This window comes from Escherichia sp. WS3063 (genome assembly GCF_046486595.1).
Lineage (GTDB): Bacteria > Pseudomonadota > Gammaproteobacteria > Enterobacterales > Enterobacteriaceae > Escherichia > Escherichia coli.
The window spans coordinates 1-57,671 of record NZ_JBJQKY010000021.1 but is presented as its reverse complement, the minus strand read 5'-3'; the positions used below and the strand labels follow the sequence as shown (position 1 = coordinate 57,671).

At 50.0% G+C, this 57,671-nt stretch carries 47 protein-coding genes (1 of these 47 running past the window's edge); 12 read left to right on the top strand and 35 right to left on the bottom strand.

Annotation, left to right across the window (positions count from 1 at the left end; all coding sequences use genetic code 11):
- The 5 genes in view from ACJHYW_RS18475 to ACJHYW_RS18455 are tightly spaced (at most 34 nt apart) and all read left to right on the top strand, a layout consistent with a single transcriptional unit that may run on beyond the window.
- Positions 1-543 carry the 3' end of a capsule polysaccharide export inner-membrane protein KpsE gene (locus tag ACJHYW_RS18475; RefSeq protein WP_000905920.1) on the top strand. Its footprint begins 606 nt before the window's first position, so the window shows 543 of its 1,149 coding nt (coding positions 607-1,149); its start codon lies off the left edge, out of view; it ends in the stop codon at positions 541-543.
- Positions 544-566: 23 nt separating this feature from the next.
- Positions 567-2,243, top strand: a complete 1,677-nt coding sequence (locus ACJHYW_RS18470) for a polysaccharide biosynthesis/export family protein (RefSeq protein WP_001298258.1) — start codon at positions 567-569, stop codon at positions 2,241-2,243.
- 9 nt (positions 2,244-2,252) lie between these two features.
- Positions 2,253-2,993, top strand: a complete 741-nt coding sequence (kdsB, locus tag ACJHYW_RS18465) for a 3-deoxy-manno-octulosonate cytidylyltransferase (protein WP_032152722.1) — start codon at positions 2,253-2,255, stop codon at positions 2,991-2,993.
- Positions 2,990-5,017: a capsular polysaccharide biosynthesis protein gene (locus ACJHYW_RS18460; protein WP_072649095.1), complete on the top strand. Its 2,028-nt coding sequence runs from the start codon at positions 2,990-2,992 to the stop codon at positions 5,015-5,017. The genes kdsB and ACJHYW_RS18460 overlap by 4 nt, the downstream gene beginning before the upstream one ends.
- 34 nt (positions 5,018-5,051) lie before the next feature.
- Positions 5,052-6,299: a capsule biosynthesis protein gene (locus ACJHYW_RS18455; RefSeq protein WP_032152724.1), complete on the top strand. Its 1,248-nt coding sequence runs from the start codon at positions 5,052-5,054 to the stop codon at positions 6,297-6,299.
- Between the two features lie 491 nt (positions 6,300-6,790).
- Here the strand turns inward: ACJHYW_RS18455 and ACJHYW_RS18450 are convergent, their stop codons facing one another.
- The 25 genes from ACJHYW_RS18450 to glcD form a co-directional block, all read right to left on the bottom strand.
- Positions 6,791-7,420: a CatB-related O-acetyltransferase gene (locus tag ACJHYW_RS18450; RefSeq protein ID WP_021521026.1), complete on the bottom strand. Its 630-nt coding sequence runs from the start codon at positions 7,418-7,420 to the stop codon at positions 6,791-6,793.
- Positions 7,417-9,699, bottom strand: coding sequence for a hypothetical protein (locus tag ACJHYW_RS18445; RefSeq protein WP_021535434.1), 2,283 nt, complete (start codon positions 9,697-9,699; stop codon positions 7,417-7,419). The genes ACJHYW_RS18450 and ACJHYW_RS18445 overlap by 4 nt, the downstream gene beginning before the upstream one ends.
- A 91-nt stretch (positions 9,700-9,790) precedes the next feature.
- A complete protein-coding gene (galE, locus tag ACJHYW_RS18440) occupies positions 9,791-10,810 on the bottom strand; it encodes a UDP-glucose 4-epimerase GalE (RefSeq protein ID WP_021521028.1) in 1,020 nt (339 codons plus the stop codon).
- A gap of 21 nt (positions 10,811-10,831) precedes the next feature.
- On the bottom strand, positions 10,832-11,500 hold the full coding sequence (locus ACJHYW_RS18435; RefSeq protein WP_001604847.1) for an ABC transporter ATP-binding protein: 669 nt from the start codon (positions 11,498-11,500) through the stop codon (positions 10,832-10,834).
- Positions 11,497-12,273: an ABC transporter permease gene (locus ACJHYW_RS18430; protein WP_000124291.1), complete on the bottom strand. Its 777-nt coding sequence runs from the start codon at positions 12,271-12,273 to the stop codon at positions 11,497-11,499. The genes ACJHYW_RS18435 and ACJHYW_RS18430 overlap by 4 nt, the downstream gene beginning before the upstream one ends.
- A 1,061-nt stretch (positions 12,274-13,334) precedes the next feature.
- The gene (yghD, locus tag ACJHYW_RS18425) at positions 13,335-13,871 is read right to left on the bottom strand and encodes a GspM family type II secretion system protein YghD (protein ID WP_032152726.1); all 537 of its coding nucleotides are present in this window, start codon (positions 13,869-13,871) and stop codon (positions 13,335-13,337) included.
- Between the two features lies 1 nt (position 13,872).
- A complete protein-coding gene (gene gspL / locus ACJHYW_RS18420) occupies positions 13,873-15,051 on the bottom strand; it encodes a type II secretion system protein GspL (protein WP_032152727.1) in 1,179 nt (392 codons plus the stop codon).
- Positions 15,048-16,025 carry a type II secretion system minor pseudopilin GspK gene (gene gspK, locus ACJHYW_RS18415; protein WP_000633195.1) on the bottom strand — a complete coding sequence of 326 codons (978 nt, stop codon included), beginning with the start codon at positions 16,023-16,025 and terminating at the stop codon, positions 15,048-15,050. The genes gspL and gspK overlap by 4 nt, the downstream gene beginning before the upstream one ends.
- Complete coding sequence (gene gspJ / locus ACJHYW_RS18410) at positions 16,022-16,627, bottom strand: type II secretion system minor pseudopilin GspJ (RefSeq protein ID WP_032152728.1); 606 nt, start codon at positions 16,625-16,627, stop codon at positions 16,022-16,024. The genes gspK and gspJ overlap by 4 nt, the downstream gene beginning before the upstream one ends.
- Positions 16,624-16,995 (bottom strand): type II secretion system minor pseudopilin GspI, encoded by a 372-nt coding sequence (gene gspI / locus ACJHYW_RS18405; RefSeq protein WP_000820090.1) that lies wholly within the window; start codon positions 16,993-16,995, stop codon positions 16,624-16,626. The genes gspJ and gspI overlap by 4 nt, the downstream gene beginning before the upstream one ends.
- On the bottom strand, positions 16,992-17,555 hold the full coding sequence (gene gspH / locus ACJHYW_RS18400) for a type II secretion system minor pseudopilin GspH (protein ID WP_032152729.1): 564 nt from the start codon (positions 17,553-17,555) through the stop codon (positions 16,992-16,994). The genes gspI and gspH overlap by 4 nt, the downstream gene beginning before the upstream one ends.
- A 3-nt stretch (positions 17,556-17,558) precedes the next feature.
- Positions 17,559-18,014: a type II secretion system major pseudopilin GspG gene (gene gspG, locus ACJHYW_RS18395; RefSeq protein WP_001087289.1), complete on the bottom strand. Its 456-nt coding sequence runs from the start codon at positions 18,012-18,014 to the stop codon at positions 17,559-17,561.
- Positions 18,015-18,030: 16 nt separating this feature from the next.
- Positions 18,031-19,254, bottom strand: coding sequence for a type II secretion system inner membrane protein GspF (gene gspF, locus ACJHYW_RS18390; RefSeq protein WP_032152730.1), 1,224 nt, complete (start codon positions 19,252-19,254; stop codon positions 18,031-18,033).
- The gene (gene gspE / locus ACJHYW_RS18385) at positions 19,254-20,747 is read right to left on the bottom strand and encodes a type II secretion system ATPase GspE (protein ID WP_001598631.1); all 1,494 of its coding nucleotides are present in this window, start codon (positions 20,745-20,747) and stop codon (positions 19,254-19,256) included. Before gspE ends, gspF begins: the two co-directional genes overlap by 1 nt.
- Complete coding sequence (gene gspD / locus ACJHYW_RS18380) at positions 20,747-22,807, bottom strand: type II secretion system secretin GspD (RefSeq protein ID WP_000498829.1); 2,061 nt, start codon at positions 22,805-22,807, stop codon at positions 20,747-20,749. The genes gspE and gspD overlap by 1 nt, the downstream gene beginning before the upstream one ends.
- A gap of 29 nt (positions 22,808-22,836) precedes the next feature.
- On the bottom strand, positions 22,837-23,796 hold the full coding sequence (gene gspC, locus ACJHYW_RS18375) for a type II secretion system protein GspC (RefSeq protein ID WP_032152731.1): 960 nt from the start codon (positions 23,794-23,796) through the stop codon (positions 22,837-22,839).
- Positions 23,797-23,813: 17 nt separating this feature from the next.
- The gene (gene gspS2, locus ACJHYW_RS18370) at positions 23,814-24,224 is read right to left on the bottom strand and encodes a type II secretion system pilot lipoprotein GspS-beta (protein ID WP_001309757.1); all 411 of its coding nucleotides are present in this window, start codon (positions 24,222-24,224) and stop codon (positions 23,814-23,816) included.
- Between the two features lie 65 nt (positions 24,225-24,289).
- On the bottom strand, positions 24,290-25,099 hold the full coding sequence (gene pppA / locus ACJHYW_RS18365) for a prepilin peptidase PppA (protein WP_022646108.1): 810 nt from the start codon (positions 25,097-25,099) through the stop codon (positions 24,290-24,292).
- 129 nt (positions 25,100-25,228) lie between these two features.
- Positions 25,229-29,794: a lipoprotein metalloprotease SslE gene (sslE, locus tag ACJHYW_RS18360; protein ID WP_022646109.1), complete on the bottom strand. Its 4,566-nt coding sequence runs from the start codon at positions 29,792-29,794 to the stop codon at positions 25,229-25,231.
- A gap of 483 nt (positions 29,795-30,277) precedes the next feature.
- Positions 30,278-31,960, bottom strand: a complete 1,683-nt coding sequence (gene glcA, locus ACJHYW_RS18355) for a glycolate permease GlcA (RefSeq protein WP_000259302.1) — start codon at positions 31,958-31,960, stop codon at positions 30,278-30,280.
- A gap of 354 nt (positions 31,961-32,314) precedes the next feature.
- Complete coding sequence (glcB, locus tag ACJHYW_RS18350) at positions 32,315-34,486, bottom strand: malate synthase G (protein ID WP_022646110.1); 2,172 nt, start codon at positions 34,484-34,486, stop codon at positions 32,315-32,317.
- Between the two features lie 21 nt (positions 34,487-34,507).
- Positions 34,508-34,912, bottom strand: a complete 405-nt coding sequence (locus ACJHYW_RS18345) for a GlcG family protein (RefSeq protein ID WP_000853256.1) — start codon at positions 34,910-34,912, stop codon at positions 34,508-34,510.
- A gap of 4 nt (positions 34,913-34,916) precedes the next feature.
- Complete coding sequence (gene glcF / locus ACJHYW_RS18340; protein WP_022646111.1) at positions 34,917-36,140, bottom strand: glycolate oxidase subunit GlcF; 1,224 nt, start codon at positions 36,138-36,140, stop codon at positions 34,917-34,919.
- 10 nt (positions 36,141-36,150) lie between these two features.
- Positions 36,151-37,203 carry a glycolate oxidase subunit GlcE gene (gene glcE / locus ACJHYW_RS18335; RefSeq protein WP_000943088.1) on the bottom strand — a complete coding sequence of 351 codons (1,053 nt, stop codon included), beginning with the start codon at positions 37,201-37,203 and terminating at the stop codon, positions 36,151-36,153.
- Complete coding sequence (glcD, locus tag ACJHYW_RS18330) at positions 37,203-38,702, bottom strand: glycolate oxidase subunit GlcD (protein WP_022646112.1); 1,500 nt, start codon at positions 38,700-38,702, stop codon at positions 37,203-37,205. The genes glcE and glcD overlap by 1 nt, the downstream gene beginning before the upstream one ends.
- Positions 38,703-38,952: 250 nt before the next feature.
- On the opposite strand from glcD, the gene glcC reads away from it, so the two are divergent.
- Complete coding sequence (gene glcC, locus ACJHYW_RS18325; protein ID WP_001305094.1) at positions 38,953-39,717, top strand: transcriptional regulator GlcC; 765 nt, start codon at positions 38,953-38,955, stop codon at positions 39,715-39,717.
- A 6-nt stretch (positions 39,718-39,723) separates the two neighbouring features.
- Here the strand turns inward: glcC and yghO are convergent, their stop codons facing one another.
- Positions 39,724-40,866 (bottom strand): protein YghO, encoded by a 1,143-nt coding sequence (gene yghO, locus ACJHYW_RS18320; RefSeq protein WP_022646113.1) that lies wholly within the window; start codon positions 40,864-40,866, stop codon positions 39,724-39,726.
- Positions 40,867-41,237: 371 nt separating this feature from the next.
- On the opposite strand from yghO, the gene ACJHYW_RS18315 reads away from it, so the two are divergent.
- From ACJHYW_RS18315 to spt, 4 genes are read left to right on the top strand one after another with little or no spacing between them, the layout of a single operon-like run.
- Positions 41,238-42,962: a fatty acyl-AMP ligase gene (locus tag ACJHYW_RS18315; protein WP_022646114.1), complete on the top strand. Its 1,725-nt coding sequence runs from the start codon at positions 41,238-41,240 to the stop codon at positions 42,960-42,962.
- Positions 42,959-43,873 carry an NAD-dependent epimerase/dehydratase family protein gene (locus tag ACJHYW_RS18310; protein WP_001077167.1) on the top strand — a complete coding sequence of 305 codons (915 nt, stop codon included), beginning with the start codon at positions 42,959-42,961 and terminating at the stop codon, positions 43,871-43,873. Before ACJHYW_RS18315 ends, ACJHYW_RS18310 begins: the two co-directional genes overlap by 4 nt.
- Before the next feature lie 31 nt (positions 43,874-43,904).
- Positions 43,905-44,153, top strand: a complete 249-nt coding sequence (locus tag ACJHYW_RS18305) for an acyl carrier protein (RefSeq protein WP_000248097.1) — start codon at positions 43,905-43,907, stop codon at positions 44,151-44,153.
- Entirely contained in the window at positions 44,153-45,325 is a 1,173-nt protein-coding gene (spt, locus tag ACJHYW_RS18300) for a serine palmitoyltransferase (protein WP_000524970.1), read from the top strand. The genes ACJHYW_RS18305 and spt overlap by 1 nt, the downstream gene beginning before the upstream one ends.
- A 34-nt stretch (positions 45,326-45,359) precedes the next feature.
- Here the strand turns inward: spt and lptG are convergent, their stop codons facing one another.
- The 7 genes from lptG to ACJHYW_RS18265 are packed head-to-tail and all read right to left on the bottom strand — an operon-like array spanning position 45,360 to position 51,831.
- Positions 45,360-46,439, bottom strand: a complete 1,080-nt coding sequence (lptG, locus tag ACJHYW_RS18295; RefSeq protein WP_001542364.1) for an LPS export ABC transporter permease LptG — start codon at positions 46,437-46,439, stop codon at positions 45,360-45,362.
- The gene (lptF, locus tag ACJHYW_RS18290; protein WP_001542365.1) at positions 46,436-47,506 is read right to left on the bottom strand and encodes an LPS export ABC transporter permease LptF; all 1,071 of its coding nucleotides are present in this window, start codon (positions 47,504-47,506) and stop codon (positions 46,436-46,438) included. Before lptF ends, lptG begins: the two co-directional genes overlap by 4 nt.
- 30 nt (positions 47,507-47,536) lie before the next feature.
- Complete coding sequence (locus tag ACJHYW_RS18285) at positions 47,537-48,097, bottom strand: YtfJ family protein (RefSeq protein WP_001298770.1); 561 nt, start codon at positions 48,095-48,097, stop codon at positions 47,537-47,539.
- An 11-nt stretch (positions 48,098-48,108) separates the two neighbouring features.
- The gene (locus tag ACJHYW_RS18280) at positions 48,109-48,933 is read right to left on the bottom strand and encodes a hypothetical protein (RefSeq protein WP_000984978.1); all 825 of its coding nucleotides are present in this window, start codon (positions 48,931-48,933) and stop codon (positions 48,109-48,111) included.
- Complete coding sequence (locus ACJHYW_RS18275) at positions 48,933-50,282, bottom strand: lipopolysaccharide biosynthesis protein (RefSeq protein ID WP_000896885.1); 1,350 nt, start codon at positions 50,280-50,282, stop codon at positions 48,933-48,935. Before ACJHYW_RS18275 ends, ACJHYW_RS18280 begins: the two co-directional genes overlap by 1 nt.
- A 45-nt stretch (positions 50,283-50,327) precedes the next feature.
- Positions 50,328-51,086, bottom strand: a complete 759-nt coding sequence (locus tag ACJHYW_RS18270; RefSeq protein ID WP_000339531.1) for an ATP-binding protein — start codon at positions 51,084-51,086, stop codon at positions 50,328-50,330.
- A 31-nt stretch (positions 51,087-51,117) separates the two neighbouring features.
- Complete coding sequence (locus tag ACJHYW_RS18265) at positions 51,118-51,831, bottom strand: dTMP kinase (protein WP_024176318.1); 714 nt, start codon at positions 51,829-51,831, stop codon at positions 51,118-51,120.
- A gap of 173 nt (positions 51,832-52,004) precedes the next feature.
- Between ACJHYW_RS18265 and ACJHYW_RS18260 the strand changes: the two genes are divergently transcribed.
- The gene (locus ACJHYW_RS18260) at positions 52,005-52,697 is read left to right on the top strand and encodes a dTMP kinase (protein WP_001190781.1); all 693 of its coding nucleotides are present in this window, start codon (positions 52,005-52,007) and stop codon (positions 52,695-52,697) included.
- A gap of 48 nt (positions 52,698-52,745) precedes the next feature.
- Here ACJHYW_RS18260 and pitB read toward each other — a convergent pair whose 3' ends face one another.
- Positions 52,746-54,245, bottom strand: a complete 1,500-nt coding sequence (gene pitB, locus ACJHYW_RS18255; protein ID WP_000933250.1) for an inorganic phosphate transporter PitB — start codon at positions 54,243-54,245, stop codon at positions 52,746-52,748.
- 291 nt (positions 54,246-54,536) lie between these two features.
- A complete protein-coding gene (gss, locus tag ACJHYW_RS18250; protein ID WP_001297309.1) occupies positions 54,537-56,396 on the bottom strand; it encodes a bifunctional glutathionylspermidine amidase/synthase in 1,860 nt (619 codons plus the stop codon).
- Positions 56,397-56,600: 204 nt separating this feature from the next.
- Here gss and yghU point away from each other — a divergent pair, with 204 nt between their 5' ends.
- Positions 56,601-57,467: a glutathione-dependent disulfide-bond oxidoreductase gene (gene yghU / locus ACJHYW_RS18245; protein WP_001295515.1), complete on the top strand. Its 867-nt coding sequence runs from the start codon at positions 56,601-56,603 to the stop codon at positions 57,465-57,467.
- Positions 57,468-57,671 lie beyond the last annotated feature (204 nt).

Sequence of the window (57,671 nt, the reverse complement as noted above, 5' to 3'; positions counted from 1 at the left end):
CGCCAGCGTCTGGACGCCAGCAAAGCGGAATTGCTCTCTTATCAGGACAACAACAACGTTCTGGATCCACAGGCACAGGCACAGGCGGCGAGCACGTTAGTCAATACGCTGATGGGCCAGAAGATCCAGATGGAAGCGGACCTGCGGAACTTGCTGACGTATCTGCGTGAAGACGCCCCGCAAGTTGTGAGTGCGCGTAATGCGATTCAGTCATTGCAGGCACAAATTGACGAAGAAAAAAGCAAAATCACAGCGCCGCAGGGTGACAAGCTAAACCGTATGGCGGTGGATTTTGAAGAAATCAAATCAAAAGTAGAGTTCAACACCGAGCTGTACAAACTGACCCTGACCTCCATTGAAAAGACCCGTGTAGAAGCGGCTCGTAAGCTCAAGGTGCTGTCAGTGATCAGTTCGCCACAGTTGCCGCAGGAATCGTCTTTTCCAAATATCCCTTATTTGATCGCCTGCTGGTTACTGGTGTGCTGCCTGCTGTTCGGCACCCTGAAACTGTTGCTGGCTGTTATTGAAGATCACCGAGACTAACGCTGTCGCTGAATGAGTTTGTGATGAAATTATTTAAATCAATTTTACTGATTGCCGCCTGTCACGCGGCGCAGGCCAGCGCGGCCATTGATATTAACGCTGACCCAAACCTTACAGGAGCCGCGCCGCTTACCGGTATTCTGAACGGGCAACAGTCGGATACGCAAAACATGAGCGGCTTCGACAATACCCCGCCGCCCGCACCGCCGGTGGTCATGAGCCGTATGTTTGGTGCTCAACTTTTCAACGGCACCAGCGCAGATAGCGGTGCGACGGTAGGATTCAACCCTGACTATATTCTGAATCCGGGTGATAGCATTCAGGTTCGCTTGTGGGGTGCGTTCACCTTTGATGGTGCGTTACAGGTTGATCCCAAAGGTAATATTTTCCTGCCGAACGTTGGTCCGGTGAAAGTTGCTGGCGTCAGTAATAGTCAGCTAAATGCCCTGGTCACATCCAAAGTGAAGGAAGTATACCAGTCCAACGTCAACGTCTACGCCTCCTTATTACAGGCGCAGCCAGTAAAAGTGTACGTGACCGGATTTGTGCGTAATCCTGGTCTGTATGGCGGTGTGACGTCTGATTCGTTACTCAATTATCTGATCAAGGCTGGCGGCGTTGATCCAGAGCGCGGAAGTTACGTTGATATTGTGGTCAAGCGCGGTAACCGCGTGCGCTCCAACGTCAACCTGTACGACTTCCTGCTGAACGGCAAACTGGGGCTTTCGCAGTTCGCCGATGGTGACACCATCATCGTCGGGCCGCGTCAGCATACTTTCAGCGTTCAGGGCGATGTCTTTAACAGCTACGACTTTGAGTTCCGCGAAAGCAGCATTCCCGTAACGGAAGCGTTGAGCTGGGCGCGCCCTAAGCCTGGCGCGACTCACATTACGATTATGCGTAAACAGGGGCTGCAAAAACGCAGCGAATACTATCCGATCAGTTCTGCACCAGGCCGTATGTTGCAAAATGGCGATACCTTAATCGTGAGCACTGACCGCTATGCCGGCACCATTCAGGTGCGGGTTGAAGGCGCGCACTCCGGTGAACATGCCATGGTACTGCCTTATGGTTCCACTATGCGTGCGGTTCTGGAAAAAGTCCGCCCGAACAGCATGTCGCAGATGAACGCGGTTCAGCTTTATCGCCCATCAGTAGCTCAGCGTCAGAAAGAGATGCTGAATCTCTCGCTGCAAAAACTGGAGGAAGCCTCACTTTCTGCCCAGTCATCCACCAAAGAAGAAGCCAGCCTGCGAATGCAGGAAGCACAACTGATCAGCCGCTTTGTGGCGAAAGCACGCACCGTGGTTCCGAAAGGTGAAGTGATCCTCAACGAATCCAATATTGATTCTGTTCTGCTTGAAGATGGCGACGTCATCAATATTCCGGAGAAAACATCGCTGGTTATGGTTCATGGCGAAGTGCTGTTCCCGAACGCGGTGAGCTGGCAGAAGGGTATGACCACCGAGGATTACATCGAGAAATGTGGTGGCCTGACGCAGAAATCGGGTAACGCCAGAATTATCGTCATTCGTCAGAACGGTGCAGCCGTCAACGCAGAAGATGTGGATTCACTCAAACCAGGCGATGAGATTATGGTTCTGCCGAAATATGAATCGAAAAACATTGAAGTTACCCGTGGTATTTCCACCATCCTCTATCAGCTGGCGGTGGGTGCAAAAGTGATTCTGTCTTTGTAAGGAGTTGAAATGAGCAAAGCTGTTATTGTCATCCCGGCTCGTTATGGCTCATCGCGTCTGCCGGGTAAGCCGCTACTCGATATTGTCGGCAAACCGATGATCCAGCATGTTTACGAGCGTGCGTTACAGGTGGCGGGCGTCGCAGAAGTTTGGGTGGCAACAGACGATCAGCGTGTTGAAAAGGCCGTGCAGGCATTTGGCGGGAAAGCCATCATGACGCGCAACGATCATGAATCCGGCACCGATCGGCTGGTCGAGGTGATGCATAAAGTCGAGGCAGATATCTACATTAACCTGCAGGGCGACGAACCAATGATTCGCCCGCGGGATGTAGAAACGCTGCTACAAGGAATGCGTGATGATCCCGCGTTGCCAGTGGCAACGCTATGCCACGCGATTTCTGCCGAAGAAGCGACCGAGCCAAGCACGGTAAAAGTGGTGGTAAATACCCGCCAGGATGCGCTTTATTTCAGCCGTTCGCCGATTCCCTATCCGCGTAATGCTGAAAAAGCGCGCTACCTGAAACACGTTGGTATTTACGCTTATCGTCGCGATGTGCTGCAAAACTACAGCCAGTTACCGGAGTCCATGCCAGAGCAGGCAGAATCACTGGAGCAGCTGCGGTTGATGAGCGCGGGGATCAACATCCGCACATTTGAGGTTGCCGCAACCGGTCCGGGCGTCGACACCCCAGCATGCCTGGAAAAAGTGCGCGCCCTGATAGCACAGGAACTGGCTGAAAACGCATGATTGGCATTTACTCGTCCGGTATCTGGCGTATTCCGCATCTGGAGAAATTTCTGGCGCAACCGTGCCAGAAACTTTCTCTGCTGCGCCCTGTTCCGCAAGAAGTTGATGCTATCGCCGTGTGGGGACATCGTCCCAGCGCGGCGAAACCAGTCGCCATCGCCAAAGCAGCGGGAAAACCCGTCATTCGTCTGGAAGATGGATTTGTGCGTTCGCTGGATCTTGGCGTCAATGGCGAGCCGCCGCTTTCTCTGGTGGTGGATGATTGTGGCATTTACTACGATGCCAGCAAGCCTTCAGCACTGGAGAAAATGGTACAGGATAAAGCCGGAAATACAGCTCTGATAAGCCAGGCCAGAGAAGCGATGCACGCCATCGTGACCGGGGATTTGTCGAAATATAACCTGGCACCTGCGTTTGTGGCTGATGAGTCAGAACGTTCAGACATCGTTCTGGTTGTCGATCAGACATTTAATGATATGTCAGTGACGTATGGCAATGCTGGCCCGCATGAGTTTGCTGCCATGCTGGAAGCCGCGATGGCGGAAAATCCTCAAGCCGAAATTTGGGTGAAGGTGCATCCGGATGTCCTGGAAGGAAAGAAAACAGGTTATTTCGCTGATCTGCGTGCCACGCAACGAGTACGTTTGATTGCCGAGAATGTCAGCCCGCAGTCGCTATTGCGACACGTTTCCCAGGTTTACGTCGTGACCTCCCAGTACGGCTTTGAAGCCTTGCTGGCAGGAAAACCAGTAACATGTTTCGGCCAGCCCTGGTATGCAGGTTGGGGTTTAACCGACGATCGTCATCCACAGTCCGCTTTGTTATCTGCCCGACGCGGTTCTGCCACGCTGGAGGAACTTTTTGCCGCTGCATACCTGCGTTACTGTCGCTATATCGATCCGCAAACGGGAGAAGTAAGCGATCTATTTACCGTGCTGCAATGGCTGCAATTACAACGTCGACATCTGCAACAGCGTGATGGTTATTTATGGGCGCCAGGCTTAACGCTGTGGAAGTCAGCGATCCTGAAACCTTTCTTGCAAACGGCAACAAACCGGCTGAGTTTTTCACGTCGCTGTACTGCGGCGAGCGCCTGCGTGGTATGGGGTGTAAAGGGAGAACAGCAATGGCGAGCCGAAGCGCAGCGAAAATCACTGCCGTTATGGCGAATGGAAGATGGTTTTCTGCGTTCATCCGGACTTGGCTCTGACCTGCTGCCGCCGCTATCGCTGGTGCTGGATAAACGCGGTATTTACTATGACGCCACACGCCCCAGCGATCTGGAAGTGCTGCTGAATCATAGCCAGCTAACGCTGACGCAGAAGATGCGAGCTGAAAAATTACGCCAGCGACTGGTTGAAAGCAAACTGAGTAAGTACAACCTGGGAGCCGATTTCTCTCTACCAGCCGAAGCCAAAGATAAAAAAGTTATCCTGGTGCCTGGTCAGGTAGAGGACGATGCCTCTATTAAAACAGGCACTGTCTCGATTAAGAGCAACCTTGAGTTATTACGCACAGTACGCGAGCGCAATCCGCACGCCTACATTGTTTATAAACCGCACCCGGATGTACTGGTGGGGAATCGCAAGGGCGATATTCCGGCAGAACTGACTGCTGAACTCGCTGATTATCAGGCACTGGACGCCGATATTATTCAATGCATTCAGCGCGCAGATGAAGTGCACACCATGACATCATTGTCCGGGTTTGAAGCGTTATTACATGGCAAGCACGTACATTGTTACGGCCTGCCCTTCTATGCTGGTTGGGGTTTAACCGTCGATGAACATCGCTGCCCGCGTCGCGAGCGAAAATTAACGTTAGCGGATTTGATCTATCAGGCGCTGATTGTTTATCCAACCTATATCCACCCAACACGGCTACAACCTATTACGGTTGAAGAGGCGGCGGAATATTTGATCCAGACGCCGCGCAAGCCGATGTTTATTATCAGAAAAAAAGCGGGGCGAGTAATACGTTATTACCGCAAATTAATTATGTTCTGCAAGGTCAGATTTGGCTAAACAATTTCATAGTTGACTATTACGCAAATTATTTATGCAAGGTAATGCACTAACCGTTTTATTATCCGGTAAAAAATATCTGCTATTGCAGGGGCCGATGGGACCTTTTTTCAATGACGTCGCCGAATGGTTAGAGTCATTAGGACGTAACGCTGTGAATGTTGTATTCAACGGTGGGGATCGTTTTTACTGCCGCCATCGACAATACCTGGCTTACTACCAAACGCCGAAAGAGTTCCCCGGATGGTTACGGGATCTCCACCGGCAATATGACTTTGATACCATCCTCTGCTTTGGTGACTGCCGCCCATTGCACAAAGAAGCAAAACGTTGGGCAAAGTCGAAAGGGATCCGCTTTCTGGCATTTGAGGAAGGATATTTACGCCCGCAATTTATTACCGTTGAAGAAGGCGGAGTAAACGCATATTCATCGCTACCGCGCGATCCGGATTTTTATCGTAAGTTACCAGATATGCCTACGCCGCACGTTGAGAACTTAAAACCTTCAACGATGAAACGTATAGGTCATGCGATGTGGTATTACCTGATGGGCTGGCATTACCGCCATGAGTTCCCTCGCTACCGCCACCATAAATCGTTTTCCCCCTGGTATGAGGCTCGTTGCTGGGTTCGTGCATACTGGCGCAAGCAACTTTACAAGGTAACACAGCGTAAGGTATTACCGAGGTTAATGAACGAGCTGGACCAGCGTTATTATCTTGCCGTTTTGCAGGTATATAACGATAGCCAGATTCGTAACCACAGCAATTATAACGATGTTCGTGACTATATTAATGAAGTCATGTACTCATTTTCACGTAAAGCACCGAAAGAAAGTTATTTGGTGATCAAGCACCATCCAATGGATCGTGGTCACAGACTCTATCGACCATTAATTAAGCGGTTGAGTAAGGAATATGGCTTAGGTGAGCGCGTCATTTATGTGCACGATCTCCCGATGCCGGAACTATTACGCCATGCTAAAGCGGTGGTGACGATTAACAGTACGGCGGGGATCTCTGCACTGATTCATAACAAACCACTCAAAGTGATGGGCAATGCCCTGTACGACATCAAGGGCTTGACGTATCAAGGGCATTTGCACCAGTTCTGGCAGGCCGATTTTAAACCAGATATGAAACTGTTTAAGAAGTTTCGGGGGTATTTATTGGTTAAGACACAGGTTAATGGGGTTTATTATGGGGATGTAAAGAAAGGGTTAGTGTGGATTATAAGAACAGATTTTTCTTACATCAAAAATAATACAATACAATCACCGTGATTATAACAAAAGTCATAATACCAATAACAATAAAAATAACCACATAGAAACCCTTCATGTTATCAAAATAAATTATTTTGACATGGGTTATTTTATGATTCAATATTTCATTTTACATTAACCATTTCAAATACCTTAAAGTTTAATAACAAGAATACTTACAACTCACAATTTTTATAAAAACAAATCCTTCTTAATTAAATGTTTTTTGTTTTCACTTGCAATAACTTATCTCAAGTAAAATAAATCTTCATTATTTTAGATGTTTTCATTCTTGCATTTACTTTTAATTAAGTAACATTCAAACCATTATGGTTGATTTTTTAATATTCTTATTACTCCAAAAGACATATATGTGTAAAATTATTATGAGGTTATGTAAATATTGCTGGGTATTATTGAAATACACCCCATGCATACCATCCAAGTTGAAATACAAGAGGTGTTTCTATACTTACATCCAAAACATAGAGTTACATTGAAGTTTGTTTTTACAAATGCTCAACACGCCTAATTTTTAACAATGATTCAATACAAGAATCAATATTTTCAAACTCCAGATCCGAAATCTCTTCTAATGATAACTCCCACCAACGTAGTTCTAAGAGTTTAGAAATTTGCTCTGCATTAAAACGCATCCTTATTACCTTTGCAGGACTACCTCCGACTATTGAATACGGTGCAATATTTTTAGTAACCACCGAATTTGCTGCGATTATTGCACCATGACCGATATTAACACCGGCTTTAATAATCGATTGAGCACCAATCCAAACATCACTACCAATAATAGTATCGGGATGTGCTCTCCAGGATGTCCTGTTTATACCATTTTTATAAAAAGGATGTTTGGGAAACTGTGCAAAGTGATACTGGAAACTGTGTGTAGACAAAAAATTGACTGGATGACGAGCAACGCCAATTTCACAGTTTCTTGCAATAGAGCAGAAACGACCTATTTTAACATTCGGATATAAGACACTTGATATATTTATAAATGTGAATTGGCCGACATTACATCCTCCATGTATTTGAGAATTTGGGCCACAATGTATTGGATACTCAACGACGGCATCATTTGATATATGAGCACTTTTTGCTATTTCTGAAAATTCTTTCATTGCATCTGGCTTCCTTTGGCATTAATTATTATCTTCTTTGTTTTTACCCCAATATTTTTGATTGCATCTTTAAAAAAGAGATAGGGATGTTTATTTAGTTTTTTTAACTTTGCTTGCATCGCACCTGTTCTGACTATGTTATTGTGTGTATCTTTATTGGAATAAGTATCTTCTTCAATTATCTTGGTTGTCCTGTTTGTTTTTAGCTTATTAATTAAAGAATTTAAATCAGAGATATTCTTTTTATATTTCTCAATTTCATCCCTAAGACTAATTCCAGAGCGATAATAATCAAAATAGACTGAGTTTATTTTAAATGGTTCTTTTCTACGAGAAATATTAATTTCATGTATAAGACCATTATCTAGTGGTATTTTAATATTCTCGAAATCAACATATGTCGCATTAGTTGTTTTTGATTTTGTCTTCGGATCTACGATCTCAATATAATTAGCCTTACCAAAGGAATAAAACCTAGTAATTAGATAATGTATAAATTTCTCAACTTTATCTTTTGATGGATAAGATAAATCATTCATACATTTTTTAAAGTCTTCAGGATTTTTTATTTTTATTGATAAGCCTGCATGGCAATAGTATGCATTACCAACATTATAAGTAGGCTTTCCTGCCATCAGAGAATAAAGACCAACTCCAGAATTTATAAGCATTACTGCATCTGAAGAATTAATTGCATCATAGAAATGATCGGTTGGCTTCAGCACAATTAGGTTTTCTTTTTCTTCTATTTCGGTAGACTCTTCCAAAGGATGCTGTTTTACAATAACAACCCAACCTTTATCCTTTATGCTCTTAGCAAGAGTAACTACATTATTTAAAAAATTCTTCACACTCCTAATTTCATCCGAAAAATGACGTATGACAGAATCATTTGGTCTTTGCAAAGGAACAAAAAGAATTTTTTTATTTAGTATGTTATATTTTGTTTTGAAATTATGAGCACCTATTCTAGTACCATTTTTCTCTAACGTATCGTTTGATGAAAGAACGTTGATGATATATTCCTGAACGCTTTCCCTTTCATCTTTTGTAATTTGCAGATCCCAATTATTAGGGTTATATGAATGACTAGAGTAATTGAAACCATGTGGATCAAAGAACCATGTATGAGGCAATCCCCCCCTATCAAAATTAATTGTTTTTATTTTATTTAATTGACAAGCGTGGTAAAGATTTAATCTGTGATCATTGCCGTATGAATTGAAAAACAACACCCTTCTTACCATATTTTTTTTAATAAAATCCAAAAACACATTTTCATCTTTGAAGTCCGTGTCTTTAGCATATACACATTCACCAAGAAAAGGTATCGCAACTCTTAATGAATTCGCCGTTTTTCCATTAAATGGTGATAGTATTAAAGATTTACCATCATAGTAATGTGAATTACCGCTTAGAGCTGGCGGCATATAGTTTTCTTTATCAAACCTTCGTATTAATCTCTCAAATATTACTTTGTTGTCTTTGTTTCGTTTAGCATAAGATGGTGATATATTATGTGGATGCCAGAAATGGACAAAAAATATTTTCTCATTCATTAATTGGCGACCAAATAAACTAAAAAATGTTCTATACCCACAGAAATGTGGTGAATCATATTTATAATCATGATTATAATAATCTCGAGAACGAGCAAACTTATTAGCTCTATTGGCTAATCTGTTCAATGCCTCAAAATCTTCATATCCATGTCCATGAAATTCATTATTGTTACCTCCACATTCCATAAAGTATCGCCGCCTAGTTAAGATCATTGACGTAACAGGGGCATACATCTGGATACTTGGTGTTTTTAATTGATAATTTTGATAAGCATCATTATGTGCGTCATCCCAAGATTCTTTTTTTTTGTATTCCTCTGTATAATCCTCACTTAAATAAAGGCATGGAACAGATTCGATATAATTATACTCTTTACTACTGGATAATCTCAGCAAAATTGATTTATATATTGATTGTGGGGCATAAAGGTCCACATCCTGGAAGGTAATAAATTCTTTTTTAGCTTTAGTTACACCATAATTCCTGCACAAACCAATAGAAAAAGATTCCCCTTTTAATCCTAAACTATAAAACTCAATTCCTTTATTTTTTGAGAGAGTCTTAAACTCCTCCCTTATAGAATCTAAACTTCCAAAATCAACTATAATCCTTTCTATCTTTGAGTCTATATAAGCATTTTCTATAAAATATTTCGTTCTCTGATATAAATAATCATTTCGTGAAGTGCAATGTACCGGTGTAATTATTGTCAACATAATATTAGCTCTTTACATTTTTTTGTTTTTTAAATTATGTGTTAGCTTACATATTATAATTATATGCTTTAGCTATTTTTTCACAGTGTTATTATTTATAACCATTTGGGTTTTTCATCTGCCAGCGCCAGGCATCCTCAAGCATTGTTTCCAACTCCCTTTTAGCTTTCCAATTGAGATACTTATTTGCTTTTTCGGGTGATGACCAACTTTCAGCAATATCCCCCTCTCTTCTCGAAACAATTTCATATGGAATTCTAACCCCAGATATTTTTTCAAAGGTAGAAACCAGCTCTAAAACAGAATATCCTTTACCAGTGCCTAAATTAAAAACATGATAATTAGTGTTATTATCACGAAAAAGGTAAGATAAAGCAGCCACATGCCCTTCCGCTAAATCCATTACGTGTATATAATCACGAACACCGGTTCCATCCTTTGTAGGGTAATCCCCCCCAAATACCATAAGTTTTTCTAGTTTACCCATAGCAACTTGTAATATATAAGGAACTAAATTGCTTGGTATATCAGCGGGACTTTCACCGATCATTCCCGACTCGTGAGCACCTGTTGGGTTAAAATACCTCAGACACAAAAAATTAGTATCGCTATATTTTTTTGCAATATCTCTAATCATCAATTCTGATATATACTTCGATGTGCCATATGGGTTTAATGTTCCTCCTATATGGCAATCTTCTGTAACAGGCATTATTTTGCTTTCACCATAAACCGTTGCAGAAGAGCTAAAAATAAAATTAGCCACATCGTTTTTTATAGCGCAATTAATTAATTGCAATGTCCCTGCAACATTATTATCATAATAAAAAATGGGTCTTATTAAAGACTCAGCAACAGACTTTGCACCGGCAAAATGCATTACACAATCAACTTTGTGTTTTTTTAAAATTTGATTGACTTTTTTTTCATTGTTGATGTTTAATTCATAGAAAACAACTTTTTTTTTAGCTAGTAATTCAATTCTTCGAATGCTCTCGCAAGATGAATTAATCAAGTTGTCAATTATTACAACATTGTAACCTTTATTCAGAAGACATAAACTAGTATGCGAGCCAATATAGCCTGCTCCACCTGTAACTAATATATTCATTTTTCCCTCTTGAAAACAACATCAGTAATTATTTTGTTCCGTTATATACTCTGCGACCCCCTCCTGAACATCCTCATGAAAACTAACCGCATTATCATCCTTAAACACAATGGCCACATCACAAAACTCTTTCAATGAATTCAAGCTATGTGAAACCATTAAAAAACTAGATTCTTTATGCCTTTCTTTAAACAATTGAGCGCACTTTTCTTTAAACCTGGCATCACCGACTGCGGTTACTTCATCGACGATATAATAATCAAACTTAAATGCCATGCTTAAACCAAAGCCTAAACGCGAACGCATACCAGATGAGTAAGTTTTGATCGGCATATCAAAGTACTTGCCGAGTTCGGCAAATTCTTCAACAAACTCAATTTTCTCTTTCAGCTCTTCTTGCTTAGCGTATAACCGCGCAACAAATTTTACGTTTTCGCGTCCGGTTAAACTTCCCTGAAATCCACCTGCGAGGCCGACTGGCCATGATATTGTTTTATTAGTGATGATCTTTCCACTGTCGGGGCGGTCAATGCCGCCAATCATTCTCAGTAACGTTGATTTACCTGCACCATTACGACCAATAAAGGCAACGCTTTTTCCTGAAGGGATTTCGAGGTTTAAATCCTTAAACACATAGTGTCGACCTGTTGGCGTGCGATAGGACTTCGTCAAATTCTCAATCTTAATCATGACGTCAGCATTGCCTCTTCACGCGTTCGGTATAGCGCCAGACCGATGAACAGGGTGACCAGAGTGAACATTGCCAGGTAGTTCAGACTCACGCCTTCGCTGATATAGCCAGGCATAACTGCCTCGCGGCTTAACTCTACGACATGCACTAATGGATTCCAGAGTAGATATGACCAGTATTGCTTCGGAATCGAATGTAGAGGGAACATGATGCAGGAGATGAAATACAGCGGCTTAAGCAGTATCGGCAGGACCTTTTGCATTTCAGGGAAGGTTTTACCAACGACCATGAATATTAAGCCGATGCCACATGAAAGAATGATTAACAAACTCCAGGTGAGCACTAGTTGTAAAAAGTTTGTTATCTCGAAATATTCACCTGCCATCCAGACGATAAGCATGAGCAATATATAAACAGCAACGTAAATCAGCGTCTCAAGCAGTGCGCGTGCAATGATCGTATCGATGGGTTTTACTGGTCGATAATTAAACAACCCCTGGTTCGCTTCAATAGCGCCTACAGAACGATTGCTGATGCTGCTAAAGATAAAAAAGGGAATCAGGCCATTAAGTAAAAACACCGGGAATGAGATGTCTGGCATCGTGCGGTGCATAATGTAACCAAAAATGCCCAACAGTATCAGCAAATGCGCAGAGGGTTCGAGAATCGCCCACAAATATCCCAGACGGAACTTACCAAAGCGTGTTCGTATTTCTCGTAGAAATAATGCCTCTACGGTGACTTTCTGGACTTCAAATCCACTTCTTGCCATTTGATGATGTGATCCTAATCTCTTCAGGTACGCTACCGCCCCTGGCTTAACAGCTACCAATACACTGGAGGTAATACTTGACTTGTTTGTAACTGGATAAAATTCATTCAGACGGTTTGACCTTTTTAATAGCCAAAAACAATTTCAGCAGAAATTATTTCCGCAGGGATAAATAGATCTATTTCCGTCTCGTTTCTTCTAATCCATTCTTCAGGCATGAATGTATTCGGTCTTCTGGTAATTTCAGAAAACTGGCCGTTTTAGAATGCAGAGTTAATTTCTCAGGAAATTATTTTTTGTTATTACTGTTAACTACTTGATTATAATATCCCCTATGGATTTTATGCGTAACAATACCTGCAATCTGTTTCAAACCAGAACGCACGCGATTGATTACCAATAAATTGTTCACCGAGAAACTATTTCCCTATTTAAAATTCACTCGTGTACTTCTTATTTATATCTACAGCCCCCTCTTTACAGCCATATTTGTGATTTATATCACATTTAAATGGTGTTATTTAAGTCGCATCAATAATCCCGAAGGTAATTATTTTCGTCGATTAAAATATACATCTTGATTATTTTGTGTATTTATTTTAACCAGTGTTACAACCAACACCATCCCTCAGTAGATATACCTGAGCAGACATTTCTTAAAATCGACGAATAGTTTCACTGGAAATTATTATGCTTATTTGAAATTCCCTTTCTGATTATCTCCAGGAATTTTACTAATTTCCAGGCTACACAAAATACAGATCACACAAGAATTATCCTATATGTTTTGACCTATCAATTGTTACTCAATGATTTATTACAACTATTAATAATCATAATGTGTCAAAACACTTAAGCATCTTTACAGTCTTAGAAAGGTGTCGATTAACGAAGGCTACATGGTGAAAAACAGGTTCCTTCAGTGTTACCGAACATTCCGTGGTGGTCTGGAGAGAGATAAATCTTGCTACATCGGAACTCAGCCCGGTGAGTTGGTTTGACAGTTCCGCACTCACCATTGGGCTAAGGGTTATCAGGTGGGGTTAAGGAAATGGCAATACCTACCCCCGTCCAAACTCCAGTCGCTGCACATTCACCATCCCAGGCTTCTCACCCGCACTGACATCAATTTGTGTCACCCGCAGCGCATATTTTTCATCCAGTGCTTTTAACCAGTTCAGCAGGTCATTAAACACCACAGGTTCTATCCAGACTTGAATATTCTCCCCACGCTCGGCAATCCGTTTGATGACCACAGAGTGCGCCGACGCACTGTCACTGATAACCCGCGATAGCTGAACGGGCGTTGTTGTGGCGGATTTTCGCGCCGCAATAATATTCGGCGCAGTGCTCTTCAATCGCGCGTTCATCGCTACGAGCTGCTGCAATATTGTCTCCTGTTGCTCAATCCGTTCGCTCAAAGGCTGCCAGATGAGGACGTAATATCCGGCGCTAAACAGGAACACCACCGCTGCCAGTAACATGCCCTTTTCACGCGGCGAACGCCCCACCAGGTGTTGTGCCAGCCAGTGTTCGCCACGGCTTAACTGGCGTTCACGCCATTGCTGAAAATAGTGAATAAATTTATCGCGTAACATGTTATTTCCTCCGCAACGTTACGCCGCCGGAAACCGCATCACCCTCTTTCTGTAATGCGTCCTGTTGCACAACATAATCGGTTGCCAGTGCGCTACGCAGTTTGTCGAAGCTGGCAAAGTTCGCGGCCCGCAGCTGGAGGTGAAGAGTCTGGCGTTTTTGATCAAAGGTGAAACCACGCATTTCGATGTCGGAAAGTGACGCCGTTTTCAGGGTACTGGCGATCGCTGACAATTCTGCGAGCAGCCGGGTATCGTCGGCCTGCGGGCGATATTTTTTCAGCGCTATCGTCACCTGGGAACGCAAATTCACAATCCGCTTCTGCTCCGGGAACAGTGTTAAGAACTTTTTTTCCGCCTGGGTGCGGCTTTGCGCCACCTGTTCGCTGATGCTCCATAACGTCACGCCCCGTTCCACTGCCAGCGCAACCAGAATCAGCAATACCGGCAGAATCATCACCCGCCAGCGCGCCCACTGTTTTCGGTAGCTGACCCGAGGCTGCCACGGCCCTGTTAGCAGGTTCCCTTCCGGTTCGCCATAAGTGGTAATGGCGGGCAGAGCCGTAACGGTCAGGCGTTCGGCGTCTGCACCAGCCCATGCAGACAGTTCTTCCGGTGCAATGCCGACCACGGTTAGTGAAAGCGGTAAATTCTGCTCATTGAGCTGGGCGCGGAACATGACCGGAGCCAGCGCCCGCCCGGCGCTCCATCCCCGGCATTCATCGATGCGGCAGATAACCCGTTGCGCATCGCCAGCCATAAACCCACAAGGAATGGACATCCAGTCCGGCGCGACGGTAGCGCGGGTGATGCCGTTTGCCTGCAACCACTGCGCAATGTTTCGCATATGCTGTTGGTGAATCACTGCTACGGTTGCCAGTTGCTGGTCGATTTTCAACGGGGCGAAATGCAGTTCATCGATATCCTGGTTCAGCTCTTCTTCCAGCAAGGCGGGCAGAATAGTCGGTATCTGCTTGCGGGGGATATCAGGCAGTTCAACCTGCCAGACGCTGATCCATTCGCCGGGAATGTAGAGTCGAATCGCATCAGTTTGCAGCCATTGCTGGAGCTGTTCGTTGTCAACGTCAGACCAGATGCCGTGCTCCACGTCGGTGGTACGGTGCTGCCAACGGATGGGATCGGAGGCGCAAAGCGGGATAAAAATCTCAAGGATGGAACTCACTCACTTTCTCCTGTCTGATGCCAGAGAACCGAAAAGTGTTGTGGGCCCATGCGGACAATTAACGAGTTCATCGTCAGTTCAATCTCATTCACGGTGATATCTGAACGCAGCCAGAAGTAATTGCTGTCCACGCTCAGGACGGTTTTTAGCTGTTTTTTAGTACGCTCATCGACGTCAGCAAGTAGCGGCTGTGCAAGAAACTGATCGACATCTTCCCAGCCCTTCGCCGGACGTTGTTGTAATAACGCCCGCGCCTGAACAGGGCTTAACCACGGGTCAAACAGCGCCTCAAGAATCACACTTTGCGCGACGTCCAGGGTATTGATGTTGATTTGCTGGCGGGTCATCGGCAGCGCACAGACCAGCGGTTTCAGTTTTTGATAAAGCCCGGCGTCCATTCCCTGTACCACGCGCATCTCACTGATATCGGCCAGCGGTTGATTGGCGGCGTAGAACGGCACCGAGCGGGCGAGATACTCGCTGTCTTCACGCCCCAGACGCGTCTGCACGCTGCGGTCTTCGTCAATAAACTCCCACAGGCTTTCGGCTATCAGTTCGGCCCGATAAGCAGGCACATCCAGGCGCGAGATCAGGGCAATCAGTTGTTGTACCGCGATAGGACGCGACGCCGTTGTCGGCTGAGCGAGGGCATTCAGGTTAAAGCAGGCCTGGGCGTCACGCAGGGTGACGGCAATTTGCCCCTGCGGCAGTGGGAAAAAACGAGGGCCGGAAGCCCACGGCTGCGCCAGATGCACGCGCTTTTCATTTTTCAGGCTCAGACTGAGTGCGCTCAACGCCAGGCTTTCTGCACTGGCGCTGTACCACAGCGCCTGCTGGTACTCCTGCTGGCTGCGCGTTCGCCCAAGTTGTTGCTGCATCCGCCCGGAAAGCGTGATGGTTACCAGCATCATAACCGCCAGCAATACCAGCACCACGACCAGTGCCATTCCGCGTTTTGGTGGTGAGGTGATCATGATAATTGCGGCCCGCGTAACAACCAGATGCGTTCAATTTCGCCCCATTGCGGCGAATGCAGGGTTATGCGTACCGCCACGGGGATCGCCTGTACTGACGACCAGCTCTCCTGCCAGCGCGTGCCGTCGTAGAACTGCAAACGGAGCGAATCCGCCGGAATCAACTTTTGCATTGTCGGCTTCACGCTGCCTGCTGCGTCGGTCAGCGGCCAGGCTAACCGTTCGAGATAACCGTCATGAATGCGGTAACCGACGGTGAGCAGATTACTGCGCGGCAGACGCATCAACGGATTAACCACACCGCCGCGCACAAAGCGCATCCCTTCACTCTCAGACGCCAGCACGCCAGCGCCAGCCAGTAACGCTGGTTCACGCTGGCCCTGATCGCCTCTTACCGGACGCGGCATCATTTGTGTCAGATCGTGGGTCAGAAAACTCATCGTTTGCTGCATGAGGTTTAGTTTTTGATCGTGATCGGCGACGGCGCTATTCACGCGTGTGACGCCGTTAGTCACCTGCTGCGCCATCAGTGCCAGCGAGGCAAAAATGGCAATTGCCACCAGCATTTCCAGTAACGTGAAACCAGCGCAAGTCCTTCTCACTGTTGGCCTCCCACGGCGCTAAACCAGGCGCGTCGTGACTGAATCACCGACGAAAAATCTTCGTGACGGCTGACTTCAATATCCACCGCCTGGAGCAGCGCGTTACCTGTATTCAGCGGTGTGGTTCGCCAGTACCAGCGGCTTCCTGCCATATCACTCTCGCCCTGGTGCCTGACCGCCCGCTGCTCGCGGGTCATCAGGTAAAGCAGCGCGGTCTGGTTTTCAGCTACCCAGCCCGCTACCGTTTTCTCCTCAAGAATCTGCTGATTACTCAGCGCACCGCTGGCAATCTGTAACACCGCCATGGCGGCCAACGCAAAAATCGCCAGCGCGAGCATCACTTCCAGCAAGGTAAATCCGCGCTTCATGGCATCCTCTCATCACATTGATTGAGGGATAACACGCCATTGTGCGCCAGCTTTACCGCCCAACATGCGTTTTGCGCCGCCGAGTAGAAGCGCAGCGTAAACGGCGTGGCGGGTTCAAAAGGCGAAAAACGGATCTGCGGTGTCTTCTTTTTCGCCTCTTTTTGCAGCTCCAGTTCAATATCGTGCAGCGTCAGGCGACGACGTTGCAGCTCCAGCGCATATTCCTTCTGCCAGATATCACTTCCGGGTTGTAACAGCATCTGCACCTGTTTCGGCACCGTAACCTGTGCCGATAACCGGGTCGAGGAAACGGGCAACCACTGCCCGTGACGACGCTGCATAAACTTATAGCCAGGCGGGTCGATTAACACACCGAGTGTCTGCCCTTCAATCACTGCCCTGTCCTTAAACTGCGCAAAGCGAGTCAGAAAATCCTGCGCCGCTTTTTTCGCGGGCGATTCAGAATCGGTCGCAAAAGTCTGTACCACGCCCGCACTGGCAAGGCCGATAAGGAAAATCACCAGCATGATTTCCAGAAGAGTGAATCCGCGTTCAGGCACTGATTACTGAAACTCCTGCAAATTCCAGTTACCGATATCTGCGCCAGCGCCTTCCCCGTTTTCCTGACCATCTGCCCCCAGGGTATAAACATCAAACAGCCCTTTTTCACCCGGGCTGAGATACTGATAATCATTGCCCCACGGATCTTTTGGCAGTCGTTTAATGTATCCACCAGTACGGTAGTTGCGGGCGTCCGCCATATTGGCTGGTTGCTGGATCAACGCCTCCAGCCCCTGTTCTGTGGTCGGATAACGCCCGTTATCCAGTCGGTACATATCCAGCGCGTTCTCCAGCGCCACGATATCGCTGATGGCTTTTTGCCGATCCGCTTTCTCTTTATTGCCCAACAGGTTAGGCACCACCAGACTTGCCAGGACGCCAAGAATAACAATCACCACCATCACTTCCAGCAGGGTAAAACCTGCCCGTGGTTTTTGTGTGCGGGATAACGAATTCATGTGATAACTCCGTAAATTACATTCCAACCATATTGTTCAGTTGCAGCATCGGCTCGAGGATGGCGATGACAATAAACAGCACCACGCCCGCCATCATCACCACCAGAGCAGGCTCAAACAGCCCCAACGCCAGCCCCACCTGGGTATCAAATTCTCGTTCCTGGTTAACTGCGGCCTGTTCAAGCATGGTTTCCAGTTCACCGCTCTGTTCGCCGGAGGCGATCATGTACAGCATCATCGGTGGGAACAGGCGCAACTCCGCCAGCGCAGCGCGCAGACTGCTTCCTTCGCGGACGCGATCTGCCGCCAGCAGCAGTTGTTGTTCGACATAGCGATTTGCCGACACGGCGGCAGCGGTCTGAATGCCTTCCAGTAGCGGAACACTGCTGGCGGTGAGGATGCTTAAGGTGCGGGAAAAACGCGCCGTATTCAGCCCGCGCGCAACACGCCCCGTCACGGGCAAACGCAGCAAGGTTTTATCCCAGCGCAGGCGCATGGCAGGATTTTTGAGTAGCCGTTGCCCCAGCACCAGAAGCCCCAGCAATCCCGCCAGCCAGTAAACGCCGCTGGTCTGTAACGTGTCGCTCATGGCGATGAGCGTGCGGGTGGAGGCAGGCAGCGCGTGTCCGAGATGATCAAACTGTTCGATGATTTTCGGCACCACTGCCGTCAGCAAAATAGTGACTACGCCCGTTGCCACCACCAGCAATACCAGCGGATAAAGCATGGCCTGCAGCAGGCGAGATTTCAGGCGCTGTCGCTGTTCGGTGTAATCCGCCAGGCGATTGAGCACCACGTCGAGATGCCCGGATTTTTCTCCGGCAGCAACCATCGAACAAAACAGAGAATCAAAGACGCGGGGATGTTCGCGCAGGCTGTCCGACAGGGTGTAACCTTCCTGAATCCGGCTGCGCAGCGCCATTCCGAGGCTTTTTACATGCAGTTTTTCACTTTGCTCACTGACCGCCTGTAAGCAGGTTTCCAGCGGCATTGCTGCCTGTACTAATGTTGCCAGTTGGCGTGTGAACAGCGCCAGATCTGCCGCCGCCACGCGACGATGTGCGTGCCGCCGACGCTGCAACATCCCCCCTGCCGATGCATTCATCCGGGCTTCAATGTGCACGGGAATGAGGTCTTTACCACGCAACAATTGACGGGCATGACGCGCGGAATCCGCCTCAATCATGCCTTTGGTTTTGCGACCATTACGCTCCAGCGCCTGATAGTAAAACAGTGCCATTACGCCTCCATGGTTACCCGCAGAACTTCATCGAGAGAGGTTTCTCCGGCGAGCACTTTCTCAATGCCGTTGCTGCGGATACCCGCAGAGTGTTGCCGGACATAACGTTCCAGCTCCAGTTCCCCGGCCTGACGGTGGATCAAATCACGCAATGTGGCGTCCACCACAATCAGTTCATGGATAGCGGTACGTCCGCGAAAACCTTTGTGATTACAGGCGGGGCAGCCCTGCGGATGGTACAGCGTGACGGTACGCGCATCGGTAATCCCCAGCAGGCGTTTTTCTTCGTCAGTGGCAGGCGCGGACTGGCGGCAATCGGGACACAGCGTGCGAACCAGTCGCTGCGCCATCACGCCCGTCAAACTGGAAGAGAGCAGGAAAGGCTCCACGCCCATATCCTGCAAACGCGTGATCGCCCCCACCGCCGTGTTGGTATGCAGTGTGGAAAGTACCAGGTGCCCAGTGAGCGACGCCTGAACGGCGATTTCTGCGGTTTCGGTATCGCGGATTTCACCGACCATCACCACATCCGGGTCCTGACGCAAAATCGCGCGCAGGCCACGGGCAAAGGTCATGCCGACGCGGGTGTTAACCTGTGTCTGACCGATCCCTTCAATCATGTATTCGATGGGGTCTTCAACCGTGAGAATGTTACGCGAATGGTTGTTCAGCTCCTGCAATCCGGCGTACAGCGTGGTGCTTTTGCCGGAACCCGTCGGCCCCGTCACCAGAAAGATGCCGTGCGGTTTGTGCAGTAGCTGGCGCAACTGCGCGGTCAGTTCGTGACTTAAACCCAGACGCTCCAGCGTCAGGCGGGCCTGGTTTTTGTCCAGCAGTCGCAGCACCACGCGCTCGCCCCAGGCGGATGGCATGGTGGAGACACGCACGTCGATCGCCCGACCGCCCAGCAGCAGCGCAATACGACCATCCTGCGGTACGCGCTTTTCGGCGATATCCAGCCGTGCCATCACCTTAATACGCGATACCAGCAGCGAGGCCAGTTTGCGCCCCGGACGCAGCATTTCATGTAATGTGCCGTCAACGCGAAAACGGATCACCAGACTCTTTTCAAACGTCTCGATGTGGATATCCGAAGCGCCTTCTTTAATCGCCTCTGCCAGCATGGCGTTGATCAGTTTGATGATCGGCGCATCGTCGTCACTTTCCAGCAGATCTTCCGTTTCCGGCAGTTCTTCAGCGAGGGTAAAAAAGTCCTCGGCGGAACCGAGATCTTCCATCAGCTGGCGAGCCTCGGAGGAGTCCCGCTGCCAGACCGCATTCAGCCGCTGTTCAAATTCGGCCTCGTCGATTTGCCGCAGCGTAAAGGGCGCGTTCAGCCCCCGTTGCAGCTCCTGCAAAACAGAGAGCGACAACGGATGCACATGGAGGATCTCCAGCGACGCTTCGCACCATGCCACCAGGCTAAACCGACGGCTGAAACTGTAGGGCAGACGCACGGTGTTAGCGGTGGTTTCCTGTGCTACAGGCACCATTAACGCGTTCTCCCGGCATTAAGGAACGCACGAACTTCTGGCGGTAAGGCCTGATTTTGCGCTGGCAGTACCGGCTGCGCGGTGTGCGGCATCAGGCTTAAGCCTTGCTCATCGCGATAGATCTGCTCGGCGCGCATGTAGTTATATTTGCGCTGCGACACGCCGTCTGCCGCCATACCGTCACGCAGAATGGTCGGGCGGATAAACACCATCAGGTTACGTTTTTCTTTTTTATCCGCCGTCGATTTAAACAGGTTACCAATCAACGGGATATCGCCCAGCAGCGGCACTTTCGCCACGCTTTCTCCCGCCTGGTCGTCCATCAGACCGCCAAGCACAATCAGCTCACCATCGTTAGCCAGCACGGTGGTCTTCAGTTTGCGCTCACCAAACACGACGTCGAGGCTGGTCTGTCCTTCCACCTTCGACACTTCCTGCTCAATCACCATCTGTACCGCGTTTCCTTCGTTAATCTGCGGCGTGACTTTCAGCATGATGCCGACTTTTTTCCTCTCTACGGTGTTGAAAGGGTTGCTGTTATTGGAGCCAACGGTAGATCCGGTTAATACCGGAACGTCCTGGCCCACCATGAAGAAGGCTTCCTGGTTATCCAGCGTGGTGATGCTCGGCGTGGAGAGAACGTTCGAGCTGGAGTCGTTTTTAACCGCCTGTACCAGCGCCATCCAGTCGCCTTTCACCACGCCAACCGCCGTACCGCTAAAGCCGGAAAGTAGCTGGGCGAGCGTGGAGAGATCGCCGTTGGTGTCCGGGTTAATGGTGGTAGCGCCGTTTTCGCTGATCACCGTGGAGCCTTTCTGCGGTTTCGCCTGAGAAATGGCCGCCCCCAGTGTGCCGATAGGGATCTGCGTGCCGTTGGCAAACTGCATTAATCCGGCATCTTTCGACGCCCACTGCACGCCGAAGTTGATATTGCTGCCTTCGGCAACTTCCACGATCAACGCCTCGACATGCACCTGAGCACGGCGAATATCCAGTTGTTCAATCACGCTTTGCAGCGACTGCATGATATCCTGCGGCGCGGTTACAATCAGGGCATTACTGTGTTTGCTGGCGGCGATGGAGACAACCTCACGCCCGCTACCGACCGTGCCTTCCGCTTCTTCTTTAGCCGCCGTGAGCGTGCCGCTGACCTGCTTCAGTACATCGACCAGATCTTCGGCTTTGCTGTATTTGAGATAGAAAACCTGGCTGTTGCCGCTGCGCTCCATTTCTGAGTCCAGGCGACGGATCAGACGGCGCATTTTGTCCCGCGTGGCGGGGTCACCACTGACAATCACACTGTTGGTGCGTTCGTCGGCGACAATTTGAGATTTCAGCGTTGCTGGCTGGTTCTCGCCGCTGTTTTTGGTCAGGCTTTCCAGCACGCGGGCGATTTCCGAAGCCGAGGCGTTATCCAGCGGGATCACCTCTTCAGTGCGATTACCCGCGTGATCCACGCGCTGGATCACTTCTGTCAGCCGCTCCACGACGGAGGCGCGTCCGGTAAGCATAATCACGTTGGAGGGATCGTAATTAACAACGTTGCCTGAGCCTGCGCTGTCGATCATCTGGCGCAAAATCGGTGCCAGCTCGCGGACCGACACATTACGTACCGGCACTACTTTGGTGACCATTTCATCGCCCGCGTAGTTGTCGCTGCCTTCACCGACCAGCGGCAGTGGCTCGACTTTCGCGGCGCTGGATTTCACCACCTTCAGCACGTCGTTTTCCATCGGTACGACCGCATACCCCTGCGCTTCCAGCAGGTTAAGGAATAGCTGGTAATACTGGCGTTCATTGAGTGGAGTCATAGTGCGAATACTCACTTTCCCCTGTACGCCCGGCCCCATAATGATGGTTTTATTAAGGTTAGCGCCGACGGTTTCGATGAACGATTTCAGGTCGGTATCTTTAAAATTAGCGGTGAAAGTGGCTTCTTCCGCCCAGACCGGTGAACTGCATAATGCCGCTGCCAGCACCAGCGGCAGTAAACGCTTTTTTGTTTTGAGGCCAGTTGTCTTCTTACGCCAGACCGACAACGTAATATCACGCCAAAACACGATGAATGATTCTCCTGGATTAAATGCGGTTAGCGCAGCGCGATGGAAATGTCGTGGCGCGCACCCTTGCGTAAAACCGTAAGTTGAATGGAATCCATTGAAGGTAACTGCCGCATCAGAGCAATCATTGCTCGTGGATCAGTGAAATCCTGCTGATTTAGCGCAATGGCGATATCGCCTTCCCTGAAACCGCTGGCATCGAACAGAGAACGATCTGCCCCCGGCTTCACTGCATAACCGACAATCCCCTCCTTACGCACAGGCGTAAGCTGGATATAGTTAAAAATTTTCTGCGGATCTTTCGCCAGTGCCTGACGCACGGCAGTCGGGATCTCAACTGGCGCACTGACAGCAGGTTCAGCAACAGCTTGCTTTGCTTCGTCACTGACAGCTTTTTTGTTGGTTACGGCAACGGTGGAACGCTCCTCTTCAGCCAGGCTCAGGCGCTCTATTTTTCCCTGATAGCGCAGCATCACATGGTCGCGGTTGATTTCCTCAATCACCGCGTTGTGAGAACCAAGCCGTTCCCCCTGCAAATAGACCTGCTGTTTGCCACCTTCTTCAATAACCGCGCCAGGTCTGGTACCAAAGGCGATCCCGCGCAGCACCACATTAAGACGTGTTTCTGCCACAGGCGCAGGTTCAGGTTGTTTTACCGGCACGGCGACGGGCTGATATTTGCCAAACCAGTTTTGCTGGCTGATTAATTGCACGTCATTTTTATCGAACGTTTTTGCATCTGCACGGGGCGGTTTATTCGCCGATGGGGAAACCGCCGTATATTCCGCAGAAAAGGAGAAATAGCGCCAGAGTGAATGCGCCACTTTTGCAGAAATAATAAGCAGCATCAGCCAGAACATCGCGCGTACAATTTTTCGCAGATGCTCTTTGTCTGTATTAAGAGATTGTCTCTGATTAAGAGTGTGACGAATTTTTGTCAGCCATTGAATAAGATAAATTCGTGCGTCACGAAAAACAACCCGCGCCAATTTATATCTACCCGACGTTATGCTTTGACTATTCCACAGGTGGTACGATCCAGTTTCCGCTGATACTGGTTACCTGTACGTGTATCATTAATCGTTATGCTGTAATTAATTCCCTCGGTAATCATTAATTTCACCGTCGGGTCAGCGCACATTTGTCGTTGATAGCTGGTTAAAAAGGCATCAGGCGTCTGCGTGGTCTGAGCACCCGCTTCGCTGATAATGGTCATTTTTACCGTCGTGCCGCTACTTTGCGCCAGCACTAAGGTATATCCCGCAGATTTAATCGGCAGGTTTTGGCTGATATTTTGCGCCTGTTTTTTCGCCAGTAAACTGGCATTTTCATTATGGCTGGCACAGCCACTTAATAATCCTGTAACGCTCAACAATAGCGATATTAATACCCTCCCTGGCATTTGTTTTATCGACATGGTAAATAATCTCTAAGGTTATTAATAAGAGTAAAAATGTCACTTCGATAATGACGTGGTTATCATTAAAACAATGCCTGTAGATAAAGTGTTGCTATACCGCCCAGACTTAAACACGGTCCAAAAGGCAGTGTGGTTGATCCTCTTTTTGTAATAACGGCATATATCAGGCCGCAGCATGAGGCGATTAAAGCAACATTGGGCAGCGACAACGCCCCCACCCAACTACCTAACGCAGCGAACAATAATACATCGCCCATGCCTAATGCTTCTTTACGCAGAACTATTCCGGCTATCCAGCGCAGAGAGTAAAAAGTGATAAACCCCACCAGTACGCCGGTGACTGCATCTTGTAGTGTTAAAGGACTCTGTTGCGCCCATGCCGCAATCAGCCCGGTCCACAATACGCCCTGAGTAAAAACATCGGGCAGCCATTGGTGATCGAGGTCGATGATGCTTGCGGCAATCAGCCAGGCGGATAATATCATCACCGCCAGCGCCCATCCACTTTCCGGCCAGACCAGACTCGCCAGCAAAAAAGCGAGTGCCGTCAATAACTCCACCAGCGGATAACGCTTGCTGATTTTCGCCTGACAGTCGCGGCAGCGCCCTTTGAGCATCAACCAGGAGAGCAGCGGAATATTGTCACGAACGCGGATAGTCTGCTGGCAATGCGGACAGTGCGAACGCGGCAGCGCAAGGCTTATTTTTGACTGCGCACTCGGCATTTCACCATGAAACTCCGCCATTTGTTGGCGCAGCATGATGGGGTAACGCCAAATCACCACATTCAAAAAACTGCCGATGATCAATCCTCCGACGGTTGCCAGTATGGGCATCGCCGCGGGGTATTGCTGAAAAACATCAAAAAGCATGGTTAAAGGTTGTTTGTTGTAACTTGCCGGATGCGGGCCTGCAGGTGTATGCCATATAGCTTTCCTCCAGGCCCGATGCGCCTTATTTCATGCCGGATGCGGCGCGAGCGCCTTATCCGGCATACAGGCTTACTCAGCTGACATCTTATGCTCGGTAACCTGATTAATGGTTTCCGGCCCTTGCTGCGGTTTCGGCAGATTAAGCGCCGCCAGCGTCTCGTAAGCCGACTGGCTCACACCGCCCTCGAAGTTCATCTCGCTCGCTCCCGGTAACTGGTAAGCATTCGCGCCCGGATTCCATTTCTTAAAGAACTCCGAAAGATCCGTCTGAGCGACCCAGGAGGCACACAGCATCAGCTTGTCGGCAGCGTTACCGTTGGATTCGGCACAGTAATTTCTTTCGCCAAACTTGGTTTTGCCAACATCATCGCCGCGTGCTTTACGGTGCATCAACTGGAACAGGTTCCAGCCTTTCATCCCTTCACGATCGCTGTAGAACTTAGGCAGGTCACCTTCTGGATACCACTGTTTGATATCAAAGTTTTTCTCTGCCCATTCCTTCAGCTGCGCGTACATCAGCAGACGGTCACCCGCACCGCCGCGCGCCCATGCCTGACCGTTGCTCTCGTTCAGATATTCCGGCGCGACGGTAATATCGTCAGCGACACGGTTCATCTTGCCGAGATAGCGATCCTGCATGTACAGCGCCAGCACGTTGTTCGCTACTTCAGTTGCGCCAGGAACAGTCAGCGGCGTTTCGGCGGCGTTGTGACCAACTTCGTGCCAGATCAGCCAGTCGTTCAGCGGCGTCGTCGGCAGCGTGGTGCTGTTCGTCGAGAAGCTGCTGTTCATTACCGGATAACCAGAGTGCGCATCACCGATGGAGATCTGCACATCGTTGGTGAAACGATGCTTGTGCCCCGTCAAGTTTTTATAGGTAAACATCCGGTGCTTACCGTCTTCATCATTACGACCGTAGAAGTCATTCATCGAGCTGGCAAAGGTATCCAGATCTTTAGCGAATTCTGCTACACCACCAGTGAAATTGCTGGCCTCAAGGTTCTTCTTCGGCGTGGTATAAACGAAAGCGTCTGATTCCAGCTCGCCCAGCGGCGCAGGGGAGTTCAGAGCGTTTTTCCATTCGCCGTCTTTATAGAACGGCGCTTTTACCACACCAGTAAAGGTGAATTCGGCTGACTCATTCTTTGGGCTGTTGCCCTTGATATAAATCAGACCACCGTAAGGCACCTTGAAGGTCACCTTATCATTGGCTTTCAGATCATAGGTTTTCGTCACTTTTGGCGGACGGTTCAGCGCGACTTCATGCTTCTCGCGTCCGGTCAGATCGTCGGCCAGCGCCACGGTGACAGTCACAGGAACTGATGCAGAAGACTCAATGGTGACCTCTTTCTGAGCCGGAGCCCACAGGCCAGTAGACTGCATGTTACCCGCAAACCATTTGGTCGGATTCGAGTACAGGCTGATGGTTTCAGTAACCTTCTCACCTTCTGCCGATACCGCTCCCGGATACTTCTCGACATCAACTTTGATGTTCAGATCCCACCAGGAACGACCCAGCATCAGGCGCGTCAGCGGTTTTTCCATATAGTTGAGCGGATAGCTCGGGTTCATCATGCCCGCTTTATTAACGCTCTTCTCGCCGTAGATCATGTTGTTATCGACCAGCGATTTTTTCAGCTCATCAGAACACTGCGTGCCGCCAGTATAGGCATCGTTGGCGTAGCAGTTCAGGAACTCGGTGAACGTTTTAAAGCCCAGCTCGTCATCCTTGTCGTTTTCATAGCGATATTCAATTTTATTCCACAGCCAGACCGACATGTTCTGGTACAGACGTTCCAGATCGACGCTGCTCAGACGCTCACCTTTGCGACCATTGGTCCGGAAGTAGAGCTCATGCTGATACAGACGCTGAATGTTGGTGCCTAAATCCGCAGCCTGCACCATCGCTTTTGCCGTGTCGGCGTTAAGGCTTAGTTGCGTATACTGTGGAACATACATGCCACCAGTAACCGGAACCCCCGTGCCAGGACGATATTCCAGACAGTTGACCTCGTAGTGGTAAGTTGGGTCCTTACACTCCTCTAATCCCTTGAATTTTTCCAGAATTTTCTTCTTCGCAGCATCCAGAGATTCAGTCGTTTTGTGGTCGGCTTCATCGATAAAGGCGAATTGAGTTACCTGTTTACCATCAACCTCTTCTTGCCAGCTGGCTACTTCTAGTTTCGGTTTCTTATCAGGCTTGTTATCAATCTGATATTTCCAGGTAACTTTTCCTGTTTTGGAATCAATGGTGTACGGCAGCTCACCCTCCACAACCGGATAACGTTCATAAACCCAAATGCCAGTCGCTCGACGCTGGCGCACGCGGTCTGGATAACCCTGCGGATCGTTATTCACCACCGACTTGTTCAGTGCCATCGACAGACCTGCGGCATCAAGCAGACGTACAAAGCCAGATGCGCTCTCTTCCTTAAGATTGCTCATCACGTTTTCCATGATCAGCACCGATCCACCTTTGTTCAGATAGGCGATCAGATCGGTCACATCCTGCTGGGTCAGCTTCGGTTTGCTGGTATCTGCACGCAGTGGGATTGCGTAAGGATCACTACCCACCTGAGTCACATATTCAAAGCCGTTAAGGATCAGCAGCGGCATTTCCTGCGGATCGAGATCGCCATAGCTACTTAAATGCTCAACAGAGATGCCCGCAAAATCCGGATGGAAGCCGAACTCAGCGCTGTTTCCTGTAACCTGACCATGACGTTTGAAATAGACAGTATCCAGGTTGGTACCTACGGTCATGCTGGCTTTCGCGTCCGGCGTCCATTTATCGTCGGACAGATAGCGCAACACGTTCTGCATAAAGTGCTTCATATCATTAGAATCACTGTTACGCGTACACTGACCGTTTTTATCAACACCGCCTTCCCAGCTGTAACCGTTCGGACAACGCAAGATGCTGTTGTAGTGCGGGTTACCGATAACCATCAGTTTGCCCTCACCGACTTGCCCCAGCGAGATAAACGGCAGGTTAAAAGTGGCAGTTTCGCGTGTCACGTTCTCCGGGCGCACAATGGAAGGCGCTTCCGTAATGTACGCCAGCTCATTTTTATCCCAGGCGCGTTTTTCGCCGAAGGCCAGCCAGTAGTTTTTATCATTACGCGCCATCAGAATCGGGAACGCCGCGTTGGAGATATTCACCACAGCTTGACCGCGCGCATTACCGGTGCTGCCATAGAAGTTGGTAGAGTCATGGAATACGTGGAACTTGCTGACAGATTTGTAACTTGTATCCACGCCCCACAGCTTGTTGATAACGCCCTGAATCTGGCCGTCATTAACATTGCGTGCTGTCAACGAGAACCAACGCTGAGAGTTGCAGCCCCCAAGGGAGTCACAAATCGCCGTATCAATCTCTTTAGCCTGCCCGGATTCAAACTGCTCAAGAAATTCGTTTGTCCGCTCAAAGGTTTGATCGCCTTCGCTCAACGCCTCGCCATTGGATAACGAGAGATTGATAATCTCGTTGATTACGTTGGGATACTCGGCAAAGACCTTACGCACTACGTCCGGCACTTCACGCTCATCATTTTTTCCGGCCTGGGAGTAACGATGAATAAGCTGATCAATATTCGCGCCGCGAACTTCGTCACCCAGTTCAGTCAACGCAATGGTCGACTTATTGCCGCGCACTGAGCCCAGTTCAAAGGTGTCGATACCAAAGGAGATGGTTTCGCCCCAGCTGAAGTTGAATTTGCCGTTTTCGCCAGTTACGCCACGGCCTGAGCTGGTGTAGTAATTTACGCCAACCACACCATTGCCCATGCTATCTACCAGTCGGCCTTCGGAGAGAATTATTTCAGTGGGTTGATACTGATAAAACTGTTCCGCGTTAGCCGACACGAAGGAAGCGTTCAGATCCGGTTTTGTTCCCGGCGTGGTGACAGGCACGACCGGTGAGGTATGAGTGGATGGCGCTTTATCGGTCGCAGCATTGTTTTCCACCTCTTCATTGACCAGCTTTTTGAACTCTTCCGGTGCCAGATCGATTTGCTTATACAGCGAGTCGAAACGTTTACTCTCGATCACTGAGGAGAACGTCAGGCAAACCTGTTCTGTATTCGCCGGACAGCTGTTACTGGACGTTACCAGCGAAACCGCATTGCTTTTCTTGTCATCGGAAGCCGCCAGTTCTTGCGCGTCCTCAAGACTAAACGACACTTTTTCAACCGCACGCAGGCTACGCGCAGCTTCTGACTGAGTGTTGAAGGTGGCAATTGTCGTGTTGTTCCCTGCCACACAGGTGACTTTGTCGCCTGGCGTAAAGGTAAAGCCATCGCTGGATTCACCATTACAAGTAGCACCAGTTATCCGCTGGCTTCCGCCCAGAGTCAGATAACCCGTTTTCGTAGGAACAGGTTCTGGCTCCGGTTCTGGTGTTGGCTCAGGATCAGGTGTCGGTTCCGGCGTAGGTTCTGGGTCCGGCGTTGGCTCAGGCGTCGGCTCCGGGTTTGGTGTTGGATCAGGTTTCACTTCCGGCAAAGACCCTGTTCCAGAATCTACAGGCGGCGTATCGGAGGAAGATCCGGAGCCACCGCCATCACAACCAGCTAACAGGGTTGCACTCAAAATAGCCGCTAAAAGCGATTTCTTATATTTAAATTTCTTATTCATTAATAACGCAAGTGACAAAACAAAGTTAAAAGATTCGTAACCGGGGAAATAGTTTTATGCTTTATCTTCTTTAATAACTTCCTCCATTCTTAAGAAAACGGCATCATTGATAGAAAAACAGGTGAAATTTATAAGAATAACCCCTATTCGATGTCTGGCTGGTTATTTTTACGAAATTTCAATAAACAAAAAATTAACAACCTTTCACAACGTAACTATATAAATTTGTTGGTAGTTTTAACGATTAAGATTGCAAAAGCAACAGATAGAACGGTGTTTGCTCATCAAGCGAACATAATTAATACTGACTTGTTTTGCGTGATAAATAATAGATGTTCTCACGCTCTTAATTATTTAGCATGTTATCTGAACGCGAAACATTATTGCCACATGGATAATAAAGCGGGAAATAATTTTCTATTAATAAGACAGAGTAATGTAAACGAAGCCGGATGATATTAACGATCATCCGGCTTTATTGACTTACGAAACTAACATCCCGGTAAACACATACGCCTGCAACAGCGTGATAATGCCGATCACACTGGCAAAGATCAGACTGTGCTTCACGGTGTAGCGGAACAGTTCAGATTCTCGGCCCACCATGCCCGTCGCGGCGCAGGCCACGGCGATAGATTGCGGGGAGATCATCTTGCCAGTTACGCCGCCGCTGGTATTTGCTGCCACCAGCAGAGTGTCAGAGACGTTGATTTGCTGCGCCGTGGTCGATTGCAGTGAACCAAACAGGGCGTTAGAGGAGGTGTCCGAGCCGGTAAGGAATACGCCCAGCCAGCCGAGAAACGGTGAGAAAAACGGGAACATCACGCCTGTACCTGCCAGTACCAGCGCCAGCGTGGTGGACATACCGGAATAGTTGGTGACGAAGGCGAACGCCAGCACCATGCCAATCGACAATATCGGCCACTTCAGACTAATTAGCGTTTCGGCAAAGACGCCAATCCCTTTCTTGATGCCCACGCCGAGGATGAAGATAGAGATAATCGCCGCAATAAAAATAGCGGTGCCGCCAGCCGAGAGAGGGTCGAATTTAAACACCGCATCCATTGGCGTTGGTTGGGCGACAATGGGTGCCGCTTTCAACACTTGTTGATGCAAATGAGGGATCTGGAAATTAATCACCAGTGAATAAAACGCGCCGCCCGGAGCAAATAACGCTTTAAACGGCTTCATGGTCCAGATGGTGACCAGCACCGTTAAGATTAAAAACGGTGACCACGCACGAATGATTTGCCCCAGACTATATTCTGAAGGCACGGGACCGCCAGAAGATGGTTTATTCACCACCATCGCACCTGCGGATTGTCCCATGCTGATTGCCGTTTCGGTATTTTTCGGCCGCCAGACTTTAAGGAATAAAGCGAGTGAGACGATACTCACCAGCGCCGAAGTAATATCCGGCAGTTCCGGACCAATATAGTTAGAGGTAAAGAACTGAGTGACAGCGAAGCTTCCCCCAGCAACCAGCGCCGCTGGCCACGTCTCTTTCACCCCTTTCCAGCCGTCCATCATTGCTACCAGCCAGAACGGCACAAGAACCGACAGGAACGGTAACTGACGTCCCGCCATTGCGCCAATGTGGAACGGATCGATTCCCGTTACCTGACCGGCGACCAGAATCGGCACGCCCAACGCACCAAACGCCACCGGCGCAGTGTTGGCAATCAGACACAGCCCCGCCGCGTATAACGGTTTGAAGCCCAGGCCCACCAGCAGCGCACCGGTAATCGCCACCGGCGCACCAAAGCCAGCCGCCCCTTCCAGCAACGCGCCAAAGGAGAAACCAATCAGTAACACCTGCAAACGCTGATCGTCGGTGATGGAGATAACCGAGCTGCGGATAATATCGAACTGGCCGCTGGCAACGGTTAATTTATACAGGAATACCGCCGCGACAATAATCCACGCAATAGGCCATAAACCATAAATAAAGCCATAGCCCGCAGCAGCAAATGCCATATCAATTGGCATTTTAAAGGCGAATATCGCAATCAGAATAGATAATATAAGGGTTATTGCTCCGGCGACATGTCCTTTCAGACGTAATACCGCGAGTGCAACGAAGAAGAATATTATCGGGATCAGGGCGACCAGAGCGGATAGCCCCAGTCCTCCCATCGGCATATACATTTGGGTCCAGGTAACCATATTGTTCAGTCTCTTATTATCTTTATATGCTTGATATACTTAAGGTTGTAATAAGCAAAAGAGGACTGAACTGTAAAATATAGGCGTTATACTTTACAGCAACAGTACGCTGCTAACGCAATTGCTACCTCTGGCATAACAAGTATATCGGGTAAGGGTTTCTGTTCCGCACACGCAGGCGCAGAGTATCGTTAAGATGTCCATATTGTTGTTTTAGGCCCGCTAGTAATGCGCTACGGGTATTTAATATTGTTAAACCCTGATAATCGCTCCGGTTATTTCCGGGATAAATGTACTACCGCAGTTACTATCATAGCCCCGACAATAAAACTTGCCGGGGCTTTTTTGACGCTATTAATGACTTTCTTTTTCGCGTAAACGCCAGGCGTGTAATAACGGTTCGGTATAGCCGTTTGGCTGTTTCACGCCGAGGAAGATTAAATCGCTGGCAGCTTTAAAAGCACACGAGTTAGCGAAATTCCCCGCCATCGGACGATAAGCCGGATCGCCAGCGTTTTGCTGATCAACCACTTTCGCCATATTCTCCAGCGACGCCTGCACCTGTTCTTTGGTCAGAATACCGTGACGTAACCAGTTGGCGATATGCTGGCTGGAGATACGCAACGTTGCACGGTCTTCCATCAGCGCCACATTGTGAATATCCGGCACTTTTGAACAACCAATCCCCTGCTCCACCCAACGCACCACGTAACCCAGAATCCCCTGTACGTTGTTATCCAGCTCTTGTTGGATCTCTTGTGCCGACCAGTTAGCGTTTTCAGCCACCGGAATAGTCAGCAGATCGTCCAGCAGCGGTTCAAATTCAGCATTGAACTCGGTCTGGGCAATGTTGGCTTGCACGCTCTGTACGTTGGTTTGATGGTAGTGCAGCGCATGGAGCGTAGCAGCGGTTGGTGACGGAACCCAGGCCGTGTTCGCCCCGGCACGTAACTGATCGCCCTTCTGGCTGTACATGTCCGCCATCAGGTCCGGCATTGCCCACATGCCTTTACCAATTTGCGCTTTACCGCGCAGCCCACAGAACAGACCGGAAAGCACGTTATTACGCTCGTAGGCTTTGATCCAAGGCGTCGATTTCATCTGATTTTTACGCAGCATCGGGCCAGCTTCCATCACCGAATGCATTTCATCGCCGGTACGATCGAGGAAACCGGTATTGATGAACGCCACTCGGTTGCGCGCCTGAGCGATACAGCTACGCAAGTTCAGCGAGGTCCGACGTTCTTCATCCATAATGCCCATTTTCAGGGTATTCGGTGCCATACCGAGCATTGTCTCAATGCGGGTAAACAGTTTGTTGGCGAACGCCACTTCCAGCGGACCGTGCATTTTCGGTTTCACAATATAGACGCTGCCAGTGCGCGAGTTTTTCTGCACTTTTAAATCATAGAGGGCAATCGCGCCAGTCATGACGCCATCAAGAATGCCTTCCGGGATTTCATTGCCTTCGCTGTCCCAAATCACAGGAATGGTCATCAAATGACCCACGTTGCGGATAAACAGCAGCGAGCGTCCGTGCAGAGAAATTTCAGAGCCATCGGCGGCGGTGTAATGACGATCGTCATTCAGTTTACGCACGATTTGTCGACCGTTTTTCTCCATTTTCTCTTGCAGAGTCCCCTGCATCAGGCCCAGCAGGTTGCGGTACAGCAGGATTTTATCTTCCGCATCAACCGCCGCGACCGAATCTTCGCAGTCGAGAATGGTACTGATGGCCGCTTCGACGATAACATCGTTGATGTGCGCCGGATCGTCTTTGCCAATCCGCCCGTTGGCATCAATTTGCAGTTCAATATGCAGGCCGTTATTTTTCAGCAAAATGCAGGTCGGCGCAGCGGCATCGCCACGGTAACCGACAAACTGCGCAGGGGTACGTAACGTGGTTTCTTTACCATTTTTCAACTGGATGCGTAATTGTTTATCGACCACCTTAAACGCCACCACATCCTGATAGCTGCCGTTTTCCAGCGGTAGTGATTCATCGAGGAAACGCCGAACCCAGGCGATAACCTGCTCACCACGCTGCGGATCGTAGCCGCTGACCATCGCCCCTTCCTGCGGGATGATGTCGCTGCCGTATAACGCATCGTACAGTGAGCCCCAGCGAGCGTTCGCCGCGTTCAGCGCGTAGCGGGCGTTCATTGCCGGAACCACCAGCTGTGGCCCCGCCTGACTGGTGATTTCGCTGTCAATGCCCGTGGTTTCCACCGTTACGCGCTCCGGTTGCGGCACCAGGTAGCCCAGTTCACGCAGGAAAGATTTATAGGCCGCTTTATCTTTTACCGGCCCCGGATTGCTGCGATGCCACTCATCAAGCGCCGCCTGAATGCGATCGCGTTCTGCCAGCAACTGACGATTTTCTGGTGCCAGATCGTGAACGATCTCATCAAAATTGCGCCAGAACGCCGCAGCGTCCAACCCTGTTCCCGGTAAAACTTCTTCATCCACAAAACGTTTAAAATTGGCGTTAATGCGTAAACGGCCCTGGGTTATGGTTTGACTCATTGTTTCTCTCCTCGTTTTCGCTTATTTCGCCAACACCGCTGCTGCCGCTTTCGCGACCTGCGCATCCTGTGCTCCGGTTAAACCAGAAACGCCCACGGCACCAATAATTTGCCCATCCACAACAACCGGTACGCCACCTTCCAGCGACGTCAGTAACGGCGCAGTCACGAACGCGGTACGTCCGTTGTTCACCATCTCTTCATAGCCCTTAGTTTCACGACGCCCCAGCGCGGCGGTACGCGCTTTCTCCTGGGAGATGTAAGCCGCAATCGGCGCGCAATCGTCCATGCGACTTAACGCCAGCAGATGACCGCCGTCATCGGCAACAGCAATGGAAACAGACCAGTTATTTTTCTGCGCCTCTTCCTGACCTGCGGCAATAATTGCACTCGCCATTTGCTGGCTAAGAATGACTTTAGTTTTCATTTTGTTATTCCTTTTCAAGGGCTTGTTCTACAATTTCAATCCAGTGACGCACAGAGGTACGACCGGCGCTCGCCAGATGCGTCTGGCAACCAATGTTGGCGGTGACGATCATTTCCGGTTTGCCGCTTTCCAGCGCATTCATTTTGTTATCCCGCAGCTGGCGCGCCAGATCGGGATGCGTTAACGCATATGTTCCCGCCGACCCGCAGCACAGATGGCTGTCGGGAACGTCCGTTAAGGTAAATCCAAGACGAAGCAACACTTTTTCCACTTCGCCGTTCAGCTTTTGCGCATGTTGTAGGGTACACGGGCAGTGGAAGGCCAGTTTTTTATCGCCGCGAATTGCCAGTTTTTCCAGCGGTTCCTCGCGCAGAAGTTCGACTAAATCGACCGCCAGCTCACTGACCTGACGCGCTTTATCGGCATACAACGCATCGTTTTTCAGCATCTGCCCATACTCTTTGACAAACGCGCCGCAGCCGCTGGCAGTCTGCAAAATAGCCTCGGCACCTGCTTCAATCGCGGGCCACCAGGCATCAATATTATTGCGCGCCCGCGCTAACCCTTTCTCTTGCGCATTAAGATGATAGTCCACCGCGCCACAACAGCCTGCTTCGTTAGCTGGCGTCACGCTGATCCCCAGACGATCCAGCACTCGCGCAGTTGCCGCGTTGGTGTTGGGCGAAAGCGTAGGCTGGGCGCAGCCTTCCAGCATTAAAACCCGACGCTTATGGCGCAGCGGTGGACGCGGTTTAGCTTTCACGGTTTCAGCAGGCAGTTTTGCTCTGACCTGTTCCGGTAAAAACGGTCGCAGCACCAGCCCTACCTGCGTCAGCGCACGGAAGACCGCCGGACGCGGCACTACCTGGCGCAATCCTTCGCGCAGCATTCGCTCCGGCAGTGGGCGTTTCACTTTCTGCTCGACAATATCACGCCCGATATCCAGCAAATTGTGATAGCGCACACCAGAAGGACAGGTGGTTTCACAATTGCGGCAAGTGAGACAGCGATCGAGATGTTCCTGCGTTTTAAGCGTGACGTCGTTGCCTTCCAGCACCTGTTTAATCAGATAGATGCGCCCGCGCGGCCCGTCCAGTTCATCGCCCAGAAGCTGATAGGTTGGGCAGGTTGCGGTACAAAATCCGCAGTGAACACAGGCGCGCAGGATGCTGTCGGCTTCCAGCGCGCGCGCGTTCTGCCGCATCTCTTCAGTTAATTGGGTTTGCATAGCCTGCTCCTCAAAGTTCCGCGTACATGCGACCGGGGTTAAACACGCCGCAAGGGTCGAGCTGCTGTTTAAGCTGCTGGTGATAGCGGAATAAAGGAGCCGGTAGCGGGGCAAAGCCACCATCTCCGGCACTAAAGCGGGTCGCATGACCGCCAGCGTTGCGGGCGATGCGATGGATTTGATTGTCATCGGCTGTCGATTTCAGCCAGCGTAGCGCCCCGCCCCAGTCGATCAGTTGCTCGCCGGGTAAATCTATCATCGGCGCATCGCTGGGTAAGGAAATGCGCCATAAGGTACCTGGTAACGAGAAGAACGGCAGTTGTTGTTCACGCAATTGCTGCCAGAACTGACCCGCAACCTCTTCGCCCCCCAGCAGTTCACGCGCTGCTTTTACCGATCCTTCGCCGCCCTCAAGGCGGATCCACAACGCATTGTCGAAGTAACATAAGCCACTAATGGGTAATGGCTGGAGTTGCCACTGGGCGATTTCATTCATGGCTTCTTGCAGGCTGATTTCCCGACGCAGACTCAGGGTGGCGCGTGGTCGCGGTAACACTTTCATCGAGATTTCAGTGAGCACACCCAGACAACCGTAGCTTCCGGCCATTAACCGTGAGAGATCGTATCCGGCAACGTTTTTCATCACTTCGCCACCAAAACGCAGATGTTTTCCAGTGCCGGTAATGATGCGCGTGCCGAGGACAAAATCGCGGACCGAACCGCTCCACGGGCGACGCGGCCCCGCCAGCCCGCAGGCGACCATCCCGCCCCAGGTGGCTTCTTCACCATAATGTGGCGGCTCGCAGGGGAGCATTTGCCCGGCGCTCTCCAGCGCCGCTTCAATCGCCACCAGCGGCGTTCCGGCACGAGCGGTTATCACCAGCTCGGTCGGGTCGTAATTAACAATGCCGCGATGACAACGCACATCCAGCGTTTGCCCGGTGACAGGACGACCTAAAAAGGCTTTGCTATTGCTGCCCTGAATCACCAGCGGCGTTTTATCGCTAATCGCCTGATTCACCTGCTCCAGCAGCGCCTGGCTGTAATCACACTCGCGTAGCATCAGAAACGCTCCAGTTCAGGGAAAGGTAAATGACCGTGATGCACATGCATGGCACCAAATTCAGCACAGCGGTGTAGCGTGGGAATGTTTTTCCCAGGGTTCAGCAAACCATCGGGATCAAACGCCGCCTTGACCGCATGGAAGATCGTGATTTCATCGCTGTTGAACTGGGCGCACATTTGATTGATTTTTTCGCGCCCAATGCCATGTTCCCCACTGATGCTGCCGCCAACTTCAACGCAGAGTTCGAGGATCTTCCCGCCCAGCTCTTCCGCGCGGGCAAATTCACCGGGTTCGTTGGCATCGAAAAGGATTAACGGGTGCATGTTGCCGTCTCCGGCATGAAAGACGTTGGCAACGCGTAAATCATATTGCTGCGATAAACGGGCAATGCCTTCCAGTACGCCAGGCAGCGCGCGGCGTGGGATGGTGCCATCCATACAGTAGTAATCCGGGGAAATGCGCCCCACTGCCGGGAAGGCGTTCTTGCGGCCGGCCCAGAAACGTACGCGCTCTGCTTCGTCCTGTGCCAGACGGACGTCAGTCGCGCCCGCTTTCAACAAGATGTCGTTAACTCGCTCGCAGTCTTCCTGTACGTCAGACTCCACGCCGTCCAGCTCGCACAATAAAATCGCTTCGGCATCGACGGGATAACCGGCATGTATAAAATCTTCCGCCGCGCGAATCGACAGGTTATCCATCATCTCCAGCCCGCCGGGGATAATGCCATTGGCGATGATGTCACCAACCGCAAGTCCGGCTTTTTCTACCGAGTCAAAGCTGGCTAACAGCACCCGCGCCACGGGCGGCTTCGGCAGCAGTTTTACCGTCACTTCGGTGGTCACGCCGAGCATACCTTCCGATCCGGTAAACAGCGCCAGCAGGTCAAAACCAGGCGAATCCAGCGCGTCCGATCCCAGCGTCAGCGCCTCGCCATCCAGCGTTTGCACTTCAATTTTCAGCAGGTTATGTACGGTTAGACCATATTTCAGGCAGTGAACGCCACCGGCATTTTCCGCCACATTGCCGCCAATCGAACAGGCGATTTGTGAGGACGGATCCGGCGCGTAATAGAGATTATGCGGCGCAACGGCCTGGGAGATCGCCAGGTTACGCACGCCCGGCTGCACGCGCGCACGGCGACCAACGGGGTTAATGTCGAGGATCTCTTTAAAGCGCGCCATCACCAACAACACACCTTTTTCCAGCGGCAGCGCGCCACCAGAAAGCCCGGTGCCTGCACCACGGGTCACCACCGGTACACGCAGGCGGTGACAAACAGCCAGAATCGCTGTCACCTGTTCCATTTGCTTAGGCAGAACAACCAGTAATGGACGCGTGCGATACGCGCTCAACCCGTCACACTCGTAAGGAATGATCTCCTCATCGGTATGCAGGATCTCCAGTCCAGGGACATGCTCACGCAGTGCCATCAGTACCGATGTGCGGTCGACATCGGGTAAAGCGCCATCAAGACGCTCTTCGTACAAGATGCTCATGAGTAGGCTTCGCTTTGTTGTGTTGTGTGGCAGCTGATTTTTGCGCGCTGCTTCTGTGAACAGTTATTAAGCGGGCTTTTCGTTTTCGTCTATCTCTTTAGCTACCGGTCAGACCATTTTTTTTCCAGCTCTGTGACCTTGTCTTGGTTAACTTAATGTTAAATTGATGTAACATAATCACTTACGTGATGTGCGTGTTTTGCGAGTTAAGAACAGAAAAATTGGTCCTACCTGTGCACGAGGTCCGGGAATGAAAGATGAACGTCGCCCTATTTGCGAAGTGGTTGCAGAGAGTATCGAACGGTTAATTATCGACGGCGTACTGAAGGTCGGTCAGCCGCTTCCCTCGGAACGTCGACTGTGTGAAAAGCTCGGCTTCTCACGCTCCGCACTGCGTGAAGGGCTGACCGTGCTGCGCGGGCGCGGGATTATTGAAACGGCGCAGGGTCGCGATTCTCGTGTCGCACGGCTTAATCGGGTGCAGGACACCAGCCCGCTGATCCATCTGTTCAGTACGCAGCCGCGAACGCTGTACGATCTGCTCGACGTTCGCGCATTACTGGAGGGCGAATCGGCAAGGCTGGCGGCAACGCTGGGAACGCAGGCTGATTTTGTTGTGATAACCCGCTGTTATGAAAAAATGCTCGCCGCCAGTGAGAACAATAAAGAGATTTCGCTGATCGAACATGCGCAGTTGGATCACGCTTTCCATCTCGCCATTTGTCAGGCTTCTCACAATCAGGTGCTGGAGTTTACGCTGCAATCATTGACCGACCTGATGTTTAATTCGGTGTTTGCCAGCGTAAATAATCTCTACCATCGACCACAGCAAAAAAAGCAGATCGATCGCCAGCATGCGCGGATCTACAACGCGGTGTTGCAGCGGCTGCCGCACGTCGCCCAGCGCGCAGCACGCGATCATGTGCGGACCGTGAAAAAGAATCTCCACGATATCGAGCTGGAAGGCCACCATTTGATTCGCTCGGCGGTGCCGCTGGAGATGAAGCAGGGGTGACTGCCATCAAATCTGCTTTTCATACAATCGGTAACGCTTGTACGGCTCCGCCCCAATGCGTTCCAGCATGTTATTCATGCCTGTATTGGTTTCGAGGATCCATGACATCTCCAGCGCATCGATCTTCCGGCGGGCAAACGGATCGCGTAAGGCTTCAATCAATAACAACGCAATCACCGGGCCGATGCGGCTGAACTGATACTCGTCCCGCACGCCCATCAGCGGTACTCGCGCAGTTCGCACACCGCTGACTTTTAAACGCCACAGCAATTTTGCCCAGCCGAAGGGAAAGAGCGATCCGTTCAGATCGGCAATCGCCTCGTTGATGTTTGGCAAGCCGACAATAAACGCGCAGGGTGCAGAATCAATCTCAGCGATGTAGATCATATCGTCCGGCACCAGATATTTAAGTTGGTCGCCCATGGTCGCGAATTCATGTTCGGTAAACGGCACAAATCCCCAGTTGTGCTGCCAGCCAGAGTTGAAAATCTCACGCAGGATCTGCATCTCTTCGGCAAACCGCTGGCGATTGATGCAGCGAATGGTCACCTTCTTACGCACCTGATCCATCAGTTTTTTTAGCGCCGGAGAGAAAGTGAGACCGGTTCGCTGCATCCACCACGCCAGTAAATCAATGCCTTTGTGATAACCCAGTTGTTCAATATGCGCGGCATACCACGGTTTACCGTGCGGCATCATCGCACAGGGAGGTGTGTCAAAACCTTCAATCAGTAATCCGCTTTCCTGATTGATATTCAGGCTGAAAGGCCCGCTGATCTTACTTGCACCTTGTGACTTCAACCACGCTTCCGCTGCGCCAAACAACGCGGCAAAAACCTGCGGATCATCAATGGCGTCAATCATGCCGAAATGACCGGTATCTTTGCCGTAACGCTCGCGGTGCAAGGTATCTATTTGCGCGGTAATACGCCCAACTATCTGCCCCGCTTTTTTTGCCACCCACGCCTGCCAGATGATATGGTCCGTCCCCGGATTTTTCGCAGACAAATGCTCGTTGCGTTCAATGAATAAAGGGGGTATCCAGTTTGGATCGTCGGGATAAAGTGATGACGGAAAAGCGATAAATGCCTTAAGGTCATTTTTATTAATTACTTTTTCAATTTTAATCATCAGCAGATCGCATTCCATAGTTCTGTGGGTAACAAATAATTAACGGTGACAAACAGGTTGCAACAGCAACGAACGGCACCTTAATAATCAACCCAATGAATACAAACGACGAATAAATAGTATTTATTAATGATTACGATAAGGTCAGAGACTACACAGAAGCGCCACAATGCCTTTTGTCGATTTAAGGCGACCGGACAAGGCTTCTTCTTAATATATTCATAAATTAAATATCATTCACAATAAAAACAAAAAAACTCAAACTCATTATTTAAATCAATGTTCAATATCACACCAATGAAAATACTATCTCATTTATCTTTTATGCCTATATAATCCACCGCATTATTGTCATTTTATTTTTGATATCCAATTTTTTCGTGGTGTATATGTCTAATAAAATCTTTACGCATTCCCTACCTATGCGCTATGCCGATTTTCCAACGCTGGTTGATGCTTTGGACTACGCCGCTCTGAGTAGCGCTGGAATGAATTTTTATGACAGACGTTGCCAACTTGAAGATCAACTGGAATATCAGACGTTAAAAGCGCGTGCCGAAGCTGGTGCGAAGCGACTGCTATCGCTAAACCTGAAAAAAGGCGATCGCGTGGCGCTGATTGCCGAAACCAGTAGCGGGTTCGTAGAGGCTTTTTTTGCCTGCCAGTATGCCGGCTTAGTCGCCGTCCCGTTGGCGATTCCCATGGGCGTCGGTCAGCGGGATTCCTGGAGCGCCAAGCTGCAGGGTTTACTGGCAAGTTGCCAACCAGCCGCGATAATCACTGGTGATGAGTGGTTGCCACTGGTCAATGCCGCGACGCATAACAACAACCCCGAATTACATGTTTTAAGCCACGCCTGGTTTAAGGCATTACCGGAAGCCGATGTTGCGCTCCAGCGTCCAGTTCCGAACGATATCGCCTACCTCCAGTACACCTCCGGCAGCACCCGTTTTCCCCGTGGCGTTATCATTACTCACCGCGAAGTGATGGCTAATCTACGTGCTATAAGCCACGATGGCATTAAATTACGCCCTGGCGACCGCTGCGTCTCCTGGCTGCCTTTCTACCATGATATGGGACTGGTCGGCTTTCTCCTGACCCCCGTCGCCACGCAACTCTCAGTAGATTATTTGCGCACTCAGGATTTTGCCATGCGTCCTCTGCAATGGCTTAAATTGATCAGTAAAAATCGCGGCACCGTTTCCGTTGCGCCGCCGTTTGGCTATGAATTGTGCCAGCGCCGCGTGAATGAAAAAGATCTCGCTGAACTGGATCTTTCCTGCTGGCGCGTCGCTGGTATTGGTGCAGAACCCATCTCCGCAGAACAACTCCATCAATTCGCTGAATGTTTCCGTCAGGTCAACTTTGACGATAAAACTTTCATGCCGTGCTACGGACTGGCAGAAAATGCGCTGGCTGTCAGCTTCTCTGATGAAGCCTGCGGGGTTGTGGTTAACGAAGTGGATCGCGACATCCTCGAATACCACGGTAAAGCCGTCGCGCCGGGTGCTGAAACACGCGCCGTATCGACTTTCGTCAACTGCGGTAAAGCGTTGCCGGAACATGGCATTGAAATCCGCAATGAAGCAGGTATACCTGTCGCGGAACGTGTGGTAGGCCATATTTGCATCTCCGGTCCCAGTCTGATGAGCGGTTACTTTGGCGACCAGGTTTCGCAAGACGAGATTGCCGCGACGGGCTGGTTAGACACCGGCGACCTCGGTTATCTGCTGGACGGTTATCTGTATGTCACCGGACGCATTAAAGATCTGATTATTATTCGTGGCCGTAATATCTGGCCGCAGGATATTGAATACATTGCGGAACAGGAACCGGAAATTCATTCTGGCGATGCGATTGCTTTTGTTACCGCCCAGGAAAAAATCATTTTGCAGATCCAGTGTCGGATCAGCGACGAAGAACGTCGCGGGCAGCTTATCCACGCGCTGGCAGCTCGGATCCAAAGCGAATTTGGCGTTACCGCGGATATCGATCTGTTGCCGCCCCACAGTATTCCCCGAACATCCTCCGGCAAGCCTGCCCGTGCGGAAGCGAAAAAACGTTATCAGAAGGCTTATGCTGCCAGTCTTCATGTGCAGGAATCCCTGGCATGAATCAAACTGTCGCGGTGACGGGCGCTACCGGGTTTATCGGTAAATATATTATCGATAACCTGCTCGCCCGCGGCTTTCACGTTCGCGCATTGACGCGTACTGCCCGCGCTCACGTCAATGATAATCTCACCTGGGTGCGCGGTTCGCTGGAAGATACTCATTCACTTAGCGAGCTGGTTGCCGGAGCCAGCGTAGTGGTCCATTGCGCCGGGCAAGTGCGCGGGCACAAAGAAGAGATTTTCACCCGCTGTAACGTTGACGGCAGCCTGCGCCTGATGCAAGCAGCAAAAGAGAGCGGCTTTTGCCAACGTTTTCTGTTTATCTCTTCGCTGGCGGCGCGCCATCCCGAGCTCTCCTGGTATGCAAAATCCAAATACGTCGCCGAGCAACGACTGGCAGCAATGGCGGACGAAATTACGCTGGGCGTTTTTCGCCCGACAGCCGTGTATGGTCCCGGCGATAAAGAGTTAAAACCGCTGTTTGACTGGATGCTGCGCGGCCTGCTGCCACGACTTGGTGCGCCAGATACACAGCTCTCTTTTCTGCACGTCACCGATTTCGCGCAAGCAGTGGGTCAGTGGTTAAGCGCCGAAACTATACAGACGCAAACCTATGAATTATGCGATGGCGTCGTCGGCGGCTATGACTGGCAACGCGTACAGCAACTTGCCGCCGACGCCCGTTGCGGTTCCGTGCGAATGGTTGGCATTCCTCTGCCGGTACTCACCGGCCTTGCGGATATCAGTACCGCGTTGAGTCGCCTGGCAGGTAAAGAACCTATGCTGACCCGCTCGAAAATTCGTGAATTAACCCACGCCGACTGGTCGGCAAGTAATAACCGTATTTCTGAAGATATTAATTGGTTTCCCGGGATTAGCCTGGAACACGCATTACGCAACGGGCTATTTTGATTGTCTTGTTTAAAGGTGTGTTAACGTTTCTATGGTAAATCGTGAAATAGTAATGGATTACATCCTTTCCTGTTTACAGGATTTGGTCGAAAACGGTGTGGAAATTAAGCCCGACAGCGATCTCGTCAACGATCTTGGCCTGGAGTCGATCAAAGTGATGGATCTCTTAATGATGCTGGAAGACAGATTCGATATTTCCATTCCTATTAATATTCTGCTGGATGTCAAAACCCCTGCGCAATTAATGGAAACTCTACTTCCATGGCTGGAGAATAAATAATGGGGCTATACGATAAATATGCGCGCCTTGCTGGCGAGCGACTGCAATTTAGTGACAACGGGTTAACACCGTTTGGCACCTGTATTGATGAAGTGTATTCCGCCACCGAAGGCCGGATCGGCAATAAAAAAGTGATTCTGGCCGGGACCAATAATTATCTCGGTTTAACCTTTAATCATGATGCCATCAGCGAAGGTCAGGCCGCGTTAGCGGCCCAAGGTACCGGCACCACCGGTTCTCGTATGGCAAACGGCAGTTATGCGCCGCACCTGGCGTTAGAGAAAGAGATTGCCGAGTTTTTCAATCGCCCTACCGCTATCGTTTTTTCAACCGGTTATACCGCTAATTTAGGCGTCATCAGCGCACTTGCCGACCATAACGCCGTGGTGTTACTGGATGCCGACAGCCACGCCAGTATTTATGACGCCTGTTCTCTCGGTGGCGCGGAAATTATTCGTTTCCGCCATAACGATGCTAAAGATCTGGAACGGCGCATGGTTCGCCTCGGTGAACGGGCGAAAGAGGCGATTATCATCGTTGAGGGTATCTACAGCATGCTCGGTGACGTTGCGCCGTTAGCGGAAATTGTTGATATCAAACGTCGTCTCGGTGGTTATTTGATTGTCGATGAAGCGCATTCGTTTGGCGTGTTAGGCGCAACGGGGCGCGGACTGGCTGAAGCTGTCGGCGTTGAAGATGATGTGGATATTATCGTTGGCACCTTCAGTAAAAGTCTGGCCTCGATTGGCGGTTTTGCTGTCGGTTCGGAAGCGATGGAAGTGCTGCGCTACGGCAGCCGCCCGTATATTTTTACCGCCTCTCCTTCTCCGTCCTGCATTGCGACCGTGCGCTCGTCGTTAAGAACTATTGCCACACAACCAGAGCTGCGGCAAAAGCTGATGGATAATGCCAACCATCTGTATGACGGTCTGCAAAAACTGGGTTATGAGTTAAGTTCACATATTAGCCCGGTAGTGCCGGTAATAATCGGTTCGAAAGAGGACGGTTTACGCATCTGGCGCGAGCTTATTTCGCTGGGCGTTTATGTGAATCTTATCCTGCCACCTGCCGCGCCTGCAGGCATCACGCTGCTGCGCTGTAGCGTAAACGCTGCTCACAGTCGTGAGCAAATCGATGCCATCATTCAGGCATTTGCTACTCTGAAGCAGTAATGTGAGCCCGCCGTGGTGTTGCGCCACGGCGGGTTTAATGTTGTCTGTCATACCAATACACCAGGCTCAACGCCACCAGCACAAACGCTATCGGTAAACCGAGCGCGGTAACAGGTGCGCTCAACGCAAATAGCAATCCCAGATTGACCATGATTTGATAGCTGATCCAGGTGAGTAAGCCAACGATGACACCTACAGCGAGACGGCTACCCATCCCTGGCGAGCGCGGGGCGCTAAAGGTAAACGGCACAGCCAGCAAAATCATCGCCAGGGTCAGGATGGGTTGCCCCAGTTTTTCCCACAGTGCAAGGCGGTATTCGCTGCTGGGTTGCCCGGTTTCCTGCAAATAATGGATGTAATGATTAAGCTGACGGACAGAAAAAGTATTGCCCGGCATTGATAACTCTTCAAGATCCATACTGGTGAAGGCCGATTGCCAGGCAAGATTATCTAATGTTTCCAGCGTTTCTTTGCCATTCAGCCATTTTTTATGATTCACACCATGCAGGATCCACGTTTTGTCGTCTTCAATGGTGGCACTGCGTGCATAAATGTAGGATTCGAGCGAGAGATCGTCGCGATAATGAAAAATCTCCACGCCCACCGGCTGGCCCTGCTCGTTCAGCGATTTCACCGTCACAAATTCATTACCACGCCTGGCCCACAGCATATTGCCGGTAATGTCATCGTCCTCCCCCAACGCGGTGGCGGTCGATTTGATTTGCAACGCCTGTTGCTGTAATGGCGACGCTACCCACTCATCTATCGCGCCTAACGAAACAGTCCACAATATCCCTGTAACCAGCGCCACCAGTGCAATACGGAAGATAGAAAACCCCATGCTGCGAATGGCGGTAAGCTCACTGTTTTTCGATAACTGCCCCAGGCCGACAATCCCTCCCAATAAGGCGATAAATGGCGAAAGTTCGACCAGTGTGCGCGGTAAGGTCATTAGCACCACCAGCACCGCCTGAGTCCAGCGATAACCGCCCGGGCTGACATCATCCAGTTCGTTAATCAGGTTGAAGGTGGTAAAAAGCGGCAGCAATAGCCCTGCGGCGGCGGCAAAACCGAGAAAGAGATGACGGATTAAATAGCGGCTGAAAACATTCATCGGGAAAATTTCTGCAGCAAAGAGAAGTCGCGTGCGACCAGCATCAGCAGGCCCATTAGCATGAGTCCGGGTACTAACCACAAACCAGGAATGAGGGGAATCGCGCCGTTAGCCACCAGCGTACGGCAGACGTCACCGCCATAAAAAATGGCAATAAACAGCAACGTCAGTGGCAATAACGTTGAAAATCGCCCTTGCCGCGGTTTTACCCGACTTAATGAAATGGCCAGCAGCGCCATCAACAATGCGGTCAGGCCACGGCTTTGCCGCCATTGCAGTTCGGCATGATCGGCTGGAAAGACGGAGCGCGCCAGCTCCGTGACCGATTTCGCTTTGCGTTTGACGTTAGGGCTTTGATCCAGCGGATTCAGATGTAATTGCAGATTACGGTAGATCTGTTCGTTGTCATCACGCCCCTGATGATCGATAAGATAGGCAGTGCCGTTGTGCAACATAACGGTCGGTTTCTCGGGTGATGGGTCAATCACATCAACCGAACGGGCGCGGAAAATGCGGGTTCGATTGGCAGTAGAAGTATAAATCAGCGCGTCAGTCAGGCGATTATTATCCTGATCAACCGTCTGCGAAAGGATCATTCGTCCGTTATCGTTAGTGTTAAATTTCTTTGCCCGCAACTGGCGAACATCCAGCTCCGACTGCGACTGCTGCTCCAGTTGATAAATCTGCGCATAAGCCCACGGACGACCATACATCGACAGAAGGGTGACAAAAATACTTAGCGGTATCGCCAGATAAAGAACGGCTTTGTACAAGCGTCCCGGACTGCCCCCCGCCGCAGAGATAGCGGTAATTTCCGAGTCGGTATACATCTGCCCTAGCGTCACGCCAACTGACACATACAGACCAACAGGTAACAACATCTCCAGTGCAATCAGTACTTTGTAGAAAACGATATCCAGCACAACATCAAGAGCTAATGTCCCATTTGCCGCTTCGGTCAGATAACGCTGTGCGGAGTAGCTGGCGAAAATAAAGATCAGAAAACCGACGATAATCAGCACCAGACGGCGCGTACCACGCATGATGTAGTGTTCAACCAGCTTCATCTCACTAACGCCCTCAATCCTTTGAGTTTTTTATTCATTGATCAGTTTCTGCGCCAACGCAATGACATGATCTACCTCTTCCGGCGTCAGGCTGCCGTCCTTTGCCCACTGAATTTGCCCGGCTTTATTCAGCACCAGAATGGTTGAACTCTGCTCCGGCAAGCGCCAGGCAACGCGTCCCTGTCCATTGCCGTCAATAACGAATTGCGCCCACGGATAGCGGCGTTTATTTTTTTCGATTTTGCCAACAACAAAATAGCCAGTACCAAAGATGGCATCATCGGTGTTCACAATGGTGGTGGGCTGAAAACGATCCTGCGGAAAGTTTGCCGCTTCAACCGCTTTAATTAACAGTGAGTTCTTTTTCTTCGCCGACTTACGCCCGGCGATATACTGAATAATGCGGACTTTTCCCGCTAATTGTGTGCTGTTCCACTTTTGGTAGTGAATTTCGTCGTCGCTATTCAGAAGCAGCTCGCCGCCTTCCTGGATATAAACAGGGGTAACCGTTTTGCCAGTGACGAAATTGTGTGCCTGCACACCCGGGGCTAAGAGCATGATAATCAACGCAATAATCAAACGAGATGACATCATTGCTCCGGCTATAGCGGAAAACGCGAAATCAGCAGCTCTAAGCGCTGACGAATATCGCTATCCAGCGCCACCGGTGCATCATACGACTGGCGGTTTTCCATATCATCCGCCACCATGTCGTCGTGTTTATCTCCCATCAGGCCATTAATGGCGGCGAGGAAGCGGGATATCTGTAACGCCTCTTTATTTTCAGGATCAAGCGATCTTAAGGTGTCGTAATAAGAAACCTGCTGGCTGATGATTTTTCGCACATCATGAAATTCCCTACCGGTTAGTCGCGGTTTGGCAATAATCTCTTTCAGGGTATGCATTTGCTTTTGCCGATAGGCAATAAAACTGCTTACGCTTTCTAACTGGCTATGGCGTAATGAATAGTTCACCAACGACCAGACCGGAGAGCTTAAATAAATCCGTAACAGGTTGCCGTAATACGACACAATATTTTTCTTACCGTTACGAAAGCCGTCCTGAAAACGCCCCAGAAAAACGGTCGTTTTGCCGAATAAAAATCCGGCCTGATGCTTCTTTAAATACAGCCGTTGCGCAAAACGCAGGTGCTTGTAGCGCGCTCGCATGTATTTAAATTGTTTGCGCTCATCAGCAGTCAGCTCATCGCCTTTGGCTTGTTTGCGAACTAAACGCAGTAACTCCTGACGATCAACGCCATTGAGCCAGAATTGCAGGCATAACGCGTAATTATCATGAATGATTTCGGTGGTACAACTTAGTGCAATAGTCGGCGGCAAACTAACCTGTGCATCAACGACATCATCTTCTTCAATCGCAACAAATAGACGCTCGCTCGCCTCAAGCGGGAAATATTTTCTCATCATCAGGATTTCTCTCCGGCTGCGTTATAAAGCAAGGAATGGCGCTGAAAAAATGCCTTTAAGGTTGGAATTAACGAGAGCGCCACGTCCAGACATTGCCCACCGAAGTAAGCAAACGCTGCTCCCAGCACACCAAACAGATGACAGAACATGAACAGCAATACGATGTAGCCGATTGAGGCGATGGTTTGCGCCACGAGAAAAGCGCGCTGTTTTCCCGCCATCAATAGCAATGACTCCTGAGGGAAGCCCAGCATCGAAATCACAATTGCGCCCAGCATCACCTGAATCAGGTCATACGCTTCGAGATACTTAACGCCAAACACCAGCGAAATGAGCGGCTTGCCGACGATCAACACCGCGAGCGCCACCAGAATACCGATTCCGCCCGCCAGTAAACCGGACTTCACACCTAACAACCACGGTCTGGTGGTGCGCGGATCTAAACGCATCACCTCTGGGTAAAAACTTTTACCCAGCAAACCCGCTGGCGTTCCGGCGGCGTCGAAGAATGTCATGGCGATTTTAAATAACCCGGCGGCAGCGGGTCCTAACACGATCCCCACCAACACTGTGCTGCACGAGTTACGCGCCGACCAGATGGAGTGGGCAATGTTGGTTGACCAGACAAAACTCCACGCGCCTTTAATGTGTCGGGCAGACTCAAACAGATTCAATTTGAAGGCGTTATGGATATTTCGGCGGCGTAATTCGCGCGCGGCAAACCACCAGTACATGGTGCCGCCAACCAGATTCGACACGTACCAGGCAATAACAAAACCCGCAAAACCAAAGTCAAAATACCAGGCTACGACGCTCCCCGCTGCGCGCAGAAAAGGTTTCGTCGCCTGCTGTACAGCAATTAAATCGAAGCGATCTACCGCACGCAGAATGCCGGTCGGCGTGGAGGAAGCCATTGAAGGAATGAGCGTGCAATAGAGCGCTGCCAGCCAAAAACTTTGGTCATCCAGACCTAATGAATGGGAAAGGAATGGCAGTAAGGCAATGCCACCGACAATCGCCACCGCGCCGCTGACGATATCCAGCGAGAAGGAAAATGAGACGACATTGCGGAATTGCTGCGGATTATTGTTGGTTAATGCTGGTGTTCCGTACTGAACCACCAGTTGCCATGTCTGAAACTTAATAAAATCGCTGATCGACTTGGCGTACGATTGCACAATCACCAGTACGCCAAACATGGCGGGCGTCATCCCTTTACCGGCACACGAGAGCGCCAACAGACCCAGCAAGGCGCTCACGACATTACTGGAGCCTAACCAGGCGCTATTGCGAATAATGGTGCGAAACGCGCCATCTGCAAACCAATGTTTGATGTTAAAACCCGCCAATTCAGCCTGACCTTATCGTTGATAGTAAAAAGTATCCCGCCAGCCTTAAGTTAAACTTCGGCGGTCAGAAACGATGGCAACCAGAGAAACCGCCTTCTGTGCCTGTTCCAGCACTTCGCTGTAGGGCGCTCTGGAATCAATCTCAAGAATTTTTGTGCCGTTATAGCCAATCTTCGACATGACACCGATTTTGTCCTGCAGCTCGGCATAGTCATGGTCAGGCTTGCGGGAGATGGCAGTCTCAATATCAATGCCCAGGCGAATAATTAATTCCGGGCGATATTGCGCCATTTGTTGGTATAAACGCCGTTCGCGCTGCGCCAGAAACATGCTGATTTTCCCGGTCGCACGTTCGACGCCAATCCCCGGTCCATCATAATAAAAGCCCGAAATTTCAGCCTGCGGGAAGCGATCGCTGACCACCAGAACGCCACTTTGCGCCAGTCGCTGAACCTTGCGTAGATTCGCCATTCTTCGCAGCGAGAAGCAGTACATAATCACCGCCGCCCATAGCGCCGGAGATTTGGTTTTCATGCTTTGGGTTTTCGAGGATTTGGCCGCCAGTCGCCGTTCCAGCCAGACGCCAACCAACGGCAATCGTTTGATTTTGTCGCCGTCTTCGCCGGAGAGCAGCCCCAGATAGCGCCGCTCGGTTTGCCAGTGTTGTTGCAGCGATTTCACCAGGTCGGTGGTCAGTGTGGATTTACCGGTGCCATCACACCCGACCACCGCAATCAGCCCCGGAATGTAGTTGGGCTGCGGCGCGGTTGTACTATTAACAGTTTGAGTTTGTAGTGCATCCATTCGTTAAATCATCCCCTATCCATTTTGGTGATCAGGAAAGCGCGGCGTGAATTGCGCGTTGTGACGCTTGCAGAATTTCATCGGCGGGGTGTCGCCCATCCAGTTCAAGGATCTTTGCGCCATTGAATGTCAGTTGCGGCGTAACGGCGATTTTTTCCTGTAACGCTGCCAGTTGGTGGTCAGGTTTACGCGCAAACGCGGTTTGTTCATCAATGCCAAGACGAATCAACAATACGGGCAAATAAGATGCCATCCATTGGTACAGCTTCAGCTCGCGCTGCCTTAACATTTTTATCCAACCGTTACCGCCCGTGGTTTTTGCCAATTGCGGGCCATCAAAGCGAAACCCCGGCACTTCAACCTGCGGGTAGCGGTCGGTGATGAGCAGAAAGCCTTGCTGGCTTTTACACAACATTTTGCGAAACTTGTACGCCCGCCAGCAGGAAAGCAGATAGATAACCAGTGCAGTAATATTGCCAGGCGGTGTTGAGGGCTTTTCGTGCACATGTGCCGCTTTACTTCGCAGATAACGCCCAAAAGGTGCGCCAATAACAGGGAGCTGTGAAATCCATTCGCCAATTCGCCCGGACGATTGCCCGAGATAAATGTGTTCTGTTGGCATTCTTGCTGCCAGTTCATTTACCAGGCTTGCCGTGAGGGTCGATTTACCTGAACCATCACATCCTACAATGGCAATAACACGCACTGGCGTGGAATTAATTATTGACATATTACGCTGATTCACGAAAAACCCGGCAGTAAATAATGTATTGAATATTACGTGGTCCGTGCTCAGAATATCCGTTCAACCTTATTGTGACAATGGTTAATTGTGACATTGACCTGAATTACGCTTTCATAAAAACATATTAACCAAATAAATATTTTTAATGGATATTTAAATTAAAGGATATATTCATGCAGTCAATAACACCTCCATTAATTGCCGTTATTGGTAGCGATGGTTCAGGCAAGTCAACGGTGTGTGAACATCTTATTACCGTTGTCGAAAAATATGGTGCTGCCGAAAGAGTTCATTTAGGAAAACAGGCCGGAAATGTCGGTCGTGCAGTGACAAAATTACCGTTGATGGGAAAATCCTTACATAAAACAATTGAACGAAATCAGGTGAAAACAGCAAAAAAATTGCCTGGACCAGTTCCGGCGCTGGTAATTACAGCGTTTGTCGCCCGTCGCTTACTGCGCTTTCGTCATATGCTTGCCTGTCGTCGTCGCGGGTTAATTGTTCTAACCGACCGTTATCCTCAGGACCAAATTCCTGGCGCTTACGATGGTACGGTGTTCCCACCTAACGTTGAAGGTGGTCGTTTTGTCTCATGGCTGGCAAGCCAGGAACGTAAAGCGTTTCACTGGATGGCGAGCCATAAGCCTGATCTGGTCATCAAACTCAATGTTGACCTTGAAGTTGCCTGTGCACGTAAACCCGACCATAAACGGGAATCGCTGGCGAGGAAGATTGCCATAACGCCACAGTTAACCTTTGGTGGTGCACAACTGGTTGATATCGATGCCAATCAGCCACTGGAACAGGTGTTGGTTGATGCAGAAAAAGCGATTACGGATTTTATGACCGCGCGTGGTTATCACTAGTCAAAAATGGAAATGCCCGATCGCCAGGACCGGGCATTTTCAGGAAGGTTAAATCAACTGCAATGCTATCCAGTACAGCCCACCAGAAAGAAAAATTGCCGCCGGTAAAGTAAATACCCACGCCATCAGGATGCTGGTTACCGTTTTACGCTGTAACCCACCGCCGTCCACCACCATCGTCCCTGCAACTGCAGACGAGAGGACGTGTGTTGTGGAGACGGGCATCCCAATATAACTGGCAAGACCGATAGACACTGCCGCCGTCATTTGTGCCGCCATGCCTTGCGCATACGTCATGCCGCGCTTACCAATCTTCTCACCGATGGTCATCGCTACACGACGCCAGCCAATCATGGTGCCAATGCCGAGCGCCAGTGCTACCGCCATGATGATCCACACCGGAGCGTACTCAATGGTGCTTAACATATCGCTGCGAAGTTTTTTCAGCAGGTTCTGGTCTTCTTTACTGACGCCTGGCAGTTTCGCTAGCTTCGCGGAGGTATCAGAGATGCACAGCATAATGCGGCGCAGCTGGCTGCGCTGACTCACGCTTAACGGCTCGTAACTTTCCATATTGCCTGGCAGCATCGTTTTAACGCGCGCAATAGCATCAAAGGTATTTGCCGGATGACAGTGAAACTCTGTTACTTGCGTGCCATCAGTCGATGCTGCAGGCAATGGAGGTTCCATCGCAATCAACTTCTGCGGCAGTTCAGGATGCTGTTGCAGGTAGTGTTCGAAGTTGGTAACGGCATCGCGGGTACGGGTAATTTCATAGCCGGACGCATTCATATTGACGACGAAGCCAGCAGGGGCAATCCCCACCAGTACCAGCATTACCAGGCCGATCCCTTTTTGTCCGTCGTTCGCGCCGTGCGAAAACGCCACGCCCGCAGCGGAAACAATCAGCGCAATACGCGTCCAGAATGGCGGTTTACGTTTGCCTTTTTTCTTTTTGCGATCTTCCGGAATGCGGTGAATACGGTCACGCTTTTTCGTCCCGCTCCAGTAGCGTCGCAGCAGGAATATCAGGCCTCCCGCAATGACCAGGCCGACGATAGGGGAAACAATCAGCGAGGAGAAAATTTTGGTCACTTCACGCAGGTTTAACGCATCCATCACCGATGAGCCGGTTAACAGCGCGTTGGTTAAACCGATGCCGATAATCGCACCAATCAAGGTGTGCGAACTGGAGGCCGGTAAACCGAAGAACCACGTTCCCAGGTTCCAGATAATCGCCGCCAGCAGCATGGAAAAGACCATCGCCAGGCCGTGGGTTGACCCCATATTCAGCAACAAATCGGTTGGCAACATATGGACAATGGCATAGGCAACGCTAAGTCCGCCCAATAACACGCCAAAAAAGTTAAAAAATGCCGCCATCACCACAGCAAGTTGTGGTTGCATGGCACGAGTATAAATAACGGCTGCCACCGCATTCGCCGTGTCATGAAAACCATTGATTGCTTCGTAGAACAACACAAATGCCAGAGCAAGCAATAACAAAAGCCCTGTGTATATATCAAGGCCAACAAATAAATTTAGCATATATTAGATTACGCCATTTTGAATTTACGAACGGACGCATTATCAGTGACTTTAACGGCATGGGCAAAGTGAAATATCATTTTTTAACGATAAAAAGAGTGTTATTTCTTGTGTATCAGACAATAAGCATTCATTCAAAACCTTTAGAAATAATCAAAACACAGGTATTCCACTGGTTAATATATTCACATATGAAATGAATAAATATTGGAATATATAAATATTGAATATTTTGATTAATCCCCGTACTGATTATTCTTCATAATCAGTACGGGGTTGCTACAACATGTATTACTTTTTCACCACAATTAACGGTTCAATATCACTCTCTTTTTTGATGACCAGTGATTCATCACCGCGCAAACACGTCCCACCGTAGTTGCCGCCAACGGTGAAGGTACATACCTGAATGTATTTACCGTCCACTTTCGGCAAACACCACAGTTGCTGATAGATGTTTTTCTGCTCGGCAAATTTACCGCTGGTTTTGTCCAGCACCTCTTCATGATGGCTGACGAGGTCGATATTGCTGCCACAGCGACCGGCGATCGGTTTCACTGCGTAACCTGTTTTCACCAGTTCATCATTAACAGTGAAATCGGTATCCAGCAGGTAACGATGGTGCGGGAACAGCGACCAGAGGATCGGCAGAATCGCTTTGTTGCCGGGGATCACCGTCCACAGCGGCTCAAAGACCAGCACTTCCGGGCGCAGCAATACGTCGATAAGACGCACTTCGTTTTGCGGATGACCGGTACGGATTGGCACCGCAGCAAACTCACGGTCGCTAACTTCACGAATCTGATCAAACGCGGTTTCCCACGCCCAGGTTTTCCACACGCAGTTAACCAGTCGCCCTTCCCCATCAATCAGTTGCCCGGCAGCATCCCAGCCCAGTTCATCCAATCCACGCAAGATACGCGTTTCAAAGCCCGCCTGGTGCAGCGCCTGCTCCATAAACTGCGCGTGATAGTTTTCCTCGATATCTTTGTCCTGCATGATATGGACAAACGGACGTGCACGACTGTGTTTCCAGGCACCAGCCAATTCGTTAATCAGCCCTTCCGCCGGATTGAAGCCGTTGCCTTTATAGCCCTGCTCCGCCCAACGTTCGAGGATCAAGCCCGCTTCGGTATGACAGGAGGCGGAGTCGGCGTTGTACTCGTAAACCTTCAGGCCACGCTCATCCATGCAGAAATCCATACGACCAGTGATCATATGGTGACGGCGACGCTGCCAGGAGAGACGCAAACGTGGCCAGAGGATTTTCGGGATGTCGAACAGCGCCAGCAGGTTGTCATCTTTCAGCACCTTGTCGGTTGCGTGAAGATACATCAGGTGCAGCTCGTTGGTGGCTTTAATTAGCTCCTGCTCGGCACTCTCGGTAATGGTGTAGTAATGATAAGGATCCTGATTGATCACCTGACCGTTGGCCTGCACATAGGCGTTTTGCAGCGGATCTTTTTCATCCAGCCATTTACCGTCAAACTGGCCTTTGTTTTCCAGGCGCGCTCCGCTGATTTTCAGCAGCTCGCCTGCAATTTCCGGCTGCGGTAAGCTGTATTCAGTATCTTCCGTCTGGATCATCCAGCCCAGAATGGTGGTGTCATCAAAAGTGTCTTTCAGGGTATAGCAGCCGTTTTCGACCACCATCTCCAGCTCGCGCGTCCACTGTTGCCCTTGCGGCAACGGGGAATGAATCACGTTCTGTTCCGCAATACGGACTTTGTTGCCATGCAATTGGGTAATGATGGCGACATGGCCAGTGTCTTTAAATTCACCGCCTTTATCCCAGATAAGAAGCGCACCCGCGACCGGCGCACGCGGCGAGCCGTTAGGAAATGCCTGCAATGGCAGGATGTTGTCATTAACCACTTCTCGCAGGAAGCGCAGCGAGAAAATCTCCCACGCCATACCCACGTCAGTAAAGACCACACCGTAATTCAGAAAGAGAAAACGGCGAGCAAATTCAACGCATTGCCACTTGTGGCCCATATATTCGTCGTCGATATAGCTACGGAATACGGCGTCATCTTCGTATTCCTGCGGATCGAGAGAACTGTAATCTGAAGAGTAGATTGCTACCCCACCTGGGGCGTAGCCCAATAATGTCCCGAACGGGGCATCCTGGCTGGTCGTTCCTTTGCTCATCACTTTACCTTTAACAATACAACCTAAGCAGTTGGCGTAATTGTTGTGCTCTGATTACCTGCTCAGCGACATTAACCGGACAGAGGTCAGACTAATCATACACCTCATCGCAGCGGCTGGCGCAAAGGGTTAAAAAATTCACATTCTGTACAGCAAGTGACCTGCTACACTGCTTCAACACTACCACTCAGAAGGCAACTCACTATGACAGACAATACTTATCAGCCCGCGAAAGTCTGGACGTGGGATAAATCCGCTGGCGGCGCGTTCGCCAATATCAATCGCCCGGTTTCTGGTCCGACGCATGAAAAAACGCTGCCCGTTGGCAAACACCCATTGCAACTTTATTCGCTGGGAACGCCGAACGGTCAGAAAGTAACGATTATGCTTGAGGAGCTGCTGGCGCTGGGCGTTACTGGTGCAGAGTACGACGCCTGGCTGATTCGTATTGGCGATGGCGATCAATTCTCCAGCGGCTTTGTCGAAGTGAACCCAAACTCGAAGATCCCGGCGCTGCGCGATCATACGCATAATCCGCCGATCCGCGTGTTTGAATCTGGTTCGATCCTGCTTTATCTGGCGGAGAAATTTGGCTACTTCCTGCCGCAGGATTTGGCAAAGCGTACTGAAACGATGAACTGGCTGTTCTGGTTACAGGGCGCGGCACCGTTCCTCGGCGGTGGTTTTGGTCACTTTTACCATTACGCACCGGTAAAGATTGAGTACGCCATCAACCGCTTTACCATGGAAGCCAAACGTCTGCTCGACGTGCTGGATAAGCAACTGGCGCAGCATAAGTTTGTTGCGGGCGATGAGTACACCATTGCGGATATGGCGATTTGGCCGTGGTTTGGCAACGTGGTGTTAGGTGGTGTGTATGATGCCGCTGAGTTTCTTGATGCGGGCAGTTATAAGCATGTACAACGCTGGGCGAAAGAAGTAGGCGAACGTCCGGCGGTGAAACGTGGGCGTATTGTTAACCGCACCAACGGACCGCTGAATGAGCAGTTGCATGAGCGCCATGACGCCAGTGATTTCGAGACGAATACGGAAGATAAGCGTCAGGGGTAAGGGTTGGTGTTCGTCGCAGCAAGCCATCCAGGCCGGATAAGGCGTTCACGCCGCATCCGGCAATCGTGCACAATGCCTGATGCGACGCTGCCGCGTCTTATCAGGCCTTGTATTATCCCTCCTGTGCAGAGAAAATCGGCCAGTTTTCTCTGCCTGCAGTCCGCATGCCGTATCGGGCCTTAGGTTTTCAACCTGTTGCGTAGA

Bases quoted from the DNA above. Each gene is read 5' to 3' on its own strand.
- pppA (WP_022646108.1), bottom strand. From the start codon at position 25,099: ATGCTTTTTGATGTTTTTCAGCAATACCCCGCGGCGATGCCCATACTG.
- ACJHYW_RS18280 (WP_000984978.1), bottom strand. From the start codon at position 48,933: ATGATGAGAAAATATTTCCCGCTTGAGGCGAGCGAGCGTCTATTTGTT.
- ACJHYW_RS18310 (WP_001077167.1), top strand. From the start codon at position 42,959: ATGAATCAAACTGTCGCGGTGACGGGCGCTACCGGGTTTATCGGTAAA.
- ACJHYW_RS18460 (WP_072649095.1), top strand. From the start codon at position 2,990: ATGATTGGCATTTACTCGTCCGGTATCTGGCGTATTCCGCATCTGGAG.
- ACJHYW_RS18455 (WP_032152724.1), top strand. From the start codon at position 5,052: ATGCAAGGTAATGCACTAACCGTTTTATTATCCGGTAAAAAATATCTG.
- ACJHYW_RS18435 (WP_001604847.1), bottom strand. From the start codon at position 11,500: ATGATTAAGATTGAGAATTTGACGAAGTCCTATCGCACGCCAACAGGT.
- spt (WP_000524970.1), top strand. From the start codon at position 44,153: ATGGGGCTATACGATAAATATGCGCGCCTTGCTGGCGAGCGACTGCAA.
- kdsB (WP_032152722.1), top strand. From the start codon at position 2,253: ATGAGCAAAGCTGTTATTGTCATCCCGGCTCGTTATGGCTCATCGCGT.
- lptF (WP_001542365.1), bottom strand. From the start codon at position 47,506: ATGAAGCTGGTTGAACACTACATCATGCGTGGTACGCGCCGTCTGGTG.
- galE (WP_021521028.1), bottom strand. From the start codon at position 10,810: ATGAATATATTAGTTACAGGTGGAGCAGGCTATATTGGCTCGCATACT.
- lptG (WP_001542364.1), bottom strand. From the start codon at position 46,439: ATGAATGTTTTCAGCCGCTATTTAATCCGTCATCTCTTTCTCGGTTTT.
- glcA (WP_000259302.1), bottom strand. From the start codon at position 31,960: ATGGTTACCTGGACCCAAATGTATATGCCGATGGGAGGACTGGGGCTA.
- ACJHYW_RS18285 (WP_001298770.1), bottom strand. From the start codon at position 48,097: ATGTCATCTCGTTTGATTATTGCGTTGATTATCATGCTCTTAGCCCCG.
- ACJHYW_RS18270 (WP_000339531.1), bottom strand. From the start codon at position 51,086: ATGGATGCACTACAAACTCAAACTGTTAATAGTACAACCGCGCCGCAG.
- glcB (WP_022646110.1), bottom strand. From the start codon at position 34,486: ATGAGTCAAACCATAACCCAGGGCCGTTTACGCATTAACGCCAATTTT.
- gspE (WP_001598631.1), bottom strand. From the start codon at position 20,747: ATGGTGCCTGTAGCACAGGAAACCACCGCTAACACCGTGCGTCTGCCC.
- glcC (WP_001305094.1), top strand. From the start codon at position 38,953: ATGAAAGATGAACGTCGCCCTATTTGCGAAGTGGTTGCAGAGAGTATC.
- ACJHYW_RS18345 (WP_000853256.1), bottom strand. From the start codon at position 34,912: ATGAAAACTAAAGTCATTCTTAGCCAGCAAATGGCGAGTGCAATTATT.
- gspG (WP_001087289.1), bottom strand. From the start codon at position 18,014: ATGAATTCGTTATCCCGCACACAAAAACCACGGGCAGGTTTTACCCTG.
- gspS2 (WP_001309757.1), bottom strand. From the start codon at position 24,224: ATGTCGATAAAACAAATGCCAGGGAGGGTATTAATATCGCTATTGTTG.
- ACJHYW_RS18430 (WP_000124291.1), bottom strand. From the start codon at position 12,273: ATGGCAAGAAGTGGATTTGAAGTCCAGAAAGTCACCGTAGAGGCATTA.
- yghU (WP_001295515.1), top strand. From the start codon at position 56,601: ATGACAGACAATACTTATCAGCCCGCGAAAGTCTGGACGTGGGATAAA.
- ACJHYW_RS18450 (WP_021521026.1), bottom strand. From the start codon at position 7,420: ATGAAAGAATTTTCAGAAATAGCAAAAAGTGCTCATATATCAAATGAT.
- yghD (WP_032152726.1), bottom strand. From the start codon at position 13,871: ATGTTACGCGATAAATTTATTCACTATTTTCAGCAATGGCGTGAACGC.
- glcF (WP_022646111.1), bottom strand. From the start codon at position 36,140: ATGCAAACCCAATTAACTGAAGAGATGCGGCAGAACGCGCGCGCGCTG.
- pitB (WP_000933250.1), bottom strand. From the start codon at position 54,245: ATGCTAAATTTATTTGTTGGCCTTGATATATACACAGGGCTTTTGTTA.
- yghO (WP_022646113.1), bottom strand. From the start codon at position 40,866: ATGGAATGCGATCTGCTGATGATTAAAATTGAAAAAGTAATTAATAAA.
- gspI (WP_000820090.1), bottom strand. From the start codon at position 16,995: ATGAAGCGCGGATTTACCTTGCTGGAAGTGATGCTCGCGCTGGCGATT.
- gspK (WP_000633195.1), bottom strand. From the start codon at position 16,025: ATGATCACCTCACCACCAAAACGCGGAATGGCACTGGTCGTGGTGCTG.
- ACJHYW_RS18470 (WP_001298258.1), top strand. From the start codon at position 567: ATGAAATTATTTAAATCAATTTTACTGATTGCCGCCTGTCACGCGGCG.
- gss (WP_001297309.1), bottom strand. From the start codon at position 56,396: ATGAGCAAAGGAACGACCAGCCAGGATGCCCCGTTCGGGACATTATTG.
- glcE (WP_000943088.1), bottom strand. From the start codon at position 37,203: ATGCTACGCGAGTGTGATTACAGCCAGGCGCTGCTGGAGCAGGTGAAT.
- ACJHYW_RS18445 (WP_021535434.1), bottom strand. From the start codon at position 9,699: ATGTTGACAATAATTACACCGGTACATTGCACTTCACGAAATGATTAT.
- sslE (WP_022646109.1), bottom strand. From the start codon at position 29,794: ATGAATAAGAAATTTAAATATAAGAAATCGCTTTTAGCGGCTATTTTG.
- ACJHYW_RS18305 (WP_000248097.1), top strand. From the start codon at position 43,905: ATGGTAAATCGTGAAATAGTAATGGATTACATCCTTTCCTGTTTACAG.
- glcD (WP_022646112.1), bottom strand. From the start codon at position 38,702: ATGAGCATCTTGTACGAAGAGCGTCTTGATGGCGCTTTACCCGATGTC.
- ACJHYW_RS18315 (WP_022646114.1), top strand. From the start codon at position 41,238: ATGTCTAATAAAATCTTTACGCATTCCCTACCTATGCGCTATGCCGAT.
- gspF (WP_032152730.1), bottom strand. From the start codon at position 19,254: ATGGCACTGTTTTACTATCAGGCGCTGGAGCGTAATGGTCGCAAAACC.
- ACJHYW_RS18260 (WP_001190781.1), top strand. From the start codon at position 52,005: ATGCAGTCAATAACACCTCCATTAATTGCCGTTATTGGTAGCGATGGT.